Origin of the sequence: Gemella haemolysans, assembly GCF_028308085.1 — a bacterium.
In the GTDB taxonomy this organism is placed as follows: Bacteria; Bacillota; Bacilli; order Staphylococcales; family Gemellaceae; genus Gemella; species Gemella haemolysans_D.
The window spans coordinates 1-57,671 of sequence record NZ_JAQMFS010000091.1 but is presented as its reverse complement, the minus strand read 5'-3'; the positions used below and the strand labels follow the sequence as shown (position 1 = coordinate 57,671).

Annotated in this window: 51 protein-coding genes, 7 tRNA genes and 1 rRNA gene (1 of these 59 running past the window's edge); 11 read left to right on the top strand and 48 right to left on the bottom strand. The window is 30.8% G+C overall.

The window, feature by feature from the left end; translation table 11 throughout:
- The 5 genes from PNO30_RS07400 to PNO30_RS07380 all read right to left on the bottom strand — a co-directional run.
- Positions 1-526: the beginning of a glycosyltransferase family 39 protein gene (locus PNO30_RS07400; RefSeq protein WP_271987748.1), read on the bottom strand. Its footprint begins 1,499 nt before the window's first position; only the first 526 of its 2,025 coding nucleotides appear in the window; it begins with the start codon at positions 524-526; the stop codon falls past the left edge of the window.
- Positions 527-528: 2 nt separating this feature from the next.
- On the bottom strand, positions 529-1,530 hold the full coding sequence (locus PNO30_RS07395) for a glycosyltransferase family 2 protein (RefSeq protein ID WP_271987747.1): 1,002 nt from the start codon (positions 1,528-1,530) through the stop codon (positions 529-531).
- A 333-nt stretch (positions 1,531-1,863) separates the two neighbouring features.
- The gene (locus PNO30_RS07390; protein WP_271987745.1) at positions 1,864-4,014 is read right to left on the bottom strand and encodes a YhgE/Pip domain-containing protein; all 2,151 of its coding nucleotides are present in this window, start codon (positions 4,012-4,014) and stop codon (positions 1,864-1,866) included.
- A 126-nt stretch (positions 4,015-4,140) separates the two neighbouring features.
- Positions 4,141-4,788, bottom strand: coding sequence for an anaerobic ribonucleoside-triphosphate reductase activating protein (nrdG, locus tag PNO30_RS07385; protein WP_271987743.1), 648 nt, complete (start codon positions 4,786-4,788; stop codon positions 4,141-4,143).
- A gap of 377 nt (positions 4,789-5,165) precedes the next feature.
- Complete coding sequence (locus PNO30_RS07380) at positions 5,166-6,782, bottom strand: ATP-binding cassette domain-containing protein (RefSeq protein ID WP_271987741.1); 1,617 nt, start codon at positions 6,780-6,782, stop codon at positions 5,166-5,168.
- Positions 6,783-7,158: 376 nt separating this feature from the next.
- Here PNO30_RS07380 and pcp point away from each other — a divergent pair, with 376 nt between their 5' ends.
- The 3 genes from pcp (at position 7,159) to PNO30_RS07365 (ending at position 9,778) form a co-directional block, all read left to right on the top strand.
- Positions 7,159-7,806, top strand: coding sequence for a pyroglutamyl-peptidase I (pcp, locus tag PNO30_RS07375; RefSeq protein ID WP_271987739.1), 648 nt, complete (start codon positions 7,159-7,161; stop codon positions 7,804-7,806).
- 172 nt (positions 7,807-7,978) lie between these two features.
- Entirely contained in the window at positions 7,979-8,383 is a 405-nt protein-coding gene (locus tag PNO30_RS07370; RefSeq protein ID WP_271987737.1) for a MarR family winged helix-turn-helix transcriptional regulator, read from the top strand.
- Between the two features lie 12 nt (positions 8,384-8,395).
- Positions 8,396-9,778, top strand: a complete 1,383-nt coding sequence (locus PNO30_RS07365) for an MATE family efflux transporter (protein ID WP_271987735.1) — start codon at positions 8,396-8,398, stop codon at positions 9,776-9,778.
- A gap of 49 nt (positions 9,779-9,827) precedes the next feature.
- On the opposite strand, the gene srtB is transcribed toward PNO30_RS07365, so the two are convergent.
- The 3 genes from srtB to PNO30_RS07350 form a co-directional block, all read right to left on the bottom strand.
- On the bottom strand, positions 9,828-10,631 hold the full coding sequence (srtB, locus tag PNO30_RS07360) for a class B sortase, LPKTxAVK-specific (RefSeq protein ID WP_271987734.1): 804 nt from the start codon (positions 10,629-10,631) through the stop codon (positions 9,828-9,830).
- Positions 10,632-10,728: 97 nt separating this feature from the next.
- Complete coding sequence (locus PNO30_RS07355) at positions 10,729-11,052, bottom strand: heavy metal-binding domain-containing protein (RefSeq protein WP_271964828.1); 324 nt, start codon at positions 11,050-11,052, stop codon at positions 10,729-10,731.
- A gap of 17 nt (positions 11,053-11,069) precedes the next feature.
- On the bottom strand, positions 11,070-12,059 hold the full coding sequence (locus PNO30_RS07350; protein WP_004392810.1) for a lipoate--protein ligase: 990 nt from the start codon (positions 12,057-12,059) through the stop codon (positions 11,070-11,072).
- Between the two features lie 177 nt (positions 12,060-12,236).
- Here PNO30_RS07350 and trpS point away from each other — a divergent pair, with 177 nt between their 5' ends.
- Together trpS and PNO30_RS07340 are read left to right on the top strand one after the other, a co-directional pair.
- Positions 12,237-13,253: a tryptophan--tRNA ligase gene (gene trpS, locus PNO30_RS07345; protein ID WP_271987732.1), complete on the top strand. Its 1,017-nt coding sequence runs from the start codon at positions 12,237-12,239 to the stop codon at positions 13,251-13,253.
- 225 nt (positions 13,254-13,478) lie between these two features.
- Entirely contained in the window at positions 13,479-14,222 is a 744-nt protein-coding gene (locus PNO30_RS07340) for a DNA/RNA non-specific endonuclease (protein ID WP_271964825.1), read from the top strand.
- Positions 14,223-14,261: 39 nt separating this feature from the next.
- On the opposite strand, the gene psiE is transcribed toward PNO30_RS07340, so the two are convergent.
- Complete coding sequence (gene psiE / locus PNO30_RS07335) at positions 14,262-14,663, bottom strand: phosphate-starvation-inducible protein PsiE (RefSeq protein WP_271964824.1); 402 nt, start codon at positions 14,661-14,663, stop codon at positions 14,262-14,264.
- 135 nt (positions 14,664-14,798) lie between these two features.
- Between psiE and PNO30_RS07330 the strand changes: the two genes are divergently transcribed.
- The 3 genes from PNO30_RS07330 to budA all read left to right on the top strand — a co-directional run bounded on the left by PNO30_RS07330 (position 14,799) and on the right by budA (position 18,126).
- Positions 14,799-15,350 carry a GNAT family N-acetyltransferase gene (locus PNO30_RS07330; RefSeq protein ID WP_271987730.1) on the top strand — a complete coding sequence of 184 codons (552 nt, stop codon included), beginning with the start codon at positions 14,799-14,801 and terminating at the stop codon, positions 15,348-15,350.
- Positions 15,351-15,670: 320 nt separating this feature from the next.
- Entirely contained in the window at positions 15,671-17,347 is a 1,677-nt protein-coding gene (alsS, locus tag PNO30_RS07325; RefSeq protein WP_271964822.1) for an acetolactate synthase AlsS, read from the top strand.
- An 83-nt stretch (positions 17,348-17,430) separates the two neighbouring features.
- Positions 17,431-18,126, top strand: a complete 696-nt coding sequence (gene budA / locus PNO30_RS07320; protein ID WP_271987727.1) for an acetolactate decarboxylase — start codon at positions 17,431-17,433, stop codon at positions 18,124-18,126.
- 147 nt (positions 18,127-18,273) lie between these two features.
- Here budA and lpdA read toward each other — a convergent pair whose 3' ends face one another.
- From lpdA to PNO30_RS07220, 20 genes are all read right to left on the bottom strand, one after another.
- The gene (gene lpdA / locus PNO30_RS07315; protein WP_271987724.1) at positions 18,274-20,022 is read right to left on the bottom strand and encodes a dihydrolipoyl dehydrogenase; all 1,749 of its coding nucleotides are present in this window, start codon (positions 20,020-20,022) and stop codon (positions 18,274-18,276) included.
- Between the two features lie 58 nt (positions 20,023-20,080).
- Positions 20,081-21,469: a dihydrolipoamide acetyltransferase gene (locus PNO30_RS07310; RefSeq protein ID WP_271964819.1), complete on the bottom strand. Its 1,389-nt coding sequence runs from the start codon at positions 21,467-21,469 to the stop codon at positions 20,081-20,083.
- A 31-nt stretch (positions 21,470-21,500) separates the two neighbouring features.
- Complete coding sequence (locus PNO30_RS07305; RefSeq protein WP_271987722.1) at positions 21,501-22,493, bottom strand: alpha-ketoacid dehydrogenase subunit beta; 993 nt, start codon at positions 22,491-22,493, stop codon at positions 21,501-21,503.
- A gap of 55 nt (positions 22,494-22,548) precedes the next feature.
- Positions 22,549-23,529, bottom strand: a complete 981-nt coding sequence (locus PNO30_RS07300; protein WP_271987720.1) for a thiamine pyrophosphate-dependent dehydrogenase E1 component subunit alpha — start codon at positions 23,527-23,529, stop codon at positions 22,549-22,551.
- Positions 23,530-24,172: 643 nt separating this feature from the next.
- On the bottom strand, positions 24,173-24,364 hold the full coding sequence (locus tag PNO30_RS07295) for a hypothetical protein (RefSeq protein ID WP_271964816.1): 192 nt from the start codon (positions 24,362-24,364) through the stop codon (positions 24,173-24,175).
- Between the two features lie 702 nt (positions 24,365-25,066).
- Positions 25,067-25,666: a glycerol-3-phosphate acyltransferase gene (locus PNO30_RS07290; protein ID WP_271964815.1), complete on the bottom strand. Its 600-nt coding sequence runs from the start codon at positions 25,664-25,666 to the stop codon at positions 25,067-25,069.
- Entirely contained in the window at positions 25,663-26,628 is a 966-nt protein-coding gene (locus PNO30_RS07285) for a lysylphosphatidylglycerol synthase domain-containing protein (RefSeq protein WP_271964814.1), read from the bottom strand. The genes PNO30_RS07290 and PNO30_RS07285 overlap by 4 nt, the downstream gene beginning before the upstream one ends.
- A gap of 99 nt (positions 26,629-26,727) precedes the next feature.
- Positions 26,728-27,135 (bottom strand): hypothetical protein, encoded by a 408-nt coding sequence (locus PNO30_RS07280; protein WP_048802054.1) that lies wholly within the window; start codon positions 27,133-27,135, stop codon positions 26,728-26,730.
- Positions 27,136-27,210: 75 nt separating this feature from the next.
- The gene (mtnN, locus tag PNO30_RS07275) at positions 27,211-27,894 is read right to left on the bottom strand and encodes a 5'-methylthioadenosine/S-adenosylhomocysteine nucleosidase (protein ID WP_271987718.1); all 684 of its coding nucleotides are present in this window, start codon (positions 27,892-27,894) and stop codon (positions 27,211-27,213) included.
- Between the two features lie 4 nt (positions 27,895-27,898).
- Positions 27,899-28,387, bottom strand: a complete 489-nt coding sequence (gene greA, locus PNO30_RS07270; protein WP_048802056.1) for a transcription elongation factor GreA — start codon at positions 28,385-28,387, stop codon at positions 27,899-27,901.
- 48 nt (positions 28,388-28,435) lie between these two features.
- Positions 28,436-29,062, bottom strand: coding sequence for a uridine kinase (gene udk / locus PNO30_RS07265; protein ID WP_003146783.1), 627 nt, complete (start codon positions 29,060-29,062; stop codon positions 28,436-28,438).
- The gene (locus tag PNO30_RS07260; protein ID WP_271987717.1) at positions 29,062-30,333 is read right to left on the bottom strand and encodes a peptidase U32 family protein; all 1,272 of its coding nucleotides are present in this window, start codon (positions 30,331-30,333) and stop codon (positions 29,062-29,064) included. The genes udk and PNO30_RS07260 overlap by 1 nt, the downstream gene beginning before the upstream one ends.
- A 97-nt stretch (positions 30,334-30,430) precedes the next feature.
- Complete coding sequence (locus PNO30_RS07255; protein ID WP_271987715.1) at positions 30,431-31,357, bottom strand: peptidase U32 family protein; 927 nt, start codon at positions 31,355-31,357, stop codon at positions 30,431-30,433.
- Between the two features lie 48 nt (positions 31,358-31,405).
- The gene (locus PNO30_RS07250) at positions 31,406-32,053 is read right to left on the bottom strand and encodes an O-methyltransferase (protein WP_271987714.1); all 648 of its coding nucleotides are present in this window, start codon (positions 32,051-32,053) and stop codon (positions 31,406-31,408) included.
- A 236-nt stretch (positions 32,054-32,289) separates the two neighbouring features.
- Positions 32,290-32,415: a hypothetical protein gene (locus PNO30_RS07245; protein ID WP_271987712.1), complete on the bottom strand. Its 126-nt coding sequence runs from the start codon at positions 32,413-32,415 to the stop codon at positions 32,290-32,292.
- Between the two features lie 262 nt (positions 32,416-32,677).
- Positions 32,678-33,658 carry a phosphate acetyltransferase gene (gene pta, locus PNO30_RS07240; RefSeq protein WP_271987710.1) on the bottom strand — a complete coding sequence of 327 codons (981 nt, stop codon included), beginning with the start codon at positions 33,656-33,658 and terminating at the stop codon, positions 32,678-32,680.
- Positions 33,659-33,670: 12 nt separating this feature from the next.
- A complete protein-coding gene (locus tag PNO30_RS07235) occupies positions 33,671-33,790 on the bottom strand; it encodes a DNA-directed RNA polymerase subunit beta (RefSeq protein ID WP_224207478.1) in 120 nt (39 codons plus the stop codon).
- A 57-nt stretch (positions 33,791-33,847) separates the two neighbouring features.
- Positions 33,848-35,119, bottom strand: a complete 1,272-nt coding sequence (gene murA, locus PNO30_RS07230) for a UDP-N-acetylglucosamine 1-carboxyvinyltransferase (RefSeq protein WP_048802062.1) — start codon at positions 35,117-35,119, stop codon at positions 33,848-33,850.
- Positions 35,120-35,437: 318 nt separating this feature from the next.
- Positions 35,438-39,787, bottom strand: a complete 4,350-nt coding sequence (locus tag PNO30_RS07225) for a PolC-type DNA polymerase III (RefSeq protein WP_271987708.1) — start codon at positions 39,785-39,787, stop codon at positions 35,438-35,440.
- A gap of 251 nt (positions 39,788-40,038) precedes the next feature.
- Positions 40,039-41,739 (bottom strand): proline--tRNA ligase, encoded by a 1,701-nt coding sequence (locus tag PNO30_RS07220; protein ID WP_271964805.1) that lies wholly within the window; start codon positions 41,737-41,739, stop codon positions 40,039-40,041.
- Positions 41,740-42,146: 407 nt separating this feature from the next.
- Between PNO30_RS07220 and recU the strand changes: the two genes are divergently transcribed.
- Positions 42,147-42,722: a Holliday junction resolvase RecU gene (recU, locus tag PNO30_RS07215; protein WP_271964804.1), complete on the top strand. Its 576-nt coding sequence runs from the start codon at positions 42,147-42,149 to the stop codon at positions 42,720-42,722.
- Between the two features lie 6 nt (positions 42,723-42,728).
- Positions 42,729-44,900, top strand: coding sequence for a transglycosylase domain-containing protein (locus tag PNO30_RS07210; protein ID WP_271987706.1), 2,172 nt, complete (start codon positions 42,729-42,731; stop codon positions 44,898-44,900).
- Between the two features lie 47 nt (positions 44,901-44,947).
- Here the strand turns inward: PNO30_RS07210 and PNO30_RS07205 are convergent, their stop codons facing one another.
- The 11 genes from PNO30_RS07205 to gshAB form a co-directional block, all read right to left on the bottom strand.
- On the bottom strand, positions 44,948-45,619 hold the full coding sequence (locus tag PNO30_RS07205) for a cytidylyltransferase domain-containing protein (protein WP_271987704.1): 672 nt from the start codon (positions 45,617-45,619) through the stop codon (positions 44,948-44,950).
- 288 nt (positions 45,620-45,907) lie between these two features.
- Positions 45,908-47,191, bottom strand: coding sequence for an iron reductase (locus PNO30_RS07200; protein ID WP_271964801.1), 1,284 nt, complete (start codon positions 47,189-47,191; stop codon positions 45,908-45,910).
- Positions 47,175-47,963: an FAD:protein FMN transferase gene (locus PNO30_RS07195; RefSeq protein WP_271964800.1), complete on the bottom strand. Its 789-nt coding sequence runs from the start codon at positions 47,961-47,963 to the stop codon at positions 47,175-47,177. The genes PNO30_RS07200 and PNO30_RS07195 overlap by 17 nt, the downstream gene beginning before the upstream one ends.
- 1 nt (position 47,964) lies before the next feature.
- Positions 47,965-48,438, bottom strand: a complete 474-nt coding sequence (locus tag PNO30_RS07190) for an FMN-binding protein (protein WP_271964799.1) — start codon at positions 48,436-48,438, stop codon at positions 47,965-47,967.
- Positions 48,439-48,573: 135 nt separating this feature from the next.
- Positions 48,574-48,816: a hypothetical protein gene (locus PNO30_RS08935; RefSeq protein ID WP_334212535.1), complete on the bottom strand. Its 243-nt coding sequence runs from the start codon at positions 48,814-48,816 to the stop codon at positions 48,574-48,576.
- A gap of 25 nt (positions 48,817-48,841) precedes the next feature.
- Positions 48,842-49,168, bottom strand: coding sequence for a hypothetical protein (locus PNO30_RS07185; protein ID WP_271964798.1), 327 nt, complete (start codon positions 49,166-49,168; stop codon positions 48,842-48,844).
- 179 nt (positions 49,169-49,347) lie between these two features.
- Complete coding sequence (locus PNO30_RS07180; protein ID WP_003146809.1) at positions 49,348-49,716, bottom strand: DUF956 family protein; 369 nt, start codon at positions 49,714-49,716, stop codon at positions 49,348-49,350.
- Positions 49,717-49,795: 79 nt separating this feature from the next.
- Positions 49,796-50,719, bottom strand: a complete 924-nt coding sequence (locus PNO30_RS07175; protein ID WP_271964797.1) for a PTS system mannose/fructose/sorbose family transporter subunit IID — start codon at positions 50,717-50,719, stop codon at positions 49,796-49,798.
- Positions 50,720-50,736: 17 nt separating this feature from the next.
- On the bottom strand, positions 50,737-51,546 hold the full coding sequence (locus PNO30_RS07170) for a PTS mannose/fructose/sorbose transporter subunit IIC (RefSeq protein ID WP_271987702.1): 810 nt from the start codon (positions 51,544-51,546) through the stop codon (positions 50,737-50,739).
- Positions 51,547-51,570: 24 nt separating this feature from the next.
- Positions 51,571-52,554 carry a mannose/fructose/sorbose PTS transporter subunit IIA gene (locus PNO30_RS07165; RefSeq protein ID WP_271964795.1) on the bottom strand — a complete coding sequence of 328 codons (984 nt, stop codon included), beginning with the start codon at positions 52,552-52,554 and terminating at the stop codon, positions 51,571-51,573.
- 534 nt (positions 52,555-53,088) lie between these two features.
- Positions 53,089-55,350 carry a bifunctional glutamate--cysteine ligase GshA/glutathione synthetase GshB gene (gene gshAB / locus PNO30_RS07160; RefSeq protein WP_271987700.1) on the bottom strand — a complete coding sequence of 754 codons (2,262 nt, stop codon included), beginning with the start codon at positions 55,348-55,350 and terminating at the stop codon, positions 53,089-53,091.
- Positions 55,351-55,543: 193 nt separating this feature from the next.
- Here gshAB and PNO30_RS07155 point away from each other — a divergent pair, with 193 nt between their 5' ends.
- Positions 55,544-56,836, top strand: a complete 1,293-nt coding sequence (locus tag PNO30_RS07155; protein ID WP_271987698.1) for a cytidine deaminase — start codon at positions 55,544-55,546, stop codon at positions 56,834-56,836.
- Positions 56,837-56,935: 99 nt separating this feature from the next.
- Here the strand turns inward: PNO30_RS07155 and PNO30_RS07150 are convergent.
- The 8 genes from PNO30_RS07150 to rrf all read right to left on the bottom strand — a co-directional run.
- Positions 56,936-57,007, bottom strand: a tRNA-Glu gene (locus PNO30_RS07150).
- Between the two features lie 42 nt (positions 57,008-57,049).
- Positions 57,050-57,122: transfer RNA gene (locus tag PNO30_RS07145), tRNA-Lys, on the bottom strand.
- Between the two features lies 1 nt (position 57,123).
- Positions 57,124-57,199: transfer RNA gene (locus PNO30_RS07140), tRNA-Gln, on the bottom strand.
- Between the two features lie 9 nt (positions 57,200-57,208).
- Positions 57,209-57,292: transfer RNA gene (locus PNO30_RS07135), tRNA-Tyr, on the bottom strand.
- 13 nt (positions 57,293-57,305) lie between these two features.
- A tRNA-Val gene (locus PNO30_RS07130) sits at positions 57,306-57,381 on the bottom strand.
- Between the two features lie 7 nt (positions 57,382-57,388).
- Positions 57,389-57,463 (bottom strand) — tRNA-Glu (locus PNO30_RS07125).
- Positions 57,464-57,469: 6 nt separating this feature from the next.
- Positions 57,470-57,546: transfer RNA gene (locus tag PNO30_RS07120), tRNA-Asn, on the bottom strand.
- A 36-nt stretch (positions 57,547-57,582) separates the two neighbouring features.
- Positions 57,583-57,671 (bottom strand): 5S ribosomal RNA (rrf, locus tag PNO30_RS07115); the annotation flags it as partial.

Genomic DNA, 57,671 nt, shown 5'->3' with positions numbered 1-57,671 from the left:
GTTTTTGTTTTGTTAGTAATTTTCCAGCAGTTTTATACGTTAAGAATATTGTTGCCGTTGTTACTAAGAAACAGAATATATGCAACATCCAAACTTCAGAAATATGTAGAAATGCTGCTATACGATATATCCAATAAAGAATAATAGTAGGTGTAATATTATTAGGATAAACTAAAAAGTATCTCTCACCTGAAAATTTCCCATAGTTTAACATATAGTGTGCTTCATTTTCTATCTCTGCACCATCTGAAAAGTTTAAGGTATCCATCGATAATATTATTGCCTGAAATACTAAGTATGCTAATATTATAATTCTATTATATTTTTTTAATCCTACTTCATCAGTTGCTAAAATTTTCTTTACTGCATAAATAAATAATATGAATACAACAGGAACTCCTAAAAGTAACGCAAGTGGATTCAATATTCGTTCATATACAAACGGTGCTACATAAGCCCAAGTTAAAGCAACTGTGAAAAGCGCTATAAACGCATATGAAAATACATTATGAAGTATTCGCCTCATATTTATCTCCTATCCTTTCTGTTAAGATGATTAGCAAACATTATCGGAGACATTGCTATCATTGTTTTGTTAACAAATGTATCACTTTCAAAATAATTTTTTCTTGATTTTATCAATTCTAAAATTTCTATTTCCTCGGACATATTTTCATGCATTCTTAACACATCAAAAAGTAAGTATCCGCATAGAAGATTTAAACTTTCTTCATATTTTTTGTTTTGTTTAAACTCTTCTATTTTATTTACTGCAATCATTATTCTTCTAGTAGAAGCATCTATCATTGCATTGTTTCTCACTGATTTTTTTTCTAATAAGTCTTTATATCCAACTTTTCCAATTTGACTAACCTTTCCTGCTATATCAAAAGTTTTTAATTTAAAATATAAGTTCTCTAAAGCAAGCATGTCTTCTTGAAATCTTAAATTATAGATATCTAAAAATTTTCTTTTAAACATACAAGCAGTGATATTATAGTTTAAATCACTTTTCAATCTTTTAATTTCTTCTACTAAATACTCTTGACCAGATGAAATCTTTTCATCTAATATACTAGGATATCCATCTCTAGTTAACATTACAATATCAAGATTATTTTTAGAAATCTCATTATATAAAATCTCTAAGTAATTTTGTTTTAATTTTGAATTTTCTTCTACAAAAACAACATATTCTCCTTTAGCAAAATCTAACGCACAGTTTTTCGCTGATGAATTAGATCCTAGTTGTTTTTTTATATAATTTATTTTACTACTATCGACTGCAGCAACCGCTTCTTCTATTTCTGAACTAGAAAGATCATCGACTACTATTACTTCGAAATCTTGAAAACTTTGATTAAATAAATCATTAATTATTTCCTGTAATCTTTTTACACTTCTATAAGCGGCTAAGACTACAGTAATTTTCGTTTTATTCGTTGTTTTTATTTTTTTTATTAAAATTTCATTTCCCAAAAGCATTGTATCTAAAAAGATATCTTTTGTTCTATCTAATGTTCTAACCATAATCTATCCTCTATATTTTAAGGTTTTATCTTTTTATTATATCATAAAAAATACTATTTTTCATTTACTATGAGAAAAGTAGAGATTAGGAGTGATTCAAAAATCGTGATTTTGAAAAAATGATATGTACCCCTTTTACTGGACAAGCCGGTAAAAGGGGTACATATCAAAATCGATTTTGTCGAATCACCCCGAAAAGTTTATTAGATATCTAAAAGCTTTTATAAAGCGAATTTAGATATCAATAAACCACTGCGTATATGAGTTATCATACGAATTTTGTTGAATTTTAGGACTTTTAAATCAGCCAAATCTACGCTAAATAGCAAATTATTATAAGAATAACTTAGAACGTTCTCTTTCTCTACTTAATTTTGCTGAACGTGCTTTTAGACTAACTAGAATCGCTCCACCTAAAAGAACAATAATTAGATATATAAATAATATTTTTATATCACGGTGCACAGCTGGAGCATATACACCACCTACCGCTTCACGTAGTAATCCTATTGAATAAGTGAATGGTACTTTTGGATATAATGTTTGGAAGAATTTTGAAGTCATCTGAATCGGGAATGTTCCCCCTGAACTTCCTAATTGCAGAACTAATAATATAATACAAACTGCTTTCCCTACATTTCCTAAAATGCATACTATTGTATAAATAATTGATGAAAATAGTAAAGATATTAATAATGCAAATATAACAAATCTAAAAGGTGATGTCGCCTGAGTACCTAGAACATACATATCACCTAAAGTTATAATTAATGTCTGGAATAAAGAAATTATTACAAACAATAACCCTCTTCCAAAGTATTTTTGATATGGTTTATATTTATTTTCTTCGTCTTCTACCTTAGTAGTTAATAACGAAGACATTAATAATGATCCAACCCAAATAGATAAAACTGTATAAAATGGAGTCATTGCTGATCCGTAGTTTTCTATATGATAAAGTTTATTCTCTTGAAGTTTTACTGGATTTGCGAAGAATTCAGCTTGTTGCTTATAATCAACTTTTAATAAATTAAACAGTTGGTTTTTATCTACTTCTCCATCAGCTTTTTTTATTTCATCTGTTAGTTTTTGAATTTTGCTTTTTGCTGATGGCATATGAGCTTGTAATGTTAATAACTTGCCATGAGCATTACTTATTTTCGCTTCAGTTTCTGATAATTTTCTTTCTACGGCTGGAAGTTCTCCTTGAGCTTGGGCTATTATTCCACTCACTTTATCAATATTAACATCTGCCCTACTAAGAACCTGTGATATTAATGGAGAAACCTCATCATTTAACTTAGTATTCATATCTGTTGAAAGTTCGTTTATTCCAGCTGATTTATTTACAAACTCTTCTTTCAAAGTATCTGTAATTTCATCATAGTGATCCATCTTATTATAAATATTAATATTAATCTCTTTTACTTTATTAATATCATTTTCTAGATTTGTCACTTTGGCTAGTTGATTATTAAATAATCTTTCATTAGATAGATTATTAAAATATTCGAAAATATTCTTTATAAGTTGTAGTCTTTCTCCACTAGCTTGAAGTCTACTATCTAAAGCTTTTTGTCTAGCTTTAATTTCTTCTGTTCTGTCTGGTTTTTGTTGAATTTCTTTTGCTATAATATTTGCTTCTTTTGATACTTCTTCAACTACACTTAAATGATTACTAATAATAGGTAGCATCCTATCATTAAATCCTTGAATATTGTTAATTGTTACACCTGCTTTATCAGCTAGCATAATACTGTTAGTCGCTGCTCTATCTATTTCAGGTAAAGTATTTTGAACTGTATTTAATATATTATAACCATGTTCTACTTTTCCTATTAATTCATTTAAACTCGCTTCATATGTAGAAAAGTTCTCATTCAATTTGAAAATTTCTTGTTTAGCTTTTTCTATTGATGGTAAATTTTCTTCAAATTTAATACCGGCTTCATGTAGTTTTTCAAAAATTACTCCATTTGCCGTTTCAACGAAACTCTTACTAATATTATTAGCAATTGCTGAAGCTCCACTATTAGTTATTTTAGGACTAATAGCATTAATCTTCTCATTTACCGTATACTCAATTGTCGCCCTTTGAGGTTCTGTTCTACTAACAGAAGTCATATCTTTACTAAAGTTTTTTGGAACTACTATACTAGCATAATAATCACCTATTCTTACTCCGTCCTCAGCTTCTTGTTTATTAGATACAAACTGCCAATCTAGGCTCTTATTACTTTTTAATCCCTCAACTAAACTATTACCTAAGTTTAACTCTTTACCATCGACAGTAGCCCCATCATCTTCAGATGTAACAGCAACTTTAATATTATTTGTATGACCATATGGATCCCATGAAGATAAAATGTTTGGCCATGCATACATCGATGGTAAAAAAATTAATCCTACTATAATTATCCATGTATTAGTTTTTCTAAATACTTCTTTTATATCATTTCGAAAAATCTCTATAATATTTTTCAACTTTTGATCTCCTCTCAATAATTTAATTAACAAAAATAATTAGAGATTTTATATGTCCCTAATTATTAACTTAAATATTATATCATGAAAAACTTTCTATTAAAAGTAATTTCATTTCTAGTATTACTATTCTAAATATAACACTACATTATCCCTACTCGAATTTTTTAAATCTATAATTCTTTGGTTACTACTCCCTCTAAATCTTAAACTTAGATCTTTCAAATAAATCATGAACGGTCCATCTACCAATACATCACATAGATTTAATAATTCTTTTTTATCCTCACTAGCATTTAAGAGTTGTTCATATGTATAACCACTGTATACCCAGATATCTTTTGTTGAACCGAATTCATCTCTTACTCTTTTCGCTAAAGATTTAGCTACTTGAGTATTAAGAAATGGCTCTCCTCCTAAAATTGTTAATCCTTGTACATACGAATTACTTAAATCTTGTATGATTTTATCTTCTATTTCTTTTGTATATAATTGTCCCGCGTTAAAGTTTTGGATACTTTCATTAAAGCACTCTTTACAAGAGAATAAGCAACCACTTAAATATATTGAACACCTTACTCCCTCTCCATCAACAAATTGAAATGGTTTATAATCTGCATATTTTTTCTTAGAATATACTTCAGCTAACCAAGTGTCGTTAGCTTCTTTAAATGTTCTCATCATACACTTATTATTAGTAGTTTTCTTATTAGCACTATATTCTGAATTATCTATCGTGCTAATAATAGTTCTTAATTTTTCTTCTCTAGACAAAATCCTCACCCCTTATGTTTTAATAATATCATTTTTAATAATCAATTACAATTTATCTTATAAAGAGATCCTCAAAAATCTTTATTTTTGAGAAATCGATTTTACCAAATAACAATAATACAGTTTGTTAAATACCTAAAAAGTTTTTATAAAGCGAAATTAGATATCAATAAAGTACCATATCTAAGATTCTCATATAAACTTTCTAAAATTTGAAACTTTTGATTCAGCACCTTCAAAATATATCTTATATAAAACGACAAAGAAAGACTTAGGAAAATTAATTTTTATAAAATCAAAATCCTAAGTCACTAGTATCTAACTCCATGTATAAGTATTACTTATCTGCGGTAATATTTATAATGTTGCTCTTACTCTTATTTAATTTCTATGATATCTGTAGCAAATTTATCAAATTCTTTACTATGAGTTATTATCAAACTTGTAATATTGTGTTCTTTTAAGTAGTTAAAAATGTTTTCTACTATTAATTCACTCAAATTGGTATTCATAGCGCTTGTCGGTTCATCCAAAATAATAAACTCAGGTCTTCTTATTAATATTCTAGCCAACTCTAGTCTTTGCTTTTCTCCACCACTTAAGTTTTTTCCGTTTTCTTTCAATAAATAATTATACCCTAATTTATCAATCAATTCTTGCAGGTGTAATAATCTAGCTATCTCATCAAGTCTATCCTCGTATGAATCACCTAAGAGAATATTATCTCTTATTGTAGCTTCATATATGTATGGTTCTTGACTTACTTTCAAAAATTCTCCTAAAACTTGAATATTATTCTTATATATATCTTTTTCATTGATTAAGACTTCCCCATCTAACTTATATGCACCCTCTTGCAAGTTTCTTAATATAAGATTAGATATCGTCGTCTTTCCTACTCCGCTTCTTCCTTTTAGGATTAGAAAATCACCCTTATTTATGTTTAATCTAAAATCAGATAAAATCAGATTGTCTTTAAAATAAAAACTAGCTATATTCACATTTACACTATTAAAATTACTTATTTTTAATACTTCCTTCTCTTCATTGCTTTTATTATTGAAAGTCTTAGACAACTCACTTTCTATTTTATAAGCAGTCTGCCTAACAGTTATTTTATCTGATATAGAATTTATAGGTTCATCTAACATTCTAACTGTAGAAAATATTGCAATAGCCGAACCTATGGAGAAATCTTTATATATTATAAAATACACTGAAAGTAATAGAGAAACAATAGGTAGTATAAATGCAACAGTAGCAGATATACCTACATATAACGAAAAATACTTTGCTAAGTCAGTATTGACCTTTATTCTCTTATTTATAATATTTTCTTTAAGATAATCTATAAAGTACTGTTCTTTATTTAATTGCTTTAAATCAAAATAACCTAATATTGACTGAAGTATATATTGATTAGTTTCACCTAATAATTTCTGTTCACTCTTCATACAATTCGAAAGCTTCTTACTTATTTGTTTTATAATAAAAAAACATACAAGTATTACAGAGAATAATATAAGTGTTATCGAAACATTATACCTACACATAAACATCAATATAGAAAACAAAATAAAAGACTGAGTTACTAAAATAACTTTACCTTGAGAATACCAATCTGATATCTTTATACTATCTGACGTTAACTTAGATAATATTTCACCGCTTTTTGCTTCTTTAAAATCATTATATTCACTTTTTAAAAACTTATCATAAAAATACTCTAAGACAGAAAAATTTCCAAGAAAGAAAAGTTTTCTTAAAAAATATTGAGAAAGAAATAACAATAAAAAATAAAATACTAATATTATTATCAAGTATTTAACAAAATGATAAACTCTCTCAAAATCTTTAGATATCAAACTATCCAAGATAACTTGAATAATAAAAATTGATGTTAAATTTACTATAGTTCTTAGTAAAATAAAAACTACGGTAATAAATTGAACAATATACAACTTATTATCATAATATTTTTTTGTACGATACATAATCTTCCCCTCCCTATTTATTTCAAATTACTTCACATAACTTTGTTTTATCGACTATTAATAAAGTAAAACTTATCTTTTTACAAAATACATCTTAGATAGTTAATATATTATAACATTCTTTTCAGAATAATGTAAGATTATTTCTTAAAAATCTGAAAATTAAAACTGGTAAATTTATGATTTTTTATCTCTTATTTTATGATTAATTACAATTTATCTCCTAAAATTATAAAAATACTATTTTAAAATTATCTAAACTGTTTTATAATTATTATAATTTAAAAATTTAATTAATTCAGATGTAATAATTTTCTTAGAATATTATTAAGTTAATTATTACAATATATTTTTTATAAATATTATGAGGTGCCTTATGAGAGTATTAATAACTGGTTTTGATAAGTTTGGTGGCGAGAGTATTAATCCTTCTAGTTTATGTGTTAATAGCTTATCAGATGTAATAGATAATATAGAAATAAAAAAAGTTACCCTACCTACAGTATTCAAAGATAGCTCACGTGTTTTAGAAGAAAACATAAAATCATTTTCTCCTAATATAGTAATCTGCGTTGGACAAGCTGGTGGAAGAAGTAAAATTACACCTGAGCGTATCGCTATTAATATTGATGATGCTAGAATCCCAGATAATATTGGAAATAGCCCTATTGATGAAACCATACGAAAAGATGGAGAGAATGCATATTTTTCTACACTGCCAATAAAAGCAATTGTTGATGAATTAAATAAAAATAATATCCCTTCTGCTATTTCTAATACTGCTGGTACTTTTGTATGTAATCATATTATGTATGAGGCTTTATACCTAACTACAAAAAAATATCCAAATATTAAAGCTGGATTTATTCATATCCCATATATTGAAGAACAGGTTAAAGATAAACCTAATATGCCTTTTATAAAAAAAGAAGACATAATCCAAGCTTTAGAAATTATTATAAAAACTTCTGTAAATTACTTTGATAAAGAAGATACAAAAATAACAGGTGGTTTAGAGCATTAATTATCTCTATGTATATATAGTAGTTCAAATAGAATCTAATTTTCAATAATAACAAGAAAACACTGAAAAGAAAGTATAAAATATATTATTTTCAGTGTTTCCTTTTTTATATTGACAAAATAGTATACTAAGTATATAATATATTAGCTATATTATTTTAGGTGGTGAATTTATGTTAAAAGATGCATTGGGTTATAAGCTTATTACGCTATTAGAGAATATGAGAAGTTATACTAAACAACCTTTGGCTGAAATTGGGATTACACATGGACATTTCATTACTCTTATCTACATTTCAGAAAATGAAGGAGTTACCCAAGCTCAACTTGCTGAAATCCATAGAAAAGATAGAAATATTGTTGGAAGAAACATCGATGCACTCGAAAAGCAAAATTTTGTTATTAGAAAACGCGGAGTGAAAGATAGACGTTCTTTTACACTACATTTGACTGAAATAGGTACAGAAATTTTATCAACTTACTCTAATCTACTAAACACAGCTGAAAAAGAAGTTCTTAAAAACTTGACTGAAGAAGAAATTACTATTTTCTTTACACTATTGAATAAAATAACTTAAGGAGGAAATAATATGGAAAAAACACAAAATTATATAGAAAATCCACTAGGTACAAAACCTATAAAAAAATTACTTACATCATTTGCTTGGCCTGCTATTACAGCTAATATCATTAATGCAATGTATAGCGTAATTGACCAGATTTTTATAGGGCAAGGTGTTGGATACTTAGGTAATGCTGCAACAAACGTTGCCTTCCCTCTTACTACGATTTGCTTAGCTATAGGTTTAATGATAGGAATCGGTGCTGCCTCTAACTTTAATCTTGAACTAGGTCGTGGAAATCCTGAAAAAGCTAAGTCCGTAGTTGGTACTGCAGTATCTTCATTATTTATTATAGGGATTATTATTACGATTTTAGTACATATATTTTTAAAACCTCTTATGTATGCATTTGGATCTACTGATGAAATTTTAGAATATGCAATGACATTTGCTGGAATTACTTCTTTAGGTATTCCATTCTTACTAATTTCTATTAGTACTAACCCTATTGTTCGCTCTGATAATAGTCCAAAATACTCTATGTTTGCTATAATTTTTGGTGCTGTTCTTAACACTATTCTTAATCCAATTTTTATTTTTGGATTCGGTTGGGGAATTGCTGGTTCAGCTTGGGCTACAGTAATAAGTCAATTTTTATCTGCAATGATTCTTGTATTTTATTTCCCGAGATTTAAAAGTGTTAAATTTAATAAACAAGATTTCATACCTAAGCTACCTTTATTAAAAGTTGCAGCCGGATTTGGTATGCCTTCGTTTGTTTTCCAAGGATCTAATATGATTGCACAAATCGTAACAAACAACCTATTAAATATTCACGGTACAAATTCTGTATACGGTAACGACATTCCCATTGCAGTTGCAGGTATTGTAGCAAAAATTAATATAATATTTATCGCTATTATTATTGGATTAATTCAAGGAGCACAACCAATTTTCGGATATAATTACGGAGCAAAAAAATACGAAAGAGTTCGTACTACAATGAGATATACTATGAAATATGCAATGATTATCTCAATTACATTTTTCTTAATTTTCGAAATTTTCCCCAAACAAATTGTTAGTCTATTTGGTAATGGTAATGAACTTTACTTTGAGTTTGCAGTTAAGTACATGAGATTCTTCTTACTATTCACATTTATAAACGGTGTTCAAATTTCAAGTTCGACATTCTTCTCTGCAATAGGAAAACCAAAAATTGGAGTTACTATTGCCTTAACTAAACAACTTATAGTACTAATACCAATGTTATTTGTTCTTTCTCATTTCTTTGGTATTGATGGAATAATTTATGCTACTCCAGTGACTGATCTTTGTGCATTCTCAGTTTCTTTATTCTTCTTAATTAGAGAATTTAAAATAATGCCTAAACATAATGTTACTAAATAGAAAAAAGCAATCTAGTGATTAAAATCACTGGATTGCTTTTTATTATTTATTATCTTTTAGCTACATATTTTAATTCATCTTTATGTTTAGCTTCAAAATCATTCATCTCATTATCTGGGATTTGACGTAAGTACAGATTAGATCGGATTGTTTCATCTTCCTCACGGCAAGTAGATAATACTAAGTATTTATCTGTAGCTTTAAGTTGAACACTATCATTCTTAGTTGTTGCATCTTTTTTAACGTTAGTTAATTGGTTTAAGAAATCTTCATCACTTTCAAAATCTAAACGATAGAATGAAGTTGTCTCAGGTACGATTGTTAAGAATGCTGCTTCATAGTAGTATTTTCTCTCTGGAGTTTCAATTACTACATATTTGTGTTTATCCATATATTCTTGTTTGTCATAATAGTTAACATCGTTAAACATACGGTGGTCTCCTACTTTACTTCCACGAGCGTGTCCGAATAACCAAGTTAATCTATCATGGAAATCTTTTTTGTTGTCCATATCCATAAATACAGTACCAAGGTAAGGAACATTTCCACCTTCGAATGTTTTATTTAAGTATGTTTCATTGTCATTAGTTTGTACTACAGGTTCATCTAAATCTGTACCTGGTGCATAAATATATGCTACAGTCTCATTATTCGTTTTAGTTAAATCTGCAAAACGTTTTGATAAATAATCTTTATCTTCTTTACTTACTTTATAAGTCGAATCTGATGAACTAGAACTCGAACTCGAACTTTTATCACTACTACATCCAGCTACAAATACAGCTGATACTACTAGAGCGATTGTTAAAAGTAAAATAGAGAAAATCTTTTTAAAATTAAATATTTTTTTCATTATATTTTTCCTCTCTATTAAAATTTTAATAACTGCTTAATATTATACAATATCTTATAAAATATTGCTATTAATTTTATTTTTACTATTATATATTTTATCTTACTACAACTGCTGTTCCTGTAACTGTTACTAAAAGCATGTTATTACCGTTACTTCCTAGAGCATCGAAGTCTATTCTAACTCCGATAACCGCATTTGCTCCCATTGCTGCTGCACGAGCTTCTAGCTCTTTTAAAGCTTCAGTTCTTGCTTGAATAATTTCATCTTCGTACCCTTGAACTCTTCCACCAAAAAGGTTTCGAATTCCTGCTCCTAAATCTTTAATGAAATTAATCCCAGCTACTACTTCACCTGTAGCAAATCCTTTATATTCTACTACTTCCATTCCTGGAACATAGTTTGTCGTTGCAATTATCATAATACTTTACTCCATTATTAGTCTACTAATATATCTACTACTTCTTCTAATGTAGCTCCTAAGAAATATGAATTAATATCGATTTGCTCTAAAACTTTTTGAATATCTTCTTTTTGGTATTTTACACCTACTAATTTTTTAGCAATATCTTCTACATCCATTACTCCGAAGAAGTCTCCATAGAATTTGATATTAGTAATAACTCCTTGTTCTACCATGATATTAGCTTCAATTTTACCAGTTTTTAGTCTTCTATTACGTTTAATGTTGAAGTCAGGGTTCTTACCGTATACCCAATCCCATGAGTTATTTTTTTCTTCTTGGATTGCTAAGATTGCAGCTTCATCTTCTTTAGTTGCAACAAAATCAGTCATTTCGTATTTTTCACTCATATATTTTTTCAGTGCAGCTACGAAATCTTGAACTGTCATGTCCTGGTTTGGAAGATGATCCTTAATATTTGTTACACGTGAACGCACTGATTTGATACCTTTTGATTCAATTTTATCTTTAGAGACTTTTAAAGCATCTGCTAAAACTGATGTATCAACATCAAACATTAAGCATCCGTGGTGCATAATACGCCCATTGCGTACGTATTGAGCATTACCGCAGAATTTTTGTCCATCGATTTCTAAGTCATTACGCCCAGTAAATTCTGCTTTAACTCCTAATGAGTCTAATGCATCTAGCACAGGTTGTGAGAATGATTTGAAGTCAAATTCTTCACCACTTCTACCGTTTGAAATAATTGTGTAGTTTAAGTTGTTTAAATCGTGGTATACTGCTCCACCCCCACTTACACGACGAACGATTTTGATATCTTTGTCATCACAGAATTTTTGGTTTACTTCTTCTGTTGTGTTTTGGTTTTTACCAACAACGATACATGGTGAGTTTATCCATAGCATAAACACATCATCTTTTTCTGCAAGTTCATTAAAAGCATATAGCTCTAGTGCAGTATTGTAGCGTGGATCATTACTTTTTGATTCTATGTATATCATATTAATCTCCTTGATAATTAACTATTTCTTTATCTCTTATTATAACATTTTTTTCTAAGTAAAACACTAAATTTTTATCCAAAATGATATTTTTTGTACTAATTCAAACAAACTTTTCATATATTATGGTATAATTATAAGGAATTATAAAAATTATTATAAAGGAGTTACCCTTTTATGACAAAAATTATTTTAACTGGAGATAGACCAACTGGTAAACTTCACTTAGGTCACTATGTTGGTTCTTTAAAAAATCGTATAGCTTTACAAAATGAAGATGATACTAAAGTATTTATTATGATAGCCGATCAACAGGCGCTTACTGACAATGCTGATAATCCTGGGAAAGTTATTGAAAATATAACAGAAGTTGCACTTGATTACCTTGCTGTAGGAATTGATCCTAGTAAAACAACTATTTTCATTCAATCACAAATTCCACAACTTGCTGAATTATATATGTACTACATGAATTTAGTTTCAGTTTCTAGATTACATCGTAACCCTACTGTTAAACAAGAAATTAATGATAAGAAATTTGGTGAAAGTATCCCTGCTGGATTCTTCACATATCCTGTAAGTCAAGCTGCCGATATTACAGCGTTTAAAGCAACTCACGTTCCTGTAGGAGAAGATCAAAAACCAATGCTTGAACAAACTCGTGAAATTGTACGTGATTTTAATAGAACTTACAACAAAGAAGTTCTTGTATTACCAGAAATTGTCCTACCGCCAAAAAACCATGCTCGACTTGTTGGTATTGATGGACAAGGTAAGATGAGTAAAAGTTTAAATAATGGTATTTACTTAGGTGACAGTGAAGAAAACATTAAAGCTAAAATCATGAAAATGTACACTGATCCAAATCACATTAAAATCGAAGATCCAGGTCAGGTAGAAGGAAATGTAGTATTCACGTACCTTGATATTTTCGATTCTCGTACAGATGAAGTTGCGGAGCTAAAAGAACACTACTCTCGTGGAGGACTTGGTGATATGAAACTAAAACGTCGTTTAAATGATGTAATGCAAGATTACCTACGTCCTATCAGAGAACGTCGTGAGAAATTCGCAAAAGATAAAGCTGAAGTTTATAGAATGCTTAAAGCTGGAAGTGAAAAAGCTGAAAGAGTTGCAGCTGCTACTTTAGATGAAGTAAAAGATGCAATGGGCATTAATTATTTCAAAAAATAAAATTAATTTTTGGGGCTGACCCAAAAATCATAAAATTTAACAAAGTGTCTATGAGAACTCATAGACGCAGTGGTTTATTGATATCTAAAGTCGCTTTATAAAAGCTTTTTAGATATCTAATAAACTGTGCGGGGGTGACTCGACAAAATCGATTTCTACGAAATCACGATTTTTGAGTCACTCCCTCTTAGTTATTTAACATATTATAAAAAATAAGGAGACCATATGGCAAAGAGAAAAAAACAACAATTATCACTATTTTCAATTATTTCTATAGCTATAGTTGTTCTAGCTGCATTTGCTATAACATACTATACTAATAAATCTTCAAATAAAAATGCTAATACTACAACTTTTACAAGTGTATCAAAAATTCCTGATGATGTGATAAATTCACTTACTGCACCAAAAGAAAGTGAAGCTACAGATAATAATAAATATAAGGTATTAAACAACAATAACCCATATTTTGCTAAAGAAGATCTTTCTACAACATCCTATGAAAATTACAGTCCACTTGATAAACTTGGTCGTGTTGGCCAAGCAAATGGAATTATTGGTGTTGATTTAATGCCAACAGATAAACGTGAAGAAATTGCTCACGTTCGTCCTAGTGGATGGCAAAGTAACCGTGGAACTCATGTTTACGATAGATCTCATCTTATCGCGTTCCAACTTGCCGGTGAAAATGATAATGATAAAAACTTAATGACTGGTACAAGATTTATGAATCTTAATATGATTCCTTTTGAAAATGAAGTTGCTGACTACGTTAAAAAGACTAAAAAACATGTTCGTTACCGTGTAACTCCAGTATTCAAAGGTAATGACCTTGTAGCACAAGGAGTAATTATGGAAGCAATGTCTGTTGAGGATAATGGTAAAAGTGTTAAATATAATGTATTTTTACCAAACTTCCAAAAAGGTGTAACTATCGACTACAAAACAGGAAAATACACTGTAAAATAAATACTAAGACTTCGAACAGATTTTGTTCGAAGTCTTTTCTTAATCTTTTTTTATAAATTTTTCAGCAATAGCTAAACTAATTACTAATAGTAAAATCGCAGCTGCCCAGATTAAAACACTTTTAGGATCATCATGTTGAACAATAATCAATCTTATAATTGCTGTGATTCCAATATAGATAAAATATCTAAGTGGGAAATGATAATTATTTTTAAAGTATTTAACTATTAAAGCAACAAACTCGAAATATAAGAAAAATACTAATATTCCTTCTACAAAGTGTTGATAATTTCCCTGCTCGGCAAGGAATTTTGATCCTTCGTGGAATATTTCTTTAGCTTCCATTATCAAACCAAATGACAATAATATCCCTATAATCAATAACCCGATATTCATAATCCAAAGAAAGATATCAGAAATTATTTTACTAAATTTTTCCATCGTTCACCTCTCTAATCATTTTTCATGACTTATTATATCATAAACCTCTTCAATATAATAATTAGACTGCTTAATTTAACTTATTTATATATTTTAAAATTTTTCTTATGTTATAATATAAAAAAGGAGATTTTTATGATTACACTGAAAAAGATAGAAGAAAAACATTTAACCGACTTATATAACGTTATTTACTCATCAGAAACTCCAGAATGGAGTAAATATAACGCCCCCTACTTTAATGATTTTAAGTTAATTGATTTAGATACCTTCCTACTTAAAAATCATCACGAATATTATTTAAGTGACCGTGTACTAGGAATATTTTTAAACAATAAACCTATAGGAATTGTTACTTACTATTGGGAATGTTTTGCTACTCGATGGCTAGAGATTGGAATAGTAATTTACGAGCAGCATACATGGTCAAAAGGAATAGGCTATACAGCATTAAATGAATGGATTAAAATCTGTTTTAATAAATTCCCTGATATTCAACACATTGGACTTACTACTTGGAGTGGTAATCCTCGAATGATGAGATTAGCTAAAAAACTTGGTCTTATGTGTGAAGCTAGAATTAGACAGGTTAGATATTTCAACGGTGTTTACTATGATTCTGTAAAATACGGAATCTTGCGAGAAGAATATTTTAACAACAATATTTTACCACCTCATAATAGGTAATATGGGAGTGACTCAAAAATCGTGATTTCAAAGAAATCGATTTTGTAGAGTCACCCCCGTACAGGTTATTAGATATCTAAAAAGCTTTTATAAAGTGAATTTAGATATCAATAAACCACTGCGTCTATGAGTTCTCATATACACTTTGTTAAATTTTATGACTTTTGGGTCAGCCCCATTCTTTGCAATATTTACATAGAATACATATAAAATTGAATTTCAATAACACTTATACTAGTATTCTATTCTTGAAAAAAATATGATATAGAGTTAGAATATTATTATATATTTTTTAGTCTCATGATTTAGGAGGAATAATAATGAGTGAACATTTAGAACAACAATCTCGCCGAGGCGCTGAATTAGTTGTAGATACATTAATAAATGAAGGAGTTAAACACGTTTTTGCTATACCTGGTGCAAAGATAGATGCTGTATTCGATGCTCTTGTTGATCGTGGACCTGAACTTGTGGTTGTACGTCACGAACAAAATGCTGCTTTTATGGCTCAAGCTGTTGGGCGTCTAACTGGAAAACCTGGTGTTGCTTTAGTTACTTCAGGACCTGGTGTTAGTAACCTTGCTACTGGACTTATTACTGCAAACTCTGAAGGTGACCCTGTTGTCGCAATCGGAGGTCAAGTTAAGCGTTCTGATTTATTAAAACAAACGCACCAAAGTATGGATAATGTTAGCCTTCTTCGTCCGGTAACTAAATCAGCTGTTGAAGTTGGTCATCAAGATAGTATTTCTGAAGCCATTACTAATGCATTTAGAAAAGCTAAAGAACCTAAAAAAGGAGCTACATTCGTATCACTACCTGCAGACGTAATAAATGAAAAAACTTCTGTGAAAGCTATCAAACGTCTTAGAGAGCCTATTTTAGGGATAGCAGATCCAAAACACGTTAGTGATTTAGTTGAAAAAATAGAAAATGCTGAGCTTCCAGTTCTTTTACTAGGAATGAATGCATCAACTAAAGAAGCTACAGAAGCTATTCGTTTATTAGTCGCTAAAACAGGTATTCCTGTTGTTGAAATGTTCCAAGCTGCTGGAGTAATTTCTCGTGGATTAGTTCAACACTTCTATGGTCGTGTTGGATTATTTAGAAATCAGCCTGGAGATAGATTATTACATAAAGCAGATTTAATAATCTCTATCGGATATGATCCTATTGAATATGATCCGGTATATTGGAATACAAATAAAAATGCTACTCTAGTTCACATTGATGATACTATTGCTGTTATTGATCGTGATTACCAACCTGATATTGAACTTATCGGAGATATTTCTGAAACATTAAAATGTATTTATAACGGAAATCCTAAAGTAAGAATTTCTGAAGAAAACCTAGCTTACTTAAAAGAACTTCAAGAAGAAATAGTAAAACGAGATGAGCCACCTAAATCAAAAATCGAAGGACGTCTTCACCCACTAGAAATTATTCAACAAACTCAAAATGCTGTATCAGATGATACTATAGTAACTTGTGACATTGGATCTCATGGAATTTGGTTAGCTAGACACTTCCGTTCTTATGAACCTCGTCACCTACTATTCTCTAACGGTATGCAAACTTTAGGAGTAGCTCTACCATGGGCAATTGCTTCTGGATTACTTTATCCTAATAAGAAAACTTTATCAATTTCTGGTGATGGAGGATTCTTATTCTCAGCAATGGAACTTGAAACTGCAGTTAGATTGAAATCTCCTATTGTTCACGTAGTATGGAACGACTCATCTTATAATATGGTTGCCTTCCAACAAGAAATGAAATACGGTCGCGATTCTGCGGTTCATCTTGGCCAAGTAGATATTAAAAAACATGCAGAATCTTATGGAGCTGTAGGAATGCGTGCAACTACAAAAGAAGAATTTGCAAAATGCTTAGAAGAAGCTTTCAAAATTGAAGGGCCAGTTGTTATTGATGTTCCTGTTGACTACAGTGATAACATCAAACTTGGTGAAACTCTTCAAGATAGCTATTTAAACTAGTTTTGAAGAGCTACTAGTTTCTATTGAACATGATTCAAGTTTTCTCTTGTTTCTAAAATATAAAACATAAAAGGAGAATTATTATGTTATATCAATATAGCACTATGGCTGCGCTAATGGGTGGAGCATTTAGTGGAACAACAACTGTAGAAAAATTACTAGAACATGGTGATTTTGGTATTGGTACTTTCGAAGGTGTCGATGGAGAAATGATTATACTAAATGGAGAAGTTTATAAAACTGATAGTAATGGATTCTCTACTTTACAGCCTAAAGAAGCAACTTCACCTTTTTCAAACATTACTAAGTTTTCTACAAACTTTAAAAAAGTAACTACAACAAGTTTTGAAAATTTAAACAATGATATTAGTGAATATCTAAATCCGAATTATTTTTATGCTATAAAAATAACTGGAGTATTCGATAAAATTGATACTCGCTCACCTAAAAAACATGAAAAACCTTATCCTACTCTTCTAGAAATATTAGAAACGCAAAGTATATTTAATTACGAAGATAGTAAAGGTACAATAGTTGGTTTCTTTTCTCCAGAATATACTCATGGAGTTGGTGTGGGAGGATTCCATCTTCATTATATTAGTGATGATCGTACTCAAGGTGGACATATTTTTAACTTCGATATTAAAGATGCTACAATTGAAGTATCTAAACCATTAAATTTCACACTAGAATTACCTCAAAGTGAAGAATATAAAGCTGTGAATATTAATTTAAAAACATTACATAAAGAAGTTCATGAGGCTGAAAGTTCTCGTTAGCATAATACACTCAAGCAAATTTAATCTTGCTTGAGTGTATTTTTGTATACAAATATATTATTTAAAAAATTAAATTAATTATATATAGAATTTAAAATAATAATACAAAAAAAGCAACTAGAAATCTAGTTGCTTTCTTCATTAAACTTATTTAGTTTTTTTCTTAGGTGCATGGATACACATATCGATACAGTCAGCCATTGCTTCATATAAAGCTTCTGAGTATGTTGGGTGACCATGGATAATATCCATAACATCATCAATTGTCATTTCTGTTTGGATTAATGTTGAACCTTCATTGATAATTTCTGCTGCAACTGGTCCTACAATGTGGATACCTAAGATTTCTCTGTATTTAGTATCCATAATTACTTTAACGAATCCTTCTCCGTGGTTAGATGCTAATGAACGACCGTTAGCTGCAAAGTTGAATCTACCAACTTTAACATCATATTTTTCGCGAGCTTGATCTTCAGTTAAACCAACCATTGCGATTTCAGGGTGAGTGTAGATTGCTGCTGGAGTAGCTTTAAGATCAACTTTTTTGTGGTGACCCATTGCATTTTCAGCTGCGATTTCTCCCATCTTGAATGCTGCGTGAGCTAACATTTTAACTCCGTTAATATCTCCAGGAGCGTAAATTCCTTTAATAGAAGTTTCCATGTATTCGTCAACTTTAACACGTCCACGTTCCATTTCGAATTTATCAGCTAATTCTCCAAGACATGTGTTATCTGGAACACGTCCGATAGATAGTAATACTTTATCAACTACGATATCTTCTTTTCCTTCAACTTTAACTACTACTTCGTGACCTTTATCAACGATTTCTAATAGTTTAGTAGATGTAAGAACCTCGATACCTTGTTTTCTGAATTGTTTTTCTAAAGCTACAGATGCATCTTTATCCATGTTAGCAATTAGACGATCAGCCATCTCAACGATAGTTACTTTAGAACCAAATGTAGAGAATGCTTGTCCTAATTCAGAACCGATTACTCCTCCTCCGATTACTGCTAAACGAGATGGTACTTCAGTGATATCTAAGAACTCATCACTTGTAAGAACTTTATCACTGTCCATTCCTGGAATGTTAATTCTACTTACTTTAGAACCACCAGCTAAAATTACATTATCAGCATCGATAGTTTCTTTTTCATCAACAACGATTTTCTTATCAGCTGTTAGACTTCCTACACCATTAAATACTTTAACACCGTAAGATTTAAGTAATCCAGCTACTCCACCAGATAGAGTTTTAGATACTTTATTTTTAACTGCTACAGTTTGTTCCATATCAACTGTAAATGCATCATTTACAAGTTTGATACCACGATCTTTTGCAGAACGGATGTAGTTAATGATTTCTGCATTGTGTAAGAATGTTTTTGTTGGAATACATCCACGGTTTAGACATGTTCCACCAAGTTCACGGTTTTCTACTAATGCTACTTTTCCTCCTAATTGAGCCGCTTTAATAGCTGCTACGTATCCAGCAGGACCTCCACCGATAACTGCTACATCATATTCTCCACGACGTTCACGTTTTGGTAATACTTCTTCTGCTTTAGTTTCAGGTACTTTAACATCTGCTGCTACTTCTTTAACAACTTCTTGAGCTGCTGCAGTTGCTCCATCAGCTCCTGGTACTGCTTCACCAGGTTGTCCAATCCAAGCGATTGTTTGAACTACTGGTACAGTTGATCCAGCTGGGTGAAGAATTTTTAATAATGTTCCACTTGCTTCAGCTTCAACTTCCATATTAACTTTATCAGTTACGATTTCAAGTAGGACTTCACCTTCTTTTACTTCGTCACCTTCTTGCTTAAACCATTGTACGATTTCGCCTTCTTCCATTTCACTTCCGGCTTTTGGCATAATAACTTCTACTGCCATGTTATAATCACTCCTTAATACACTTTTCTCTTATTTTCTTCTATATATTATATCATTATTAGATTAGTAATGATAGTGGATTTTCGATAGCTTCTTTCAGAGTCTTCATGAATTTAGCTCCTTCTAATCCGTCAACAACACGGTGGTCCGCTGTTAATGTTAATGTCATAATTGGTCTTACAGTAACTTCACCGTTTAATACTACAGGTTTTTGAACTGTAGCACTTACACCTAAAATAGCTGTATTTGGTTGGTTAATGATTGGCACGAAGCTTTTAACTCCATACATACCTAAGTTACTGATTGTAAATGTTGAGTCTGCCATTTCATCTGGTTTTAATTTACCAGCAAGAGCTTTAGTTGTAATTTCTTTAGAAGCTATTACAAGCTCTTTAAGACTCATCTTATCTGCACCTTTAATTACTGGTACTACTAATCCGCTATCCATACCAACAGCGATTGATAAGTTTACATAGTGGTGTAAATACATTTCTTTTTCATCACTTGATAATGAAGCATTTACATATGGGTGTTTCATTAATGATTTAATTACCGCTAATGAAATAAAGTCTGTAACTGTTGCTTTTTTACCAGTTTCTTCGATAATTGCATCAACAACTTTTTTACGTAATGCTAATAATTCAGTCATATCAACTTCAACATTAACTACAAATGTTGGTGCACTGAAGTAAGATTCACTCATACGTTTAGAAATAACTTTACGCATTGGTGACATTGGTACAGTTTCAACGATTCCCCATTGATTTTCATTTGGCGCTTTAACAGATTTTTTACCTGGTTGAGCAATTTCTTCTTTTTTAGCTGGCTCTGCTTTAGGTGTACCATTAAGTACTGCAAGAACGTCAGCTTTCATAATTTTACCATTTGGTCCTGTTCCAGCGATACTTTCAGTGTTAATTCCTTCAATTTGCGCAATACGTGCAGCAAGTGGAGAAATTTTAACTTTAGAGTTTAGTTTGTAATCTAAAACATCATCTTTGTGGATACGACCTTTTGCACCTGTACCTTTAACTTTAGATAAGTCAATTCCTTTTTCACGAGCATATGCTCTAGCTGCTGGTGTAGCACGAAGGCCTGAATAATCAATTACTTCCACTTCTTTAACTGGTGTATGATCAACTTTTTTCTCAACAACAGTTTCTGCTGGAGCTACTTCCCCTGTTGAAGTTGCCCCAGGAATTGCTTCACCTGGTTCACCAATCCATGCGATTGTTTGAACTACTGGTACAACATCTCCTGCTTGTGCTAATATTTTTAATAGTGTTCCGCTTGCATCAGCTTCAACTTCCATATTTACTTTATCTGTTACAATTTCTAATAGGACTTCACCTGCTTCGACATGGTCACCTTCATTTTTGAACCATTGTACGATTTCGCCCTCTTCCATTTCACTACCGGCTTTTGGCATAATAACCTCTACTGCCATGTTTTATTCACATCCTTCGCTAACTAAATTTTTATTTTTTATTTACAGCTTTTTTAATTGTTTCTTTGATGTCTTCTACATCAGGTACAACTAATTTTTCTAAGTCTTTAGCTGATGGAATGTTAGTGTCAGCTCCTGCAACACGGTAAATTGGGCTATCTAAGAAATCAAATGCATCACTTTCTGCGATACGTGCAACGATTTCTCCACCGAATCCACCAGTTTTGAATGAGTCGTGACAAACTACTAATTTTCCTGTTTTTTGTACAGATTTAACGATTAATTCTGTATCTAATGGTACTAATGTTATTGGGTCAACTACTTCTACTGAAATTCCTTCTTCTTTTAACTCTTCAGCAGCTTTTAAGCTACGCTCTAACATTCTTCCCCATGATACTAATGTTACATCAGTACCTTCTGCTTTGATGTCACCTTTTCCGATTACACCAACTTTACCTACTTCAACTTCACCTTTACGTCCAAATAACGCTTTTGGTTCAATGTAGATAACTGGGTTGTTATCTCTAATTGCAGCTCTTAAAATTGAGTAAACATCTCCTGCTGTACCTGGTGCTACTACTTTAAGCCCAGGAATGTGACAGAACCAAGCTTCTAGAGCTTTACAGTGTTGAGCTGCAGCTCCTGTACCTGCACCAGATGCACAACGATAAGTAACTGGTACTTGTACTTCTCCACCTAACATATAACGCATTGGTGCTGCTTGGTTAACAATAGCATCCATACCAATTGTTACAAAATCCATAAATGTTACATCAACGATTGGACGCATACCTACTGATGCTGCCCCTGCAGCAGAACCGCAAATTGCAGCTTCACTAATAGGTGTATCAATTACGCGTTCTGGTCCGAACTCTTCTAACATTCCTACTGTAGTACCGAAGTCACCACCGAAGATACCAACATCTTCACCCATTAAAAATACATTTTCATCTTCACGCATTTCGTGAGTCATAGCTTCTTTTATGGCTTCACGAACTGTCATAATTTTTGTTTCTTTAGTCATAACTATTAATCTCCTATTATATAAAATATTATTTAAATTATTTTAACCTAAAATATTAGTCAGCGTAGTTATCTTGGAATGCAATTGAACCATCAGCAACTTTTGATTCTTTAGCAAATTCTACAGCATCATCGATAGTTGCTTTTGATCTATCTTCGATTTCTTTTAATTCTTCTTCTGTAGCAATTCCATTTTCTAATAAGTAGTTTTTATATTTTACGTTAGGATCTTTAAGTTTCCATTCTGCTACTTCTTCACGACTACGGTATTTACCAGCATCTGAAGCTGAGTGCCCAAACCATCTGTAAGATACTGCTTCTACTAAAACAGGACCTTTTCCACTTCTTGCATGTTCGATAGCTTCTTGCATTGCATCATATACAGCTAACACATCGTTTCCATCCTCAACATGGATTCCTTTGATTCTGTATGAAGCAGCACGTTCAGTAATTTCTTTAACACGCATACATCTTTCTTGAGCCATTGAAATACCATATTTATTATTAATTACGTAGAAAATAAGTGGTAAATCCCAGTTAGATGCCATGTTTAAACATTCGTGGAAACTTCCTTCGTTAGTAGCCCCATCACCCATACAACAAATTACAACATTACCTGTTTTTTTCATTTTTTGAGCTAGAGCGGCACCAGTACTTAAACCGTGTCCTCCACCAACGATACCGTTACATCCCATGTTTCCTTGTTCAAGGTCATAAACGTGCATACTTCCTCCACGTCCTTTACATTGACCAGTTTCTTTACCAAGGATTTCAGCCATCATACGGTCAATTTCAATACCTTTGGCAATTGTTTGCCCGTGACCACGGTGGTTAGAGTACATTAAGTCTTCTTTTCTTAATGGATAAATAGCTCCAACGTTAGCTGCTTCTTCTCCTACTGAATAGTGAGTCATACCGTGAACTAAACCACGAGAGTATAGTTTACTTAACTCCATATCAAAATCTCTAATAAGGTGCATTAGTTCATACATTTCTAAATGCTCTTGTTTAGTTAAATCTTTTGATGTTTTTACCATAATAACCTCCAAAGTTTGTATATATATTTATTAAATGTGTATAAATTATGTTTTAATCATATATTACTTTAATAATATACAATGTTTTCGAAAAAAAGTCAAATCAATGAGCTCAATAAAATAACAATATTTATCTCAGTAATATTTCTTGATTCTGTACTACTACAACCTAAAACTTTCAACAAACAGAATAAAACAGATTTCTTCCATTTGCATATACTATCATTTTTCTTATTCTACACTTTATATAAACTCTCTCTAAATTTTTATAGATACAGAATTAAAATAAACTAATTAAAGATAATAAGAATAGTTTTTTTAAGAAATTATGTCGTTTATTAAGAATCTAATCATAAATAATAAGTTTGATGTAAAGCGTTTTCTTGTGGGTTTATATACTTTTAAACACTTAAAAATTGAAGTTAATTAATTATTCTTCAGAATTTATGTAAACTTTAAATTTCTATGAAGTAACCTATTAAATACACTAATGTGTATTAATTATTAAGATTTTTGATTGTGATTAAGCTACTCATCATATATAAATATCATTTATTATAATTATTCCCACTTCATAATAGTATATATTTATACCAGCCCTGAAAAAAGAGAGATCTGACACTTTCTCAGATCTCATCTTTAGTTATGCAGCGTGTTTATCGCAGTGACAATCACCAGTTTTGCAATTTCCACATTCACAATCTTCTTTTGCATTGTGGCATCCGCACGCACAACCTTCTTTACAGTCACAAGTTCCTTCAACACAATTTCCACATTTGCAATCTTCTACTGCATCATGACAGTGACAGTGGTGTTCGCATTCACATTTAGTCATCTTTACCACCTCCGTATTTTTATTCTATACTTAAATTTTATTATGTTTTATATAACAAGTCAATAGATTCTCGTCTTAAGTAACTATTACGATTTATACACCTATAAATCGTAACAAGGACGATTTTATTTCTAAAAATTAATTAGTTGAAATCACTAATTTAGTTACTATTCTTTACCTATTATTTATTCCATATGTTATAATAAAATTGAACATTAGAAATTTAATAACATCAATAAAAAAATATACTTATTCTAGATTAAATCTCATTTCAAAGGAGGAAAAATAGATGAAAAGTAGAATTTATTTAATCATCAGCCTTATGTTGTTTGTCGTACTTTCAATAGTTTTTTTCGTCACAAAAAACAACATTTATTATTATTTAACTATACCAATACTTATTTATGCTAGTTTTATGAGATATAATAGGGAAAAAGAAAAATTAATAATAAAAACAACTAAGATTCTTATTTTTTTAAAGTATGAGATTATAACATTCACCATGGCTTTTCTAACAATGTATTTACATTCATTATTTATCAATACTAGAATGTTTTCATCTGAATTATATCTTTTTATTACGACTATAATTTCTGTTATTTTTCTCCTAATCTATCTTATACTTCATATTAAGCGTACTCTGCTTATAAGAAAAGAACTACGAAAAAACAATTCTAAATAACAAAAAAAGAAATCAGCTCACTATCGAACTGATTTCTTAATTTTTCTTACACTAAAATATTTATCAAATGAATTTTCTATGTCTTCAACCGCTACCACACCTAATAATACAACAACTAAAATAAATATTCCTAAAATTAAGAATGATGGGTTCTCAACATAGTTGATATACGTTACGAATGGAAGACTTGAATAGAATCCAATCGTTAAACTTTTTACGATAATTGCAATAACTAATGTACAAAGTATCATAATTAAGAATAAATTAATCGACAGAGCCGCTAGACAACCAAAAAACGTAGCAACTCCTTTCCCACCTTTAAACTTAAAGACAACAGGTTTTATATGCCCTAGTAATACTAAAAGTATGCATATATATATTATTTTAGAATCAACAGCTAAAATTTTTAAAAGTATAACTACTAAAAATCCTTTGAAGAAATCTACCGCTAATACAAATAAAAACGATCTAGGACCTAAAATTCGTCCTGCATTTCTAGCACCAACATTACCTGATCCTTTATTAGTAAATTCTTCTTTATATATTTTTTCTAATAATTTTCCACCCATTATATTCCCAATAAGATAGGCTAAAATCGCGTAAATTACCATTGAAATCATAACTTTTCTCCTCTCTTAAATTTATTTTTTATAATTCTTATTCCTTCACTTAAAAACATTAGACATCCTATAGAAAATGGAACAACGTAATATGCTAATCTGTATATTACAATAGTTGCTCCTATTATTTCTGGATTAATCCCTAAGTTTTTAAGACCAATTAGCACTAATGTGTCAAAAGTACCTAATCCTCCAGGAATCATAGTTAATAACCCCACTATTGAAGCTACTATTATAACTCCCATTATTTGCAATTCCTTATCAGCAACTAAATCACCCGTATAAAAATATAAAATCACTAGTATGATAAGAGCCGCAAATACCCATTCTAAAAAAGAAATCACTGTCAATTTAACACTCAAGTATCTATCCGTTCTAATTCTTGGTTTTCTCAAATTAAAAAATAGATACAATGGTAAAAATAACGACATCAGAATTAAAGAATAATAAAAAATTTTATTATCAGCATATAACGCCTGACCTGGAAATACATTAAGAACCACAAAAATTGATAACAAACTAATACCTGAAAGCATAGAAATTAAAATCATTCCTATTGCAGTAACTAATGTTTTCCCGTTTTTTGTATAAGGTTTATACATATAATATCTAAGTCCAGCACCAATAAAGCCACCAAAACCTAGAACCATATTCAGTGTGTTAGTCATAAAGCTGATTTTAAAAATACGGAATGAAGACATATTTTTCGTTAAATTAATAGCTTTAAGGACAAAATAATCGTAAAGACATAAAATACTTATACCGAATAATCCGAATAATAAAACTACTAAAAATTTCACCTCTCCTATAGTTAAGGTAAGATGATGTATTTTTTTAAAATCTAAACTAACTATCTCTTTTTTAAAATAGGAAAAAATTAAATAAAATATCAATAATCCTAAGCTTATCTGAACTAAATTCTTCAAATAATTAAAGGATCTACTCTCAGTAATATTTTTCATTTTTCTTTTCCTTAAATAATATTTATCTACTTTATATTAACATTTTATAACTTTTTTTTCAATACAATTAATTACATAAAATTATGACTATAATATTTTTTAATCTACATATTCATATAACTTATCTTCGTATTCATTATATAATTCTGGATAACCTTTTTTCACCGCTTTTAAAAATGTTTTTCGAATTTTATTGACTTTTTGTACATATATCAAAATAAACATCAATGTAAATATTACAATATACAAAATTAACATCTCAATTAAAAACGCTCTATAGGCTCCTTGATAGAATCCGAGGAATAATATGAGTGAAGTTGTAAAAAATACCATTACTACTGAAGCTTTAAAACCTTTTTTATATCTTGTATAATCATCTTTCACAATTTTACAGATAATATCTAATTCTTCTTTTGTATAGCCACCACTTTTAATTGATTTCAAAGTATAGCTCGGAAGTTTTTCAGATGTAAGTGCTAAAAATAATTTCGATAATATAGTTATCATACTTTCCCTCCTACTTCACATAAATATTACAGCAAAGAAAAGCTCTTGCTCTCCTTTGCTGATCTATAATTAATTTTAAAGTTTTTTAATTAGTTCTGTAGTTAAAATTGACGAGTTTACTGCAGCTATTTGTAAAAATTCATCAAAAGTAACTCTTGTTCCTTCTTCTGCTTTATCACTTACACTACGGCAAACTATAAATTTTGTTCCAAATTGGTAACAAGTTTGAGCAATTGCTGCTGCTTCCATCTCAACTACTTGCATATTAGGAAAGTTTTTCAATATTCCTTTTTTTAACTCTTTATTAGAGATAAATGAATCTGATGTTCCTACTAAACCAAAGTGAATCTTATGATTTGGTAAGTTGATTTCAGAAGCTAATTTTTGTAACTCTTCATCACTCTTATATGCTGCTGGCATTTGCGGAACTTGACCTATTTCATAGCCAAACTCTGTTGCATCAACATCAAAATGTCTCACCTCTGTGGCAACAATCATATCACCAATTTCCATATCACCTTGCAGTGCACCACATGTACCTATATTAATCACATACTCTGGTTTATAGTGATCTAATAATAGAGTTGTAGCAATAGCGGCATTCACCTTCCCTGGTAAACTTAACATAAGAACAATATCTCGTCCTTCATATTTACCTTCATAAAATGTTACATGTGCTATTTTTTTCTCTTGTAAATTTTCTATTTTTTCTTTTATTATAGCCACTTCTTCTGGCATTGCACCGATTAATGCTATCATAATACTATTCTACCGCTAGAATTTTGATATCCATTGAATCTTCAGGTCCAGTTGGTAATGATACTTTCGCAACATCCCCTACTTCTTTTCCTAATAATGCTTGTGCTACTGGAGATTCATTTGAAATTTTGTATTCAAATGGGTTAGCTTCCGCACTACCTACAATTTTATAAGTTTCAGTTAAACCATCAGGTAATTCTTGATAAGTTACTGTGTTACCAAGACGAATTGCACTTGATTTTTCATCTAATTCGATAATAACAGCATAACGAATCATTTGTTCCATTTCTAAAATTCTTTGTTCGATAAATCCTTGTTCATCTTTTGCTGCATCGTACTCAGAGTTCTCAGATAAGTCCCCGAAACTACGTGCAATTTTAATTTTTTCAATTACTTCTGGACGTTTAACTTTTTTATAATGTTCTAATTCTTCAACAAGTTTGTCATAACCTTCTTGGGTCATTTGATATTCTAATTTTTCTTCTAAAGCCATAGTGGTACTCCTTTTTTTAGTCTACTCTATATTATATCTTTTTTTTAATTATTTTGCTAGTAGCGATTTAATTTTTGTTATTAAAATGTCGATAGCTATATCGTTATATCCACCATCTGGAACGATAATATCTGCATATTGTTTTGTAGGTTTAATATATTTCTCATGCATTGGTCTAACAGACACTAAATATTGATTAATTACTGATTCTACAGTTCTTCCACGTTCATTAATATCACGTAATAGTCGTCTTAAAATACGTAAATCACTAGGTGTATCAACAAAAATTTTAATATCCATTAATTCTCGTAGTTTTTCTGAATATAAACCAAACATACCTTCGATGATAATTACATCTTTAGGTTCTTGGTGTTTTTGTTCTTTACTACGAGTATGATTTACATAATCATAAACCGGAAGTTCGACAGCTTTCCCCTCAATTAATTCTAATAAGTGATTATAAAGTAACTCATTATCAAATGCACTCGGATGATCATAATTTGTTTTAACTCTTTCATCCATAGTCATATGGCTTTGGTCTTTATAATAATAATCTTGCTCAATTAAAGCAACTTTATCTTGAGTTAGCTCGTCTATAATTCTTTTAGTAACGGTTGTTTTACCACTACCGCTTCCCCCAACAATACCGATAATTTTTGGTCGTTTTGTAGTCATTATCGTCCCATTTCCTTTCGCATCATATTGCTTTTAAATACTCTAGAGTCTAATTTTGTTCTAATAATTTGAAGTGGATGTCTTGCTGCATCTAACAATTCACCATCTTCATCATAAATTTCCCCGATAACTTGTCTAAAAGTATCAATCTCAGGTCCAAAGAATTCGACTTCTTGACCTGTTTTAAAGAAGTTTCGTTGTTGAATTGTTGCGATTTGAGTTTCTTCATCATAGTGAAGAACTTGTCCAACGAAATCATAATTTGTTTTCTTACCACCCTCATTTCCAAACATCTGTTCAGAATACTTAGGTATTTCATAGAAGAATGACATTGCTGTATCACGGTTAGCACATTTATATAGTTCTAATTTATATTCTGGCGTCATCTCAAAGTTATCTGGATCCGCACAATAATCATCGATTAGTTTTCTATACACACTTGCAACTGTCGCAACATAGTGAATAGATTTCATTCGCCCTTCAACTTTTAATGAATCTATACCTAACTCAATAATTTCTGGTACTGCTTCAATTAAAGTTAAATCTTTAGGACTCATCGCATATGGATTTGCACCTTCATCGAATAACTTAGTATCTTCATCAGTTCCTTCTTCATAAAGGTCATAATTCCAACGACATGATTGACAGCAACCTCCACGGTTACTATCACGAGCTGTCATGTAGTTACTTAAAGTACAACGTCCTGAATATGCTATACACATTGCTCCGTGCACAAACATTTCAATCTCAACATCTGTTTTTTCACGAATTTCTTTTATTTCCTCATATCCTGTTTCACGTGCTAATACAACACGGTGTACTCCTTCACTTTCCCAATATCTAACTTCTTTATAGTTTGAGATAGATTGTTGTGTACTAATATGTACCTCTACTTTTGGAGCAACAGCTTTACATCTTTCGATAATATATGGATCCGCAACGATTATTCCTCGAACACCTGCATTTTGAAGTGCCATTAAGAATTCATCTAATCCTTCAAAGTTTTCATCGTGCGCGATAATATTCGCTGTTACATAAATATCAGCTCCATATTTTGCAGCAAATTCACAACCTTCTTTTATCTCTTCGATTGTAAAGTTATCTGCGTTACTACGAAGTCCAAACTCCTGTCCACCTAAGAACACAGCATCTGCTCCATAGTGAATAGCTATTTTTAATTTTTCTAAGTTTCCTGCTGGAAGCAGTAATTCTGGTTTTTTTGTTATTACTCTCTTGCCGTCTCTAATTTCTGAAATATTTGGTATTGCCATAAGTTTAGGTCACATTCAAGTATGACCCATCCTCCTTGTCTTTTTTATTAGGTTTTATATAGGAAACCTTATCCTCTTTTCAACATTTAAAATATGATTAGTACATAGTTTTCTTATAGAAGAATCCTAAGTCAACTTCTCTATATTTCGGTTTAATTCTCTCTATATCATTATAGAAATCTTGCTTTTCATCTTCATATGCTTCTTTATCTTCGTAATAAAGATCGATAGCATCACGATAAATCGTTACTACTTCTGTAATGTAATCTTCATCTTTTAAAACACCCTCAATTTTGAATGCAGATACTCCCGCTTCAATTAGACGATCTAATTCTTCAATAGCACAAATATCGTTTGCACTCATAATGTGCGTCCCGTTAGAATCCTCAAAAATCGGGTAACGTTCATTTCTATCTTGGCTATATAGGAATAATTTTTTCGAATTACTATATTCCTCGATATATTTTTCTTTACCACTATACATGAAGTAATTATCAACTAATTTTCTTACTGATTGGAACATACAAAGCATCCCTTGTACCTGAACTTCAATCTCATAGTCGCTTTTTCCAGTAATTTCAAGAATTTCATCAATTGTTAATTCTTTTGAAAGACATGTTCTATACGCTCCACGTTTCCCCCAGTAATTACAAGAGAAAGAGTTCGTAGCTAATGTATGTGGATCCCATTGAAGTTTGAAATCTAAATTCTCTTCTCTTAAAATTGTAATTATTGTTGGTTCTCCATATATTAAAGCATCTACATCTAACGTTGATAGATAATGTAAATAATCAACTAGGTCATCTATATGCTCGTTATGGAATATTGCATTTACACTAACATAGGCTTTTTTCCCTGCTTGATGTATAATCTCAATAGCTTTTTTTAATTCGTCTCTCTTAAATTCACCAGCAAGACGTAATCCATATTTTTCTTCACCTATAACGAAACTATCAGCTCCTACATTTATTAGTTCATAAATATGATCAATACTTTTCGGTGTTACAACTAACTCTACTGTCATTTTTTATCCTCTCTTAATAAAATTTACTAACTTCACAGTTCTATAATTTTATTTCCTCGTTGTTATAGTTATCCCATCTCCAAACGGTAATATTACACTCTCATAGTTTTCATGTTTTAATAACCATTCATTGTAATTATTAATTTTTCTAGAAAGTTGTTTTAAATCTCTACTGTGTCTAATAATACTTGGATCGGCAACCATTCCTTTGAATAGCACATTATCCGTAATAACTACAACATCTTCAGCAAAATATGGTTCATATAATTCAAAAAACTTTCTACTTTGACTCTTAGCACCATCGATGAACACTACATCATAAGGTGCATTTGCTACAACTTCATCTTGAAGTTCTAATGCATCAGCATGAAGTAATGTTATTCTATCTAAAAGATTTCTTTTTTCTATATTATTTTTTGCTTCTTTATACATCTTATCATCACGCTCAATAGTAGTAACATTACATCCTATTCTCTCAGCTAATTTAATTGACGTATAACCAATTGCAGTTCCTATTTCCAATAAATTCTTAGCTTTCTTAACTTTCAGTATTTGAATTAAAAATCTTATCCCGATTTTATCAATTATTGGAACTCTATTTTCTTCAGCAAATTTTTCTAATTCTAAGTAAAATTCATCAAAGTCTTCTAACAAATCTATAACGTATAAGTCATCTTTTGATTCTATCGCAACCATGTTTACCTCCATATTTATACATCATTATATAATACCATATAAGTTGGTACAAATGCAATTATAAAGACTAAAAAGGAAGTAACCCTATATTTTATGATTCTATAAGAATCACTAATACAAAGTTACTCCCACATTGCTTTTATATATTCAAAAAATCAACTAAACCCATCTGAATAATAGAAAACTCTAACTCTTATCGAATTTACTATTTTTATCATCTATTAAAATTATTTGTTCTATTTTTTTAATCCTTTTCGTATAAAGTCTACAGAAACATAGACTAGACATAAAAATAAAACAAAGCCAATAGCACTTGCAATCGGACTAGAAATTGCCTTATAAAAATAATCTACAAAATCCATAATTCACATCTCCTTTTTTACTACTTTATCATAATACTATTCACACACATTAAAAAAATAAATTACCAGTGTAATCTCTCCTTTAAATTTTAATAACCTATTTTTTATTAATTTCCCCTTTTATTTTTGTACATATGAACAGTATTCATCTCAATAAATGTAGCCTATATTCTTTATTTAATTATACAAAATTAAGAAAACGATGTCAAATTATGCTATAAAGAAAAAGAGGTTAACCAAAGTCAACCTCTTTATTAAAATCTTATTTTTCTAAAGCTTGAACAGCTGTAATTAATGAAAGTTTATATACATCTTCTGCATTACATCCACGAGATAGGTCATTTACAGGAGCATTTAATCCTTGTAAGATTGGTCCTACAGCTTCAAATCCACCTAGACGTTGTGCAATTTTGTATCCAATATTACCAGCTTCTAGACTTGGGAACACAAATACATTAGCATCTCCTTGTACTTTTGAATTAGGAGCTTTTAATTTAGCAACTGAAGGTACAACTGCAGCATCGAATTGTAATTCACCTTCTACCGCCAATTCAGGCGCATTTTGTTTAACTAATTTAGTAGCTTCTGCCACTTTTGTAGTATCTTCAGTAACAGCTGAACCTAAAGTAGAGAAACTTAACATTGCTACTTTTGGATCAACGTTAAAGCTTTTAGCTGTTCTTGCACTTTCAATTGCAATTTCAGCTAGACCTTCTGCATCTAATGTTGGGTTAATCGCACAGTCAGCAAATACATAACGTTTGTCTTCTTTACTCATAATGAATGCACCACTTGTACGTTTTGTACCTGGTTTAGTTTTTATTATTTGTAACGCTGGACGAACAGTATCTCCAGTAGAGTGAATTGCTCCAGATACTAATCCTTCAACTTCACCTGTATATACTAACATAGTCCCGAAGTAGTTAACATCTTTTAACAATTCACGAGCTTTTTCTTCAGTTACTTTTCCTGCACGACGCTCTACAAACTTAGCAACTAATTCTTCTAATTTTTCGTAGTTTTCGTGATCAATAACTTCCAAGTTAGAAACATCTAAAGATAATCCTTTAGCAATCTCTTCTACTTTTTCTTTTTTTCCAACTAACACAGGTTGAACATAACTAGTAACGCCTAATTTAACAGCCGCTTCTAATACACGCTCATCATATGCTTCTGGAAGTACGATACGTACATTTTTCCCTTCTAATTTTTGTTGAAGTTCTACAAATAAATCATTTGCCATCTTCATTTCCTCCTAATTGTATATAATATCTTTAATATGTCTTATCGGCTTTAAGCTTAAAGCGTCAAATAAACTTCCCTTACCTAGAATTGTGTAGCCTAGCAATAATCCAATATAAAAAATAATTATCATTAAGGCTATATTACGCAAGTATCTTGTTAACTTATCATTTAGTTTCATAATGAAATCCTACTCGTCTATTCTTTGAATATCTGCACCTAATTTTCTCATTTTTTCTTCGATGTCAACATATCCTCTATCAATATGATAAATGTCAATAACTTTAGTAGTTCCCGTTGCCATTAATCCCGCAATAACTAATGCCGCTCCAGAACGTAAGTCTGTTGCCCTTACAGTAGTTCCTTCTAAATGAGGTAATCCCTCAATTAGTGAACTTCTACCTTCGATTCTAATTTTAGCATTCATTCTACGTAGTTCTTCTACGTGCATAAATCTATTTTCAAAAACTGTTTCTGTAATTGTACTTGTACCATCAGCTAAAAGTGTTAATACGCACATAATAGATTGCATATCAGTTAAAAAACCTGGGTGTGGTAGAGTTTTAACATCTACAGGTTTTAAACTATCCAACTTATTACTTACACGCATAGAGTTTTCATCTACTACTTCAATGTTAACTCCCATTTCACGCATTTTACTCACTAAAGCAACATTATCTTTGTATGGAGCTCCTTTAACAAGAACATCTCCTTTAGTTGCTGCAGCCGCAATCATGTATGTTGCCGCTTCTACACGGTCTGGCATTACTGAGTATTCAGCTCCTACTAGTTTTTCAACACCTTCTACAACTAAAACAGAAGTTCCTTTTCCTTCAATCTTAGCACCCATTTTTATCAAGAAGTTAATCATATCTTCAATTTCAGGTTCTTGTGCTGCATTTACGATTGTAGTTTTACCTTTTGCTAAACAACTAGCCATAATTACATTTTGAGTTCCTCCTACACTTGGGAAATCAAAGAAGATAGTTGTTCCTTCTAATTCTTTTTCTGCACGAGCTTCTACAAACCCTGCATCCTGAATAATTGTTGCACCTAGTGCTTCAAATCCTTTTAAATGTTGATCAATTGGTCTACTTCCAATTGAACATCCTCCTGGCATCGCTACTTTAGCACTTCCTTCACGTGCTAGCATTGGACCTAAAACTAAAAATGATGCACGCATCTTACTAACAAATTCAAAAGAAGCCTCTGTTAATAATGGATTTCTCGCATCCATTTCCAATGTATTTTCATCAGGTCTATAATCTATTTTCACTCCTAGACTTTCAAATAATAATCCTATTGTTTTAATATCTGATAATTTAGGAACGTTATAAAATTTACTTGTACCCTCTGTTGCTAATAATCCAGCTGCTAATATTGGTAAAGCAGCATTCTTCGCACCAGAAACTTGTACTTCTCCTATTAAAGGTGTTCCACCTTTAACAACTATTTTTTCCAAGTTGTTTCCTCCATCTCTATATTTACATTTTATATCACATATAATACTACCACAAATTAATAAATAAATAAAGTTTGAATAATTATTTTAATATTTATTTTATTAAAAAATATAGTTTCTATTATCAAATAATGAAAAACTAATTTAAATTACATAAATGAATAATTATTATCTTCTATCATTTAAAAATCTAATTCTAAAAAAGTTATTCTACAAAAAAGGATAATTTCATAAAAAATACTTTTTATGATTTTATAATTTTGTAGAATAACACTTTTTTATTTACTTTACTCTATTTCTAATGAATAAAATTATCAATTACAGTTCATCAAAGAAAGATAATTGAGCTTTTTCAGGCAGGCCTTTTAATGTTCCCATCTCTCTTAAATACTCTACTACTGTAGATGAAACACTTCCTCGTTTCGAAAAGTCTTCAATTGAAAGGAACGATTTTTCTTCTCTCGCTTGAACTATTTTATTCGCTACGTTATCTCCAAGCCCAGGTACTATTGAAAATGGTGGAATTAAAGTATTTCCTTCAATGATATAATCATGGCTTGCTGATTTTTCTAAATCAACTTTTGAGAATGTAAAACCACGTTCCATCATTTCATTAGCTATCTCATAACTTACTAGAGCATCTTTATCTTTATTCGATAATTCATTCTTATCTGTAGTTTTTATTTCTTTAATTTTTGCTTTTAATGTTTCTGCTCCCTTAACAACGGTTATAATATCAAAATCACTCGCTCTAACTGAGTAATATGCACAGTAATATGTAAGTGGTTGATGCACTTTAAACCATGCAATTCTTAAGGCCATTAATACATATGCACATGCATGGGCTTTAGGGAACATATATTTAATTTTTTTGCATGAATCAATATACCATTCTGGTACATTATTATCAATCATCGCTTTTTCAAAATCTTCAGTGAGACCTTTACCTTTCCTAACACTTTCCATTATTTTGAAAGATAAACCTTCTTCTAAACCAGCATGTATTAAATATACCATGATGTCATCACGACATCCAATTACATCTTTAAGTTCACATGTACCATTTTTGATTAATTCTTGTGCATTACCTAACCAAACATCGGTACCATGAGATAATCCAGATATCTGAACTAACTCCGAATATGTAGTCGGCTTCGTATCATCTAACATTTGAATAACAAAGTTTGTTCCAAATTCGGGTATTCCAAAAGTTCCACTTGCTGAATCCACTTGATCTCTAGTTACACCTAGTGCCTCAACTGTTGAAAAAATACCCATTACTTCAGGATCAGATACGTCAATTGTCTTAGGATCTATTCCTGATAAATCTTGAAGTTTTCTTATCATAGTCGGATCATCGTGTCCAAGTATATCAAATTTTAAAATATTATCGTGAATAGAGTGGAAATCAAAGTGAGTAGTTCGCCATGGACTCGTTTCATCATCCGCCGGGAATTGGTACGGCGTAAAATCAAAAATGTCCATATCATTTGGAACAACTAGTATCCCTCCAGGGTGTTGACCAGTAGTTCTCTTAGAGCCTTCACATCCTGCTGCTATTCTTTCTATATCAATACTTCTTTTTTCTACTTCATTTTTCTCATAATAATCTCTAGTAAATGAATAAGCCGTCTTTTCGGCAACTGTCGATATTGTTCCCGCACGGTATACGTAATCCTCACCAAAAATTTCTTTCGTAAAGTTATGTGCCGTAGCTTGATATTCTCCAGAGAAGTTTAAATCTATATCGGGTACTTTATCCCCATTAAATCCTAGGAAAGTCTCAAACGGAATATCCTGACCGTCTTTAATCATCTTCACATCACAATGAGGACAATTTTTATTCGGAAGGTCAAATCCTGAAGCATATTCTGCATTTAAGAAGAATTCACTATGTTTACATTTTGGACAAACATAATGTGGCGCTAGCGGATTAACCTCTGTAATCTCCATCATCGTAGCAACTAATGATGAACCAACAGACCCCCTTGATCCTACAAGATATCCATCATCAAGTGATTTCTTAACTAGCTTATGTGAAATTAAATATACTACACTGAATCCATTACCAATAATAGATGCAAGTTCTTTTTCTAATCTTTTTTCTACTATTTCTGGTAACTCTTCTCCATATATTTTATGAGCCATATCATAACTTAGATTACGAACTTCTTCTGCTGCCCCTTCAATATTTGGTGTATATAACTTATCTTTTAACGGAACTACTAACTCAATCATATCGTTAATTTTATGAGTATTTTCTATAACTATTTCTTCTCTTAATTGTTCATCAAGATAAGAGAATTCTTTTAACATTTCTTCAGTCGTTAAAAATGTTGCCATGGGTTTTAAGTCTCGTGCACCAGGATTACTTTTCACCGTTAGTCTTAATATTTGTCGATAAACATGTTGATATTCATCTAAATAATAACAGTCCCCTGTTGCTACAACTATTTTTTCTTTTTTCTCTGCTAATTTTATTAATTTTTTCAGAATTTCTTCTAACTCGGCATTATCTGATATTCTTTCATTTCTTATGAAATTAGCATAATGATGTTTTGGCTGAATTTCTATATAATCGTAAAAATCAATTATATTTTCCACCTTAGCTTCTTTTGAGTTTAACAATTCTTCAAATACTTCATTATCACCATTACCACTACCGATTAATAAATCTTCACGATATTGTTCTAATAAGCTACGTGGAATTGTAGGCTTAGCTGAATTTAAATATTTAGTACAACTATAAGATACTAATCTAAATAAATCTTTCAATCCTTTTGCATTCTTAACTAAAATTGAACATGGAAAAGTTCTAGAGCGTTTATGTGCAAGTTCTAAATCAATCTTTTCATCAATCTCATTATGATATTCAATGCCAAGTTCATACAATTGATCTAACATTTTCACAAAAATCTCTGCAGTAGCTTTAGTATCATAAATTGCCCTGTGGTGTTGTACTAAACGCACTTTATATAATTTGGCTAAATTACTAAGACCATGCCTTTTAGCTTCTTTATTTTCGGCACGAGAGACAAATAACGTATCTATACTAGCATTATTCTTATTCTCTAAACCTAGTCGCTCAAAACATGTATCTAAGAAACCAAGGTCAAATTTAGCGTTGTGTGCTACTAATATGTCATCTTTATCTAACCAATTATAAAAATTAGTCATGACTTCTTTTTCTAATGGAGCATCTCTAACATCATCATTAGTAATACTCGTTAATCTTGTGATTAATTCTGAAATAGGTCTTTGTGGATTAATGTAACTTTCAAAACTGTCTATTTCAGCTCCATTTTTCACCTTAACCGCAGCTATCTCGATTAGTCTATCACGTTCGGCAGAAAGACCTGTAGTCTCAACGTCAAATACAACATAAGTAGCATCTTTTAATTTAAGATTCTTTGGGTTAGTTGTAGCAGTAATACTATCATCCATAATAAAAGCATTAAGACCATAAATAGGTTTAATATCTTTTCCTTTTGAACTTAGACAAATTTCTGGATATGCTTGAACTCCATAAGTATCAGTGAAAGCAATAGCTTCGTGTCCCCAATCCATAGCCCTAGCTATATATTCTTTCGCAGAAGAAATACCTTCTAACTGACTCATTTTTGTATGAGTATTTAACTCTATTCTTTTTTTACCACTATAATTATCTTTCTTTTCATCTTTGTGAGCAACCTCAATGGACTTCGGTTCAATAATTGTATCTCTTAAATATGGATCATTACTAACACTTCCATGAATCTTAAGCCATTGCCCTTTTTTTATTCCTTTTACTAAATCGATAAGTTCATTTCTTCTTTTATTTTGAAACTTAGAATTAGGATTATTACCAAATAGTCTTAGTATTATAGAATCACTGTAGTCAGTAAGTTTTAAGCGGTATTGACTTGAACCATTTCTATGAACAATTTCTTCAGTTCCAAAAACTTGAGCCATTATTGTTACATCGCCGGCATAACCAATAACATCCTTAATTTCAACGATATCTTCATCACGAATTTCTTGTCCATAACGAGTTCCCCCACCTCCACCGAAGGCAGCAAATTTTTTCTCAGGTTCTTTTGGTTTTCTTTCCGCATTTTTCTTATCAATTTCTTCTAGTTTTACAATTTCCTGGGAAATCTTCTCTTCCTGACTTTCTAACACCGCTTCTACATCAGTTTTAGAAAAGTTAGGAATGATATCTTTAATTGCAATACCAAGGTTAGAATAACTACTTATTATCTGATGTTTTCTCTCATTAATAAAGTTATTCCAAATAGATGGAGCCATTATCTTCATAGTTAAAACATTGTTGTTTACATCTATTTCACTAAATAAAATACTCTCTAATAAAACTTGAGATATTTCTGAAAAATTCTCTAGTATTATATATTTCCAAAATTCTTTTATTTGCTCATCAGTTACAATATTACTTGTCTTTAAACGATAATTAACAACATAATCACCCATAAAACTTTCACGTAATTTTTGTATAAGTAATGTTAATTCATCTACTGACGGCAAAGTTTCACCACTGAAATTAAATGTCCATGTCTTATTTTTATTATCTTTTTCTATATTATCTAAAGAAAAATTAATAAGTTTTGAGCCGGCTAATCTTTCTTCTAATTCTAATGTTTTAACCAATAAAGAAAAATGTTTATTACTCATGCTTCCTCCTATAGTTTTACTAAATCGACAAATTTTTATAATAAATATCGTCTAAACGAAAAAAATCCATTCATTTTGTTTCTACTTTGACAAAATGAACTAGCTTTTTAATAAGACATTATTATAAATTATCAACACAATATAATTTTATACTTATTTAAATTATACTAAAAATACCAACTAAAAACAAATGGTTATTTTCTATTAACTATTTATTTTTAATTGGTATTTATTATTTTAACTTTTTCTTATTATTTGTAGAATGCTTCTACTTTAGCTAATACATCCGCAACTTCTGTATCAACTTTTTCTAAAGTTTTTCTTTCTTTAACTTCCACGATTCCTTCACCAGCTTTTTTACCTACAACTACTTGTAATGGAATACCGATTAAATCCGCATCGTTAAATTTAACTCCAGCACGTTCTGCTCTGTCATCATAAAGTACTTCATACCCAGCAGCCGTTAACTTAGCATATAATTCTTCACTAAGTTTTACTTGTTCTTCTTTCTTAACATCTACACACACTAAGTGAACTTGATATGGAGCTACTTCTTTAGGCCAAATAATTCCTTTATCATCACTATGTTGTTCAATGATTGCTGAAATAACACGAGTTACCCCGATTCCGTAACATCCCATATAGAAGTGATTTGCACGACCATTTGCATCTAAGTAAGTAATGTCCATAGATTCTGAGTATCCTTTACCAAGTTCGAACACTTGTCCTACTTCGATACCTTTAGCAAATTTAACTGGTCCTGATAAGTCTTCAGCTAAATCTCCTTCTTCAATCATACGAAGGTCGTAGTGAGCATCGATTTCATAATCCCCTGGATTTACATTAATGTAGTGGAATCCTTTTTTGTTAGCTCCACAGCTGTGGTTGTACATATATTTAATAGCATTATCCCCGATTACTTTACAGTTTTTAATGCCAAATGGTCCCATGTAACCTACTACACTTCCCATAACTTCTTCAATTTCTTGCTCAGTTGCCATTTCTACTTCAGAAGTTCCTGTAGCTTTCATGAATTTAATATCATTAAGTTGATCGTTACCACGCATAAGAACTAAATAGAATTCTCCATCAGCTTTTAAAGCTAATGCTTTCATAGCACGGTTTACTTCAACACCACAGTATGCAGCGATTTCATCGATAGTTTGTTGATTTGGAGTTTCTAATAAACTACGATCTTTTTTCTCAAAACCAGTAGGCATAGTGTAGTTTTGTTCAACTACCGCTGCAGTTTCAATATTTGCTGCGTAATCACTCTCTTCAGTATACGCAATAGTATCTTCTCCAACTTCTGCTAAAGCTTGAAACTCATGAGTATAGCTTCCTCCGATATTTCCAGAATCAGCTTTTACCGCACGATATTTAAGTTCAAATCTATCAAAAATATTACTGTAGGCTTGATAATAATCTTTATAAGTTTCTCTTAAAGATTCTGGTGTATCGTGGAAAGAATAACCATCTTTCATGATGAACTCTTTACAACGTAATAAACCTAAACGTGGACGAATTTCATCACGGAATTTAGTTTGAATTTGGTATAAGTTCACTGGAAGTTGTTTATATGAAGTTACCATGTTACTAACTGTTTGACAGATAATTTCTTCAGCGGTTGGACTTAATGCATACCCAGCATTTTTTCTGTCTGTAACACGAATTAACTCGTCTCCCATTTTGTTCCAGCGACCAGATTTTTTCCAATATTCATCTGATTGTAAAATTGGCATTAATAATTCTACAGCACCAATTTTTTCGTGTTCTTCTCTTATAACTTTTTCAATTTTTTGAATTACTTTAGTAGCTAAGGGAAGATGAGTGTAAACTCCTGCAGATACCTGCTTCACCATCCCCGCTTTAATAAGCAACTTGTGACTTGTTGCTTCTGCAGAGGATGGTACTTCTCTTGTTGTTGGAATAAATGTTCTTGATTGTCTCATAACAATACCACCTCTCATTTTTAAAATTACTTATATTATACCACAAAACTTATGATTTTTTTCAAATAATTTCACTTTTTTATAAATATATTACTGTATTACATAGCTGTAATTTATTATTATTAAATTTTAAATATTACATTTAAAACTATAATCAGTGTTACTTTCACTTTCTATTGTAATTTTTTATTAAACACTTACTCATGAATTTAATACTGTTATATATCTTTTTTTACTACACTAATAGCGATTTTCATTATTACTAATTTATCAACACTTTTTATCTTTATCTTCTGTTATTTCTTTTTCAAGATTTTTTCGAAAATATTATATTTTTAGTTGTTAGTAATTTAATTTTTTCTAATAATATAGTATAATAAATAAGATAATTATTTATGGAGGGATATATGTTTAATTATCCTAATAAAAAAGGTAATTTTATTCAAAAAACTAAGTATTCTAATAGAGGGATGGAACTTGAAGAGGATATAAATTTTGCGAATAAATATTATTTAAATAATGACATAGCCGTAATTCATAAAAAACCAATTCCTATTCAAATTGTTGAAGTTAATTATCCTAGTAGATCTAGCGCCATGATTACTAAAGCATTCTATAAAACACCTTCTACTACGGATTACAACGGTCTTTGGAATGGAAAATATATTGATTTCGAGGCAAAAGAAACTAATTCAGCCACTTCGTTTTCTCTAAATAATATCCATGATCACCAAATCGAACATATGCAAAAAATTTTAAATCACGGTGGAATAACTTTTATCATAGTTCGTTTTAAAAAGATAGATAGAACCTTTATTTTACCTTTTAAAAATTTTATTTTCTTTCATAATCGAGCTAATAACGGAGGAAGAAAATCAATAAAGCTTAGTGAATTTGAAGAATCGGCATTTGAATTATCATTCAACTATAAAATAAGATTAGATTATTTAAATATTATAAAAAATAATGAAAGTGAGTTTTAATAACAGATGAAAACTTTGTTTAAATATATAAGTTCAATCTTTTTTTCAATCTGCTTAGTATTATTCTTTGTTGTTATGATACTATTTGCACGTGAATTAAGAGATGTTCCTGATATTACTCAGGCAAACTTACAAGATCCTTTATCATCGGAAATCTATGATAAAAATCTTAATTTAATCGCTACTGTCGGAGCTGAAAAAAGAGAATATGTATCATTAGAAGATATCCCTAAAAATATAACTGATGCGGTTCTTTCAACAGAGGATACAAGATTCTATTCTCACCTTGGGATCGATCCTATTCGTCTTATCAAAGCAGTTCTTGTTAACATACGTTCTAATTCTGCTCAACAAGGTGCTAGTACAATAACTCAACAAGTAGTAAAAAATTCATTACTTACATCAGATAAATCGTTACAACGTAAAATTCAAGAAGCATACTTATCTTTAAAATTAGAAAATAAATACTCTAAAAAAGATATATTAGAAATGTATATGAACAAAATATACTATTCTGATGGACAATACGGTATAAAAACAGCTGCCAAGTATTTCTATAATAAAGAATTAGATCAGTTGACTTTACCACAAGTTGCTCTTTTGACTGGTATGCCTCAACAACCAATATTATATAATCCTTACGATTATCCTGAACAAGCTAAAGAACGACGCGATACTGTATTATATGCACTTTTAAGTAATGGAAAAATCTCAGAAGATGAATACAATAATGCAGTTAATACACCAATTACTGAAGGTATTGTAAGCAAAACAAAAGAAGAAAGAGCTAATCAACACACTTATAATCCTAAGTTTGCTGCTTACATAGATCAAATTACTAAAGAATTAAAAGAAAATAAAAACTTTGAAAATGTTAAAGATCCATTGTCTATGGGACTAAAAGTTTATACTAACTTAAATCCCGAATTACAAATGTATGTTCAAGATATGTTAGACAATCAATCTTACCCGATGACACCGCATGCTTCTCAAGCCGCTATTTCTGTTCTTGATACTAAAACTGGACTTGTTGAAGCTATCGGTGGAGGAAAAAATTATAAAGCTGGTGGTTATAACTTCGCAGTAGACGCACGTGTACAACCTGGTTCATCAATTAAACCTCTAATCGACTATGCTCCTGGGATAGAATATTATGGTTGGGACCCACAAACAACATTTTCTGATACACCATATAAAATAGCTGGAACTGAGTTTTATATTCAAAACTGGGATAGAATTTATCATGGAACAGTGCCTATGACTCGAGCAGTGTCTTGGTCTTACAATATTCCCGCAGTACGCGCTTTCGAATCTGTAGGATATGAAAGATCTAAACTTTTTGCTGAAAGATTAGGAATACCTGTAACTAAAGATGAACCTACTACAGCAATCGGTGGTAATGTTGATGGAGTTTCAACTTTACAAATGGCTGGAGCCTTTGCTTCATTCGGTAATAAAGGTTACTATAACAAACCTTCTACTATTGTAAAAGTATTTAATGCTAATGGTAAAGAATTGGTAAATATTAAGTCTGAGCCTGTAAAAGCAATGTCTGAGGAAACAGCTTATCTTATGACAAACGTCTTAAAAGGAGTTTTAACTGAAGATGGAACATCTCCTAATGGTAAAATTCCAAACTTTGACATGGCTGGTAAATCTGGATCTAGTACCTTCGATGACACCGCATATTACAACTATGGAATTGATGTAGTTAATTCTACAAAAGATAGCTGGATGATAGGTTATACCACTGACTATACTGTTGCAGTTTGGCAAGGAGCTGATGTAGTCGATTCAGCTGCTAAAGCTTTATCTTATGAGCAAGCAAAAACAACCCAAGTTATAATGGCAAATGTTATGAAGAAAGCTTCAGATAATAAAGTTCCTGCAGCATTTGAAAAACCAGCAGGAATCGAGTCGAAAAATGGAGTTGAATACGCTAAAGAAAGAAATAAAGAAACAGACTATATGTATGCTGGTAGTGATCGTGATGCTGTTTATCAAGCAGCACTTGCACAAAAACAACGTGATAATCGTTCTGCATTAACATCAGTATTTAATTCACTAACAAACTCAGCTACTAGAGCAACTATAAATCAAGGTACAGCAAATTCAAGAGCTTCTGCTAACAATACAGCAGGATCAACTAGAGCCGCCCAAAATAATCGTAGGCGATAAAATAAAAGAATCGTAAGAAATAAAAATTTCTTGCGATTCTTTTATTATTAATTCATAATTTTCTTATATATACTCTCACAGATAAAAAAATCTAACTCATCATCAATATCATAACTATATATTTTTTCCATCTTAAATACTTTTGTTCTTTTTGAATAAAATGTTTTATCCCTTAAATAATTGTCTTTTGTTGACATCCATATTGAACCATTTGGATAAATATTGACCGGTTCATCCTGTCTTCTGTAATCACCACCATGCCTTGAAGGTATCAAATACCCATCATTTTCATCCATAAATAAACTTTTATTTAATCTATAATTACTAAATGACACTAAATGGTCACAGTTTTCAAACAAATCAAAAGCATCTAGTATATGCTCTTTCTTTCTTATAGGCGATGTGACTTGCAAATTTATAAATATAAAATTTTCTTGTATGTCCTTAAATAAATAATTCAATGTATCAAATGTCGTTGAAGAATCTAGTGAAACATTTTCATCACGAATCTTATAAATACATTTCTCACCATATTCTTCTCTACAAACATCTAAATATTCTTCTGAATCAGAAGATATCCAAACTTCATCAAACTTGCCACTTTCCAATGCCACATCTATAGTATGAAAACATAATGGTCTTCCACAAAATAACTTTATATTTTTGTCTACTAGACCTTTTGAACCTTTTCTTATTAATATAATTCCAATTTTTTTCAAGTTTATCCTACTTTCTTATGATGTTTTATCATTAATTATTATAACACCATAATGCATTTTAGACTATACGATTATATAACAAATAAAAAAGGGTTGCCCCAAAAGTCCTAAATTTTAAAAAAGTGTATATGATAACTCATAGACGCAGTGGTTTATTGACATCTAAATTCGCTTTATGAAAGCTTTTTAGATATCTAATAACCTGTTGCGGGGGTGACTCGACAAAATCTTGTTTCTTCGAAATCACGATTTTTGAGTCGCTCCCACACAACCTTATTAATCTCTATGTTAGAAATTAAATCCTTCATAGAATATTCTATTTTTTCCTATCCCTTTTTCTTTTAATAGTTTTTCATATGAAATATTCATCACCATTGGGCCTGCAATAATATAATTATAGTCATCTCCAATTGGTAAATTATCACTTAATTGTTCAGAAGTAAACCTCCCATTTTGACAATGTGATTTAAAATTACTTCTTTCATTCCATAATTCAAATTTTTCTTGATATAATAATTTCTTATCTTTTTTTACAGTATATAAAAATGTAATATCTTTATCATCAAACTTATCTGCTAATCCAAGTAAAGGAACTACACCAATCCCTCCTCCAATAAGAACAAACTTTTCATTCTTATCAGATTTTTCTATCATTGAACTTAAGACTCCATATCCTCTTGTTAAATTAACTTTTTCTCCTACTTCTAAATTAGATAGATTTTTAGTAAAATCTCCTACTCCTTCTATCGACATTTGAACATATCCATCACGTTCTGGAATATTTAAAATAGAAAATGGATGAGGTTCTTTCATTCCTTTTACATTAGGAAAGGAAATAAATGCAAAATCTCCCGCTTCTATTTTTCTTAAAACTGATTTACTAGTAGTTATTGTTAATTCAGTTATATTATTGTCAACTTTTCTCACATTTTTCAAAATACCAACTTTAACATTTAAGTATTTATTATATGCATAGTACCCATATACTCCAAACGCTATAACAGTGTATAAAATAACTAATACTGTAAATGAAACTATACTTCTAATATAAGGAATCAGAAGTACATGTAAAAATGCAAGTAACGCAGCTACTAAATTAAGCCTATGTATCCACATAGATAATTCATGTTTAAATATTTTTTCTAATGCTTTCTTTATTTTCATCAAAATACTAATCCTTGAAGTTAACCAACCTGCCATAAAAACAAGAGAATAGACAATTATTGCCATAAATATATACATTGCCCACTCACCAGTTAATTTTATAAGGCCTGACGACTTTAGTAACTGATCATGCAAGTACATAAAAATTACAGCAAAAATTGCAGTTACTCCATGAATTATATACATATCTGGTAAACCTATTATTCTATCTAACCATTTAGGTTGAGTCGATAAGAATATTGCTGAAAGCATCCATGAATATGCAAATACTCCTAAATTAATCGCTAATACTCTACTTCCAAATACCTCAGGTAAACCATTTCCTACTGTTATTATTAATGGTAATGGTATCGTTAATAGTACTATTAACCAAATCATATTAAATATAAATTTATGTTCTCTCAACATCCGTTATTTTTCCTTCCTCAAATACTCTTTTAATTCCCTCTTTTGTTAACAAAATTCCAGTCAATTTATTTTTTTCTACAAATTCACTCCAAACATTTTTATTGGATACTATACCCACTGTTGCCATTACATCTACATCTGATAAGTATCTTCCAATAACTGTAACTTGGATATGCTCAATATCATTCTCACTTTTAATATGCTGGCCTTTTTTATTAATCCCCGAGGTTGCCACCGCTCCATTTTTTATACTGTATCTAGCTATTATCTTTTCTCTATCCTCAGGATTTTCTATCCCTATTTCCCAAGAAAAATCACTATCAAGACTAGTACCTACTTGCATATCTCCAGCTCCATTAATTGCACCAGCTTCTATAATATTATTATCAATTAATGGCTTAATATATTTCATAAAAACAGTTTCTATAGCCCAACCTTTAACAAGTCCTGTCGGATTATATTTTCCTTCAAAAAACGGATCAAATAAGCCTCGCGTCTCTTTTTTTGCTAAAATTGAACGGCTATACACTTCTTGATATTCTAAATCAAAAAAATTTTCTTGTAAAACTTCACCTAAATCGGTATGCCTACTAACCAAACTATCAGTCAGAAATGGTGAAAATTTTTCTTCTACTTTTTTCAAATATTTATCAATCTCATCGATAACTTGATTCAATACCTCTATTAAAGTTTCATCGAAATTATTCTTTACAAAAGCAATTGTAAAAGGCATATTCATTTTTTTTAAAACATAAGTTTTATACTTAACCATCTTATTTAGCCTTATTTAATGCATCCTGTAATGAACCTTTGAATCCTTCAAAAGTTTCAGACGCTCCTGATACTAATGCAATATCACTACTCTGTGCTTCTATCGCTTCTTCAACATACTTAGGAAGCGCCGTCTTATTAATACTTTGTGAAAATTCTTCATCTGGTTGAAGTAGTACATTTACATTAGAAATCTTCCCACCTTTAACAACAACACTTACTTGAAAATCACCTTTATTTGTTTTAGTTACTGCACCTGTGTACGTACCATCTTTATACGTTATACCTTCTTTTTTTGAAGAAGTTGTACTATTTGTTGTATTTTTTGATTCTTTATTTTCTGATTGGTTAATGTTCTGCGTTTTTTGATTTGATGGTGTAGTTTGTATACTTGGTTTCACAAAAGTATAATACCCTGCTGTTAAAGCAGATGCACCTACTACTCCTATTAATGCTGTTTTCTTTATTTTACTCATGTTATCTCTCCTTTATTTTCTATGCTTTTAAGGATAATATACCATATTTTTAATATATGACCTACTAAATTGCATTAATAAATATTATATTATTTCTAACTAAATTATAGCTGATGTGAAAATTACAGAATCATATCAAAATTTTTTCATTTTAGTTAACATAATTTTAAAATAAAAAATCTTTAGAGATATTTTTTTACCTCTAAAGATTTCTTTTTTATTTCTTCGGTCTTGTTTCTGGAAATCTAAAAACAAAAATAATATAACAACCAAAGCAGCTCCCATATTGTATGCTGCGGTAATGATTGCACTTGTCATTATTTTCTTATCATTTGGTATAAATTTCGACACAAATGAATTTATGAAAACTATAATCATTAATCCACCAAATGCCATTATCATTCTAGATATTGTATATATGAGTGAATATAGCAAAAAATGAAAAACATAGACAGAATAATGCTAACAGTACAGCTTTTCTTGGATGTAATCTAATCAAAATAAATGCTGCTAATGAATTAGCTATAATTCTAACAATTGTAATTGTATAGTTAACAACCTCAGATATTATAGGTGATACTTTCTCACCATTAAAATAATGATCTGTAATTTGTTTCGATAAATTTGATCCTGCTACCCAGTTTGTAGCAGATACTACATATGCTGTAATTATCAATGCAAACATAATTATACCTTGCCTTCGAGTAGGAGAATTTGATGATAGTTCCATCTATTTACCTCTTTCTTTCTCTTTTAAAATTAGTACACCTATAAGATATTATAATACTATTTCTAAAATACTATATTCGTTTAATATAAATATTCATAAAATACAAGAAAAATACGCTGTTTACATTGCTTTTTCATGAAAATATTTTTAAAATTAAAAAAAAGACTAATATCAGAGTATTAATCTTTTTTTCTAAATAATTTTTTTAATGATAATACTGGTTTATTCCTTACTATCTTGTCATTACCAATAAATTCTCTCATTTCTTTTAAACACTTTCCAGAATTTTTGACTATAAAATTGAAACTTCCAGCTCTTTTTGTATCGATAAAAAATCCTCTGATATATTTATCTCTAAAAAACATCTGTGCTCGTACTTTTTCAATCTCAGCCCAAGGTATTTGAATATAATCCTCTGGATTTCTATGATTATAGAACTCAAAAGCTTTATCTCCTACCATCACATCTCCATGCTTGTTTCCAATTGATCCAGTAAGACAATTAGCTTTCGTTGTATAAACTACCTTAGTATTCATAGATACTACCATACCTAACACCTCCACTCTATTTTGTTTACTAATTTTAAAAAGGAAGTTGAGACATCTTGCCTCAACCTCCTATGCTTTATTACATTACACCTGCTACGTGAGCAATGACACCTAATGCGAATAATCCGAAGATTATTACTACTGGGCTTACTTTACGTTTTAATAACCACATACATGCGAATGTTAATAATAACGCTGCAAATCCAGGAATAAGTTGATTTAAGTTATCTTGTAATGTTGTAACTTTTTCTGGTGTTAATGAGAACTTACCACTTGTTGCTTTTGTAACAATATCTTGTAATACTTCACCAGTAATGTGTGTTCCTTTTTCTGGGAAATGAATAAATGCTTTTTCATCTAACTGTACTTTAGAAACTACTAATGGGAAACTGATATTAGTCCAACGTTGAACTAAGATACCCATTACGAACATCCCAAGGATTGAAGCTCCTTTTGTAATTGTTTGTAAAATACCACCAGAAAGGTCACTTGTAATTTCAGAACCTTTTTTATAACCGAACTCTTGTGTGTACCATAAGAATCCAATACGGATTAAGTTCCATGCAATAAAGAAGAATAATGGTGCAATAATTGAACCACCAGTTGCTAATGAAGCTGCGATAGCTCCAAGGATAGGACGAACTGTAAACCAGAATACTGGATCCCCAATACCAGCTAATGGTCCCATCATACCAACTTTAACCCCTTGGATTGCCGCATCATCGATATCAGCTCCATTTGCTTTGTCTTCTTCTAAAGCAAGTGTAACCCCTAGGATAGGTGCTGCAATGTATGGGTGAGTGTTAAAGAACTCTAAGTGACGTTTTAATGCTTGAGTAGCATCTTCTTTGTTTGGATATAATTTTCTAAGTGCTGGGATTAATGAGAATGCCCAACCACCATTTTGCATACGTTCATAGTTCCATGAACCTTGAAGGAACTGAGAACGTAACATTACGCTACGACGATCTTTTTTACTTAATGTAATTTTTTTCTCTGACATTTTGTAGTTCCTCCTTCTTAATAATCGTTTAAGATATCACCTAGTGGATCTCCAGATGAAGTATTTCCACTACCGCCTCCACCTTTATTTTTAGAAAGGTTAAGGTAAATAATTGCTAAACATAATCCAATGATACCAGTTGCAATTAATGTTAATTCATTAATTGGTGCTAATGCAAATCCTAAGAAGAAGAATGGCCATACTTCTTTTGTTGCCATTAGGTTAATAACCATTGCAAACCCAACTGCAACTACCATTCCTCCACCGATTGCCATACCTTCAGTGAACCATTTTGGTAATGCTTCAAGAGCTTTTTGAACTGCAGATGATGGAATGAACATTAATAATCCTGCTGGAATAGCAACACGTAATCCTTGAGCTGCAAGAGCTACATAGTGCCAAAATTCAACTCCACGGAAGTTTCCTTGCTCTGCTGCACGGTCAGCTTGGTGAACGATAACTACTGATAGTGTACGAACTACCATAGTAAGTACTAGACCAACTGTAGCTAAAGTAACAGCTGTTGCAATTGCAATAATACGTCCTTCAGCTGAGAAGTCACCAGCTTTAATGAAAATAATAGCAGATGCTACTGATGCTAAAGCTGCATCTGGAGCAACCGCAGCCCCAATATTAGCCCATCCAAGCGCTAATAATTGAAGAGCTCCACCTAAAATAATACCTTCTGATAAATGTCCTGTTGCTAAACCGATTAAAGAACAAGCAATAATTGGTTGATGGAATTGGAATTGGTCTAAGATACTTTCCATACCTGCTAAAAACGCAACAACAAGGACTAATATAACTGCTAGAATACTAAATTCCATAGTGTCCTCCTAATAACTATTAAATTATAATTTTAAACCTTCGCTAGATTTAGCTTCAATAAGTTTGAATAAATCTGACGGTGAATCGTTAGATACTTTACGTACATCAAATTTAACACCTAAATCACGAAGTTTTTTGTATACTTCTACATCTTCTTGATCTAATGATAATACGTTGTTAATTTGAACTTTACCAACTGAGTGAGCCATAGAACCAATGTTTAATTCTGGAATCTCTACTCCTTTTTCAATTACTGCAAGAGCATCTTGTGGTGTTTCAAATAATAATAATGCTTTTGTATCACCAAAACGTGGATCATTATAAACTTGAACAAGTTTATCTAATGGAATTACGTGTGCACGAACTCCTGGAGGAGCTGCTTGCTCAATTAGTTTTTTACGTAATTCGTCTTTTGATACTGAATCTGAAACTACAATAATTCTGTTTGGATGAGTTGCTTTTGTCCAGTTAGTTGCAACTTGTCCATGTAGTAGACGAGTATCGATACGGGCTAATACAAAATCGATTTTCCCATTTCCTAATACTGTACCTTCAGGAATTTCTCCTTGAGGTGCTACTGTTGTACTTTCAGCTACAGCTGCTTTAGGTTGTAGTTCTTCAGGACGAACTTTAACCCCATCAATAGCTGTTGGTGTGATTGCTTTTGCAATCTCGTGAGCTGTTGTCATAGTGAATCTACTAGCATATGCTTCGATAAGCATTGGTAAGTTTAATCCTGCTACGATTGCTCTTTTCTCTGGTGCTTCTTCAAATAACTTGTTAGCTTGGTTAAATGGACTTCCACCCCAAAGATCGACAAGGAAAAGAATTTCTTCAGAATCTACTTTAGCAATAGCTTCTTGAAGTTTTCTTTGCAAGTCTTCAGGTCCTTCACTTGGCATAAATACAACTGATTCTACTTTTTCTTGTTCACCAAAAATCATAGAACCTGATTGTTTAATTCCAGCAGCGAATTCACCGTGACTCGCGATGATAATTCCTACCATCTTAGTACCTCCTTTTATATAATACTTATTTTATTATGACGTGTATACCTTTGCATACAAATAGATTATATCATTTATTAATTTTTTTGTAAATGTTTTAGTTTCTTACTTTACAAATACTGAAATCGATTTCTATTTTATAAGATAAGATATAAAACATATTTTTTTTTATTATTTAATTATAAAAAGTATTAATATAGCTTTCGTAAGTTAAATTAAGTCATATTTTAGTCACTCTATATGTGAATTTTTATTTTAAAAATAATGGTATGAAAATATTATTTTCAATCTTTCATAATATTCTTTGTATTTTTCTAAAATATAAAAATGGGAGTGACTCAAAAATCGTGATTTCAAAGAAATCGATTTTGTAGAGTCACCCCCGCACAGGTTATTAGATATCTAAAAAGCTTTTATAAAGCGAATTTAGATATCAATAAATCACTGCGTCTATGAGTTCTCATATACACTTTGTTAAATTTTATGACTTTTGGGTAAGCCCTATTCATTAACTATTTATCAATTATACTTGTATTATTTAATGTTTCTTTCCGGGAATAACATTTTCAGTACATTTAGTGATAATCTTCTTGACTTACCTGAATGTGGATAGATATGCATCATCATCATAGGATTAAAATTAGCCTCAATAACACCGTAATTTTCTCCATTTATTTCTTCTGTTATATCTGGAATAATCAAGTCAACTCCACATACTTTAGCCATCATAGCATCAGTAATTCCTACAGCTAATTTTTTATAACTTTCATGAACAGCATCTGTCTTATCTACAGAATCTCCACCTGTGCTTATATTAGAGTTTTCTCTAAGATATGCAACCTTGTTTTCTGGTAATATTGAATCGAAGTTTAATCCTTGTTCAGCTAATTGTAGTTTTTCAATCTCTCCTAATTCAATTTTTTTCAGTGGAGTTTTTTTTGCGTCTCCTCTTAATGGATTAGAATTTTTTATCTCAACTAATTCTCTAATTGTATGTTTTCCATCACCAACTACATTGGCAGGAACTCTTAATAATACAGCTTCTGTTTTTCCTTCTATTACAAAAAATCTATACTCTATTCCTTCTATAAATTCTTCAATTAATATATCTTTATCTTCTTTTAACGCAAATTCTACAGCTTTTGAATAGTTTTCTAACGAATTTGTTCCATTTTTAAATATCGTTATACCTAAGCCAAAATTAGTGCTTTTTGGTTTTATAACTATTGGTTTATTTTTTATATAATTAAACTTCTGAATTGCTTCATCTAAACTAGATACCTCATATCCTTTAGGTACTCTAAAACCTTTTTCAGCAAGAACTTTTTTTGTTACTACTTTATTTTCCATAATTAATGGAGAGATATAACTATCTTTACTCGTCATATTTCCATTTTTTACATATTCAATATGATCTTTATTTTCTAAACGAATAAATTGATCATTTTCATCAATTACATCTACTTTAATTCCATTTTTTATAGCATCTTCTATTACCGCCTGTGTAGAGAGTTCCATGTTAGCAAAAGCACTTAATGAATAATATTCTCTTAATGCCTCTTCTTTATATTTTTTAGCAAGTTCGATACCAACTCTAGACATATTGTTATCTTTTTCATACTCAGCTAATAACTTAGCTCCTAGAGTATTTTTTGGATTTTGTAGTTCATCTATTTTTTCATCGATTAATTTAATATCATTGTCAAATAAACCTAATTCCTTAACTAATTCTTTCATTTGACTTAATAACCATATTCCTTCTTCCTCATAAGGAACATTTTCATATGGATGAGTTAATGCGACATTTTCACTATACTCATAACCTAATGATTCTGAAGTTTCTTTATTCACTTCATCTAACCAAACTAATGTTTTTAGGAATAAATGAACAAATCTTATATCTTTTTCTAAAATACCAAAAGGTGCAAATGGATTTAAATCGAAAAGACGGAATTCCATATATTTAATACCTTCTTTAGGAAATTTCACGATAGTATCAGCACCTCTAAAACGAACACTAGAGTAAAATTCTTTTTCAGCTATTAGATTGCCATTTTTCACATAACCTGTAATATCTTCAATATATTTTTCTAATGAACTATACGATACTTTAATATCATCATCGTTAACATAGCCAAAGCGACTAGTACGTAAACTCCTCACATAATGATCAGGTTCAATTCCATTTGTAAAATACTTATCTTCAGCTAATGGAGAAGCTCCATATAGGTATATCAATATCCATTGGTATCTAATAAATTGCCTAGCTAATTTTAAATAAATTTCATTTTTTACACTAACTAAATCTTTCTTAGTAATTTCTGAAATTTTCTCCATAAACTTATCATCAAGTTGGAAATTATAGTGAATTCCTGAAACCATTTGTTTGTATTTCCCATATTTTTTTACTAAATACTCCCTATACTCTACATCAAATTTATTCTCAAATTGAGCAACTCTTATATCCTTTTCATCCGGTAAAATTGCTGGAATACTTAATGGCCATATGAATTCATTAGCAGGTATATTTTTAAGTGTAACCTCATGAACTGCATTTAATACTCTAAGTACAGATTTTTCACTGTTTTCTGGGGTTGTAATAAGTTCAACTTGTGATTCAGCAAAATCTGTCTGTATATATGGATTTTCATGACGTACTCCAAATACTTTTGGATGATCTGTTTTTGAAATCGTACCATCTTTTAAGATACGTTGTCCCTCTTTTTCTAAACCAATTTTTACATTAGTAAATATCTCTTCTAAATTATTATCTTTAATTAAATCTCTAATTATCATATTCTATCACTCTCTACATACAATCTAGTTACATTCTATCTTATCATAAATATACAATTTATAATAGAAATTAAACTCAAAGCAAAGTATATTATTACAAACACTTACAATATACTTCCTCTTATGTTATAATCAAATTACACTGAAGAAAGGGGTATGAAATTCGATAAACAATCGTATTTCTTATAATTACATGATTAAATTAATTGCTAGCGATATGGATGGCACTTTACTAAATAGTGACCACAAAATCCCAAAAGAAAATATAGAACTTATAAAATTTGCACAAAAAAATGGAATTCAATTTGTAGTGGCGACCGGAAGAGCCTATTATGAAGCATTACCAGCATTAAAAAATGAAAATATAAAATGTGATGTTATAAGCTTCAACGGAGGAATAATATACGATAAGAATGGGAATATAATTAATATTACTCCAATGAAATTAAAAGATTTATACTATACAATTGAAATTTTAAAAAGTTTAGAAATAAGCTATCAACTTTATACAAAAAATACCATTTATACAAATAGTATAGAAACTGATATAACTGCATATATCGATCTAATACGAGCAAATGGCGAAGAACCAAACGAACAGCACTTAAGACAAGAAGCTAGAAATAGACTTGCATTAGGACATATTACAGAAGTTGATAATATAGAGTTATACTTAAATCAAGAAAATAATCCTGCTATTAAAGTAATAGGTATATCAAATGATTTAGAAAAATTAAAACATGCTACTGAACTTCTTTCAGGAAATGATAATATTAGTGTTACATCATCAGGTGCTAATAACATCGAAATTATGGACAAAAAAGCAACGAAAGGCGAGGCATTAAAAATAGTCGCTGATATACATGATATCAACTTAAAAAATGCTATTGCTATAGGTGATAATCTTAATGATCAAGCCATGCTAGATATAGTTGAATATAGTATTGCAATGAAAAATGGAAATAAAGATTTACAGAAAACTTCTAAAATTATCACTGAGAAAACAAATTCTGAAGGTGGCGTTGCTGATTCAGTTATGAAATTATTAAAGGAAAAAAATGAATTCTACGAAGATATAAATCAAACACTAGTAGAAGCCGCTATAGAAGCTACAAAATTTGCGTACGTTCCATATTCAAACTTTAAAGTTGGTGCAGCAATACTCGCAGATAATGGAAAAATATACACTGGATGTAATATAGAAAATGCAAGCTATTCTCCTACTAACTGTGCAGAAAGAACTGCAATATTCAAAGCTGTTAGTGAAGGTGTAACAAAATTTAAAAAAATAGCAGTCGTAGGTGGTCCTAATGGGAATTTAGAGAATTACTGTCCACCTTGTGGAGTATGTCGACAAGTTATTTCGGAATTTGCAGATGAAGAATTTGAGTTAATTCTAGGAACATCAAAAAATAAATATGAAGTATACAACTTTTTTGAAGAAGTATTACCACTTAGCTTCACAGCAAAAGAATTAAAAAAATAAAATTAAAGAGCAATTCTAGTATAAATAGACTTGCTCTTTAATCTTTATAAAACTTAATTATAAAAAAAAGTCGTAACAAAAGTTACGACTTGGTTAAGATGACCCGTACGGGATTCGAACCCGTGTTACCGCCGTGAAAGGGCGGTGTCTTAACCACTTGACCAACGGGCCAAAAATATAAAAGGCTAATTAATTAGCCTTTTATTAAATTAATGAGCCATGAAGGACTCGAACCTTCGACCCTTTGATTAAAAGTCAAATGCTCTACCAACTGAGCTAATGGCTCATGGCTGGGATACCTGGATTCGAACCAGGGGAATGACGGAGTCAAAGTCCGTTGCCTTACCGCTTGGCTATATCCCAATATTAGAATGGTGGGAAGAAGTGGATTCGAACCACTGAACCCTAAGGAGCGGATTTACAGTCCGCCGCGTTTAGCCTCTTCGCTATCTTCCCGGCTTATTTAAAATGGTGGAGGTTAACGGGATCGAACCGCTGACCCCTTGCTTGTAAGGCAAGTGCTCTCCCAGCTGAGCTAAACCTCCGTTCAAATGGTGACCCGTACGGGATTCGAACCCGTGTTACCGCCGTGAAAGGGCGGTGTCTTAACCACTTGACCAACGGGCCAAAAAATGGCTCCACAGGCAGGACTCGAACCTGCGACCCTCTGATTAACAGTCAGATGCTACTACCAACTGAGCTACTGTGGAATAATAAGTCTAATGCATTAGCAATAGACCTCAAAAGCCTGGCAACGTTCTAGTCTCACAGGGCGTAAGCCCAACTACATTCGACGCTAAAGAGCTTAACTTCTGTGTTCGGTATGGGTACAGGT

Excerpts from the sequence above, each read along its gene's own strand:
- PNO30_RS07395 (WP_271987747.1), bottom strand. The coding sequence starts at position 1,530 with ATGGTTAGAACATTAGATAGAACAAAAGATATCTTTTTAGATACAATG.
- PNO30_RS07380 (WP_271987741.1), bottom strand. The coding sequence starts at position 6,782 with ATGTATCGTACAAAAAAATATTATGATAATAAGTTGTATATTGTTCAA.
- pcp (WP_271987739.1), top strand. The coding sequence starts at position 7,159 with ATGAGAGTATTAATAACTGGTTTTGATAAGTTTGGTGGCGAGAGTATT.
- PNO30_RS07370 (WP_271987737.1), top strand. The coding sequence starts at position 7,979 with ATGTTAAAAGATGCATTGGGTTATAAGCTTATTACGCTATTAGAGAAT.
- PNO30_RS07365 (WP_271987735.1), top strand. The coding sequence starts at position 8,396 with ATGGAAAAAACACAAAATTATATAGAAAATCCACTAGGTACAAAACCT.
- srtB (WP_271987734.1), bottom strand. The coding sequence starts at position 10,631 with ATGAAAAAAATATTTAATTTTAAAAAGATTTTCTCTATTTTACTTTTA.
- PNO30_RS07355 (WP_271964828.1), bottom strand. The coding sequence starts at position 11,052 with ATGATAATTGCAACGACAAACTATGTTCCAGGAATGGAAGTAGTAGAA.
- PNO30_RS07350 (WP_004392810.1), bottom strand. The coding sequence starts at position 12,059 with ATGATATACATAGAATCAAAAAGTAATGATCCACGCTACAATACTGCA.
- trpS (WP_271987732.1), top strand. The coding sequence starts at position 12,237 with ATGACAAAAATTATTTTAACTGGAGATAGACCAACTGGTAAACTTCAC.
- PNO30_RS07340 (WP_271964825.1), top strand. The coding sequence starts at position 13,479 with ATGGCAAAGAGAAAAAAACAACAATTATCACTATTTTCAATTATTTCT.
- psiE (WP_271964824.1), bottom strand. The coding sequence starts at position 14,663 with ATGGAAAAATTTAGTAAAATAATTTCTGATATCTTTCTTTGGATTATG.
- PNO30_RS07330 (WP_271987730.1), top strand. The coding sequence starts at position 14,799 with ATGATTACACTGAAAAAGATAGAAGAAAAACATTTAACCGACTTATAT.
- alsS (WP_271964822.1), top strand. The coding sequence starts at position 15,671 with ATGAGTGAACATTTAGAACAACAATCTCGCCGAGGCGCTGAATTAGTT.
- budA (WP_271987727.1), top strand. The coding sequence starts at position 17,431 with ATGTTATATCAATATAGCACTATGGCTGCGCTAATGGGTGGAGCATTT.
- lpdA (WP_271987724.1), bottom strand. The coding sequence starts at position 20,022 with ATGGCAGTAGAAGTTATTATGCCAAAAGCCGGAAGTGAAATGGAAGAA.
- PNO30_RS07310 (WP_271964819.1), bottom strand. The coding sequence starts at position 21,469 with ATGGCAGTAGAGGTTATTATGCCAAAAGCCGGTAGTGAAATGGAAGAG.
- PNO30_RS07305 (WP_271987722.1), bottom strand. The coding sequence starts at position 22,493 with ATGACTAAAGAAACAAAAATTATGACAGTTCGTGAAGCCATAAAAGAA.
- PNO30_RS07300 (WP_271987720.1), bottom strand. The coding sequence starts at position 23,529 with ATGGTAAAAACATCAAAAGATTTAACTAAACAAGAGCATTTAGAAATG.
- PNO30_RS07295 (WP_271964816.1), bottom strand. The coding sequence starts at position 24,364 with ATGACTAAATGTGAATGCGAACACCACTGTCACTGTCATGATGCAGTA.
- PNO30_RS07290 (WP_271964815.1), bottom strand. The coding sequence starts at position 25,666 with ATGATTTCAATGGTAATTTACGCGATTTTAGCCTATCTTATTGGGAAT.
- PNO30_RS07285 (WP_271964814.1), bottom strand. The coding sequence starts at position 26,628 with ATGAAAAATATTACTGAGAGTAGATCCTTTAATTATTTGAAGAATTTA.
- PNO30_RS07280 (WP_048802054.1), bottom strand. The coding sequence starts at position 27,135 with ATGATAACTATATTATCGAAATTATTTTTAGCACTTACATCTGAAAAA.
- mtnN (WP_271987718.1), bottom strand. The coding sequence starts at position 27,894 with ATGATAGCATTAATCGGTGCAATGCCAGAAGAAGTGGCTATAATAAAA.
- greA (WP_048802056.1), bottom strand. The coding sequence starts at position 28,387 with ATGGCTTTAGAAGAAAAATTAGAATATCAAATGACCCAAGAAGGTTAT.
- udk (WP_003146783.1), bottom strand. The coding sequence starts at position 29,062 with ATGACTACAAAACGACCAAAAATTATCGGTATTGTTGGGGGAAGCGGT.
- PNO30_RS07260 (WP_271987717.1), bottom strand. The coding sequence starts at position 30,333 with ATGGCAATACCAAATATTTCAGAAATTAGAGACGGCAAGAGAGTAATA.
- PNO30_RS07255 (WP_271987715.1), bottom strand. The coding sequence starts at position 31,357 with ATGACAGTAGAGTTAGTTGTAACACCGAAAAGTATTGATCATATTTAT.
- PNO30_RS07250 (WP_271987714.1), bottom strand. The coding sequence starts at position 32,053 with ATGGTTGCGATAGAATCAAAAGATGACTTATACGTTATAGATTTGTTA.
- PNO30_RS07245 (WP_271987712.1), bottom strand. The coding sequence starts at position 32,415 with ATGGATTTTGTAGATTATTTTTATAAGGCAATTTCTAGTCCGATTGCA.
- pta (WP_271987710.1), bottom strand. The coding sequence starts at position 33,658 with ATGGCAAATGATTTATTTGTAGAACTTCAACAAAAATTAGAAGGGAAA.
- PNO30_RS07235 (WP_224207478.1), bottom strand. The coding sequence starts at position 33,790 with ATGATAATTATTTTTTATATTGGATTATTGCTAGGCTACACAATTCTA.
- PNO30_RS07225 (WP_271987708.1), bottom strand. The coding sequence starts at position 39,787 with ATGAGTAATAAACATTTTTCTTTATTGGTTAAAACATTAGAATTAGAA.
- PNO30_RS07220 (WP_271964805.1), bottom strand. The coding sequence starts at position 41,739 with ATGAGACAATCAAGAACATTTATTCCAACAACAAGAGAAGTACCATCC.
- recU (WP_271964804.1), top strand. The coding sequence starts at position 42,147 with ATGTTTAATTATCCTAATAAAAAAGGTAATTTTATTCAAAAAACTAAG.
- PNO30_RS07210 (WP_271987706.1), top strand. The coding sequence starts at position 42,729 with ATGAAAACTTTGTTTAAATATATAAGTTCAATCTTTTTTTCAATCTGC.
- PNO30_RS07200 (WP_271964801.1), bottom strand. The coding sequence starts at position 47,191 with ATGTTGAGAGAACATAAATTTATATTTAATATGATTTGGTTAATAGTA.
- PNO30_RS07195 (WP_271964800.1), bottom strand. The coding sequence starts at position 47,963 with ATGGTTAAGTATAAAACTTATGTTTTAAAAAAAATGAATATGCCTTTT.
- PNO30_RS07190 (WP_271964799.1), bottom strand. The coding sequence starts at position 48,438 with ATGAGTAAAATAAAGAAAACAGCATTAATAGGAGTAGTAGGTGCATCT.
- PNO30_RS08935 (WP_334212535.1), bottom strand. The coding sequence starts at position 48,816 with ATGATTATAGTTTTCATAAATTCATTTGTGTCGAAATTTATACCAAAT.
- PNO30_RS07185 (WP_271964798.1), bottom strand. The coding sequence starts at position 49,168 with ATGGAACTATCATCAAATTCTCCTACTCGAAGGCAAGGTATAATTATG.
- PNO30_RS07180 (WP_003146809.1), bottom strand. The coding sequence starts at position 49,716 with ATGGTAGTATCTATGAATACTAAGGTAGTTTATACAACGAAAGCTAAT.
- PNO30_RS07175 (WP_271964797.1), bottom strand. The coding sequence starts at position 50,719 with ATGTCAGAGAAAAAAATTACATTAAGTAAAAAAGATCGTCGTAGCGTA.
- PNO30_RS07170 (WP_271987702.1), bottom strand. The coding sequence starts at position 51,546 with ATGGAATTTAGTATTCTAGCAGTTATATTAGTCCTTGTTGTTGCGTTT.
- PNO30_RS07165 (WP_271964795.1), bottom strand. The coding sequence starts at position 52,554 with ATGGTAGGAATTATCATCGCGAGTCACGGTGAATTCGCTGCTGGAATT.
- gshAB (WP_271987700.1), bottom strand. The coding sequence starts at position 55,350 with ATGATAATTAGAGATTTAATTAAAGATAATAATTTAGAAGAGATATTT.
- PNO30_RS07155 (WP_271987698.1), top strand. The coding sequence starts at position 55,544 with ATGATTAAATTAATTGCTAGCGATATGGATGGCACTTTACTAAATAGT.